Consider the following 52287-nt stretch of genomic DNA (forward strand, 5'->3'; position numbering starts at 1 on the left):
GCAGGATGTGCTCGCGGGTCTGCGGCATCGGGCCGTCGGCCGCCGACACCACCAGGATCGCGCCGTCCATCTGCGCCGCGCCGGTGATCATGTTCTTGACGTAGTCGGCGTGGCCCGGGCAGTCGACGTGCGCGTAGTGACGGTTCTGCGTCTCGTACTCGACATGCGCGGTCGAAATCGTGATGCCGCGCGCCTTCTCTTCCGGCGCCTTGTCGATCTGGTCATAGGCCGTGAACGTCGCACCGCCCGTCTCCGCCAGAACCTTGGTGATCGCCGCAGTCAGCGACGTCTTGCCATGGTCGACGTGACCGATCGTCCCGATGTTGCAATGCGGCTTCGTACGTTCAAACTTTGCTTTGGCCATCGTTCTCCATCCTAGTCGGCGCCAGCCTGGAAGGCGGCGAAACCGCGGCTGGTTACTGCGGAAAAGCACCCTGTTCAAGCCGGATTTTATCGGTCAATCTGGCGCGGAACGCCCCCGCAGGCCCGGATGACAGCCGTGTGAACAGAGTCGCCGGACCACAACAAAAACAGCAACCGGGAAACGCCATGACCGCGACCGCCGCCGCACCCTCCGCCCTCCCCCCGCAGACCCCGGCTTTGCCAGAGGCCAAGCCCGAAACCCTGGGGCTGTCGCCGCGCCGGCTGCAGGTGATGGCGGACGCGTTCAAGCGCGAGATCGACAAGGGCACCATCCCCGGCGTCACCTTGCTGGTGTCGCGCAAGGGGCGGGTCGGCTGGTTCGAGGCGCTGGGGCGGCAAGCGCCGGGTTCCGACACGCCGATGCGCCAGGACAGCATTTTCCGGATCTTCTCGATGACCAAGCCGATCGTTTCGGTCGGCATCATGCAACTGGTCGAGGACGGCCAGATGCTGCTCGACGATCCGCTCTCGAAGTTCATTCCCGAATTCGAGAACACCAATGTCGGCATCGTGCGCGGCGGCGAATTGGAACTAGTGCCGCTGCAGCGCCCGATCACCATCCAGGACCTGCTACGCCACACCTCGGGCATCACCTACGACCACACCGGCGACGGCCCGATCCACAAGATGTATCGCGCTTCGCGAATCCGCAGCCGCAAGATCACCAACGAGGAACACGCCACTCTGGTCGCCTCGATGCCGCTAGTGTGTCAGCCCGGCGCGGCCTGGAACTACAGCCGCTCGACCGACATTCTCGGCCGGGTGATCGAAGTGGTCGCCGGCCAGACGCTCGGCGCCTTCCTCACCGAACGCATCCTGGCGCCGCTGCAGATGGCCGAGACCGGATTCCACACCGCGGCCGAGAACAAGGGCCGGCTCGCCGAGGCGTTCCCGACCGATCCGTGGACCGGCGATCCGGTGGCGCTGTTCAACATGCTGGAAAAGCCGGCGATGGAATCCGGCGGCGGCGGCCTGGTCTCGACCACGATGGACTATGCCCGGTTCTGCCAGATGCTGCTCGGCGGCGGCACGCTGGACGGGACGCGCATCATCGGCCGCAAGACGCTGGAACTGATGGCGAGCAATCACCTCGAGCCGCACATCCCGCCGGACAACTACATCCTGCCGCCGGGCAACGGCTTCGGCCTCGGCTTCGCGGTCCGCACGCAGCCGGGCATCTCGCCCTTCCCCGGCTCGGTCGGCCAGTTCTACTGGAGCGGCATCGCCGGCACGTTCTTCTGGATCGACCCCGCCGAACAGATGTTCGCGGTGTTCATGTCGCAGGGCCCAGGACAGCGCGAGTACTTCCGCACCTTGGTACGGGATCTGGTGTACGCGGCGGTGGAGTAATTACCGCTCCGCGTGTCATTCCGGGGCGCGAGCGGCAGCTCGCGAACCCGGAATCTCTTCTTTGCTTACAACTTCGGGATTCCGGGTCTGCGCGCCGTTGGCGCGCATCCCGGAATGACGTTGCGTGGCGAGGAGCGCCTCAGCTAATCGTTGCGCCGCCGTCGATCACGATGGTCTGGCCGGTGGTGAAGGTGCCGGCATTGGAGGCGAGGAAAATCGCGGCGCCGGCGATTTCGTCGGGTTCGCCGATCCGCTGCAGCGGCGAGCGCGCGGTCGAGGCCTTCAGCGTCTCCGGGTTCTCCCACAGCGCACGGGCGAAATCGGTCTTGATCAGGCCGGGCGCAATGCAGTTCACCCGAATGTTGTGGGGACCATACTCGCAGGCGAGGTTGCGGGCGAGCTGCATGTCGGCCGCCTTAGAGATGCAGTAAGCGCCGATCACGGTCGAGCCCTTCAGGCCGCCGATCGAGGAGACGATGGTGATCGATCCGTCCCTGCGCTCGATCATCTGCGGCACGACTTCGCTGATCAGCCAGTGATTGGCGACGATGTTATTGTCCAGGATCTTGCGGAACTGATCGTCGTTGATGCCGGCCTGCGGGCCGTAATACGGGTTCGATGCGGCGTTGCAGACCAGCGAGTCGATCTTGCCGAAGGCCTGCGTCGCCTCCTGGGCGAGACGCTTCAGATCGTCCTTGCTGGAGATGTTGGCGGCGAGCGCCAGCGCGGTGCCGGCACCGTGCTTGTCGTTGATCGCCTTCGCCACCGCATCGCAGGCGTCCTGCTTGCGCGACGAGATCACCACCTTGGCGCCCTGCTCGGCCATCCGCTCGGCGATCGCCTTGCCGATGCCGCGCGACGAACCGGTGATCACCGCGACTTTGCCGCTGAGGTCGAACAAGCTCATGTTTCTCTCCCGTTGTTAGTGCTGTTGATTATTAAAGTCCGTCATTGCGAGGAGCGAAGCGACGAAGCAATCCAAGCTCTTTGCACTCGGCTCTGGATTGCTTCGCTTCGCTCGCAATGACGGTGAGACTGGTCACACGCACGAATGAAGCGCTTAAGCCAGCTTCGTCGTCGTCGCCACTTCCGGCCCCGCCGGCTGATGCATTGCGGCGTGTGACGGGTCGGCGATCCAGGGCTGCTGATTGATCATCGGAATCCGCCAGCCCTCCTCGCCGTCGGACGACGCCATGTGGTCGAGCCGTGTGATCGAACAATTGTCGATGGTAAAGGCGAGCCCGCGCGCCGGCTGGTCACGCAGCGCGAGGCCGATCGCCGCCTTGATGGTGCCGCCATGCGCGACCGCGACGATGTCGCCGCCGGGATGCGCGGCGCTGATCCGCGCGATCGCGCGCTTGGTGCGCTCGTACAGGTCCATGAAGCTCTCGCCGTTCGGCGCGCGTTTTTCGATCGGCGCAAACCAGAAGGTATCGAGATTGACCGGCAGATTGGCGAAGAATTCCGCACGGTTCTTGCCCTGCCAGTCACCGAGATGCTGCTCGTTGAGATCCGCATCATGGGTGATCAGCGGCGGCCGGGGAAAGCCGGCGGCGAAGATCGCTTCCGCCGTCATGTGGGTGCGCTTCAGCTTGCTGGCGTACCACACGGCTTCTTTCGGCAGCACCCGGCTGACCGCGCCGAACACAACCTTGTCGCTGCAGTCGCAGTCGATATCGACCTGGCCGTAGATGTTACCGCCGTCGCTGCGCACCGGCGCATGACGCACCCACCACCACCGCGTCGCGGTGACGCCGACCGGCACCGAATGCTGGGCGACGAACGGTTTGTCGTTGGAAGGCGGCGGCACGTTCGTCATGCGAGAAAATCCTTCAATCCGGTCACAAGTCGCTGTACGTCAGACCTCGCATCGCCTCAAGTCACTTGTGTGTCGGACGCGCGATGTCGATCGAACGATCGTCGTTCCAATTCCGTCAAGCGGCAAACACCGCAAACGATCAGCAGGGAGCAACGCATGGGCCGCCTCGAAGGCAAATCCATCATCATCACCGGCGCCGGCAGCGGCATCGGCCGCGCGGCATCGCTGCTGTTCGCCAAGGAAGGCGCTCAGCTGATCGCGGTCGACCGCACCGAAGGCGTGCAGGAGACCGTCGAGCAGGTGCGTAAGGCAGGCGGCACGGCGGAAGCGGTGATGGCGGACGCAGGCTCCGAGGACGACGTGAAGAGCTTCGTCGCCAAGGCGATTGCGGCTCACGGCAAGCTCGACGGCATCTGGGCCAATGCCGGCATCAGCGGCGGCCTGGTGCCGCTGCCCGAACAGACCCCGGAGCACTGGCAGGAGATCCTGCGCGTCAATCTGATCGGACCGTTCCTGGCGGTCAAACACACCATGCCGCATCTGATCAAGCAGGGCCACGGCGCGATCCTGTGCACCGCTTCGGTCGCGGGCCTGAAGAGCGGCGCGTCGGGACATCCCTACGCGGCGTCGAAGGCCGGCGTGATCAGCCTGGTGCAGACCACCGCCTACTCGCTGTCCGGCACCGGCGTGCGCATCAACGCGGTGTGCCCCGGCCTGATCGAGACCGGCATGACCAAGCCGGTGTTCGACAATGCCAAGCAGCGCGGCACCGATCACAAGATCGGCCAGCTCAACCCACTGAAGCGCGCCGGCCAACCGCACGAACTCGCCACCATGGGCTTATTTCTGCTCAGCGACGAAGCGTCTTACGTTAACGGCCAGGCCTTCCCGGTCGACGGCGGCCTGACCGCGTCGATGCCCTATGCGGGCAAGCCGATCTGACAAACCAAGTCATTCCGGGGCGCGCGTGAAACGCGCGAACCCGGAATCTCTTCTTGGCGACCACTCTTTTCTGATCAGCTCGGGATTTCGGGTCTGCACACCTGCGGCGTGCATCCCTGAATGACGGTGGTGAGAGCAACAAAAAAGCGCGATCCTTGCGGACCGCGCCTTTTTCAATCTCGAAACCCGCTTACTTCGCGCCGGCCTTCTGGGCGTATTCCCACGCCAACTCAGCCATCGGTACAGTGCGGGCGGCGGATTCCTTGGCCTTGTCGGAGGCCGCGGTGCCGTCGCGGACGCGGCCGGCGATGCCCGCCAGAATGCCGGCGAGGCGGAAGGTGTTATAGGCCAGATACCAGTTCAGGTCCGGCACACCGGCAATGCCAGCGGCCTTGCAATAGATCTCCGCGGCCTGCTCCAGCGTCGGCAGGTTGAGCGCCTTCAGATCGGCTTCGGCAAGGCCCGGCATCGCCCACTGCATCAACAGATAGGTGAAGTCGGCCATCGGATCGCCGAGCGTCGACAGCTCCCAATCCAGCACCGCCAGCACGCGCGGCTCAGTGGCATGGAAGATCATGTTGTCGAGCCGGTAGTCGCCGTGCACCACCGACACCCGTTCCTGCACCGGCACCGTGCTTGGCAGCCATTCCATCAGCCGCTCCATCTCCGGTATGGGTTCGGCCACCGACGCCTTGTACTGCTTGCTCCAGCGGTCGACTTGGCGGGCGAAGTAATTGCCCGGCTTGCCGAAGTCGCCGAGACCGATCTTCTCCGGCTCGTAGCTGTGGAGCTGCGCCAGTGTCTCGATCTTGGCCTTGAAGATCGCCCAGCGCGACTCCGGCGTCTGGGTCGGCAGGGTCGGATCCCAGAACACCCGACCTTCTTCCATCGACATGATGTAGAACGACACGCCGATCACGGAATCGTCGGTGCACAGCGCATAGGCCTTGGCGACCGGGAATCCCTGCTTGCCGAGCGCGGCGATGACGCGGAATTCGCGATCGACCGCGTGCGCCGACGGCAGCAGCTTGCCGAACGGCTTGCGCCGCATCACGTAGGAACGGTTCGGGGTGACGAGCTTGTAGGTCGGGTTGGACTGCCCGCCCCTGAACTGCTGAATCTCGAGCGGACCCTGATAGCCCTCGACATTCGCCTGCATCCATTCGGCAAGGCGGGCCTCGTCGACCCGATGCCGCTCCTCGACCGGCTTGGTGCCGGTGTAATCGTCGTCGTTTCGCTTCCCGACCAAGTGACGCTCCTTGTTCTTGTTCGCGCGTTACGCGCCGCGCGTTCCGGCAATCCCAAAATAGTCATACCCGGGCCTGGCCCGGGTATCCATCTTTTCAAGAGATGGATCGCCGGATCAAGTCCGGCGATGACGTTTTTATGCAGCGTGCGCGGTCAGTGCGCCGCGTTGGCGTATTTCTTCATCTCGAGCCGGGCGATGGCGCGGTTGTGCACCTCGTCCGGACCGTCCGCGAGCCGCAGCGTGCGGATGTTGGCGTAATCCTTGGCCAGACCCGCGTCGTCCGACACGCCGGCGCCGCCGAATGCCTGGATCGCTTCGTCGATGATGCGCTGCGCCATCCGCGGCGCCGCCACCTTGATCATCGCGATTTCGAGCTGCGCTGTCTTGTTGCCGACCTTGTCCATCATGTCGGCGGCCTTGAGGCACAGCAGGCGGTTCATCTCGATGTCGATGCGGGCTTCGGCGATCCGCTGCTCCCACACCGAGAACTCGATGATCCGCTTGCCGAACGCGACACGCGACTGCAGCCGCTTCACCATCTTCTCCAGCGCCTCTTCGGCCTTGCCGATGGTGCGCATGCAGTGATGGATGCGGCCCGGACCGAGGCGGCCCTGCGCGATCTCGAAGCCGCGGCCCTCACCGAGCAGCAAGTTCGAGGCCGGCACGCGGACGTTCTCCAGCTTGACCATGCCGTGGCCGTGCGGCGCGTCGTCGAAGCCGAACACCGGCAACATCTTCTCGATGGTGATGCCGGGGGTGTCGAGCGGCACCAGGATCTGCGACTGTTGCTGATGGCGCGCGGCGTTCGGATCGGTCTTGCCCATCACGATCGCGATCTTGCAGCGCGGGTCGCCGACGCCCGACGACCACCATTTGCGGCCGTTGATGACGTAGTGATCGCCGTCCTTCTCGATCCGGGTCTCGATATTGGTGGCGTCCGACGACGCCACCGCCGGCTCGGTCATCAGGAACGCCGAGCGGATCTCGCCGGCCATCAGCGGCCGCAACCACTTCTGCTTCTGCTCCTTGGTGCCGTAGCGGAACAGCACTTCCATATTGCCGGTGTCGGGCGCCGAGCAGTTGAACACTTCCGAAGCCCACGAGATGTGACCCATCTGCTCGGACAGCAGCGCGTATTCGAGGTTAGACAGGCCTGCGCCGTGGAATTCGTCGTCGTCATGCGTCGACGGCGGCAGGAACAGGTTCCACAGGCCTTCGGACTTCGCCTTGGCCTTCAGCTCCTCGAGAACCGGGATCACTTTCCAGCGCTCGCCCTCGGCGTCCTGCTGTTTGTAGATCGGCACCGCGGGGCGGACGTGGTCGTTCATGAACTTGGTGACGCGGTCCAGCCATTCGCTTTGGCGATCGGACATCGTGAAATCCATCAGGCGATCCTCACTGTTTTCCCAGACTGTTGCGACCGACGGGGTGGCGGCACTGTCATCCTGCCGCATCGCGCCCGCAAGTCGGATTCCGCCCCGCGCCTCCCGAGAGCCGGGCAGCCGCGAACCGCGAAAACGACGCTGCCGGCGACCCGCGCCCGCGGGCGCATTGACTTCCGGCTGTGAAACGATAGTTTCATACAGACGTTTGAATTGCAAGAACGATGATTTTCCGCGGAGCGGCATGTCCACCGACACCACACGCAGCGCCATCCTGACCGCCGCCGAACGGCTGTATGCCGAGCGCGGCTTCGGCGACGTCACGTTGCGCGACATCGTCGCCGCAGCCGGCGTCAATCTCGCCGCGGTGAACTATCACTTCGGCTCCAAGGACGAGCTGATCGCCGAATTGTTCGTAACGCGCTCGATCGTCACCAATCGCGAGCGGTTCAACGAATTGAAGGCGGCGGAAGCCGCCGGCGGCGGCCGCGCGCCGATCGAGGCGGTGCTGCGGGCGCTGATCGGCCCGACATTGCGCGGCTGCCTCGGCCAGGACAGCGAGCGCTCGGATGCCGCACGATTCATGATCCGCGCCGCGATCGAAACCATCCCGCCGATCCGCAAGATCAAGAATCGCGAGATCGATCACTTGCGCAAATTCGCCGCGGCGATGCGGCGGTCCCTGCCCGGCAAGCCCGACGCCGAGATCTATTGGGGCCTGCACTTCACCCTGGCGATGGCGCAACAGACCGTGCGCGACAGCGAGCGCCTGCTGCGGCTGTCGGAAGGAATCTGCGATCTCGACGACGTTGACGGCGTGATCGACCGCGTCGTCGCGGGCGCGTCGCTTGCGCTGAAGATCGGCATGACCGGCGAGACCAAGGCCACCGAAAGAGCCGAGGCGCGGAAGCGGTGAAATCCGCTCCGCGAGCGGTTTGACAAACCGCACTGAGTCGTCATCCTGAGGTGCGCGCCTTCGGCGCGCCTCGAAGGATGACCTCCAGGGGCATCTACGTCTACATGCAACACTGCGCCGACGGCTCCTACTATATAGGTAGCGCAACAGGTGAAGATCTTTCCAACCGCATTAAACAGCAAAATGCGGGCACCTTCCCCGGCTACACCTCGCGCCGACGACCGGTCACGCCGGTTTGGTCGGAACACTTCGATCGCATAACGGACGGCATCGCCGCCGAACGGCAAGTGAAGGGTTGGAGCCGGGCCAAGAAGGAAGCGCTGATGCGGGGCGACTGGACGAGTGTCCGCCAGTTCGCGCGGCGGCGAGCGGGACGGCCGCCCGACGCGTAGCTCGCTCCATCTGCGTGGCTGTCATCCTTCGAGGCGCGCTAAAGCGCGCACCTCAGGATGACGGCGGCAAATAGGACAGAGTCGTCGAAGCGCGCCTCAGATCGCCAGATAGCGATGCCGCAGGTCTTCGCTGTCGAGGACGTGCTTAGCGCTGCCGTCGTACACCACCTCGCCGGTGTCCAGAATGACCGCGCGGTCGGACAATTCCAGCGCAGCCACCGCGTTCTGCTCGACGATGATGGTGGTGATGCCGGCGGAGCGGACTTCGCGGAGCGCCTTGGCAATGTCCTGGCGGACCACCGGGGCAAGGCCTTCATAGGGCTCGTCGAGCAACAGCAGCTTGAGCTCGCGCGCGAGCGCCCGGGCGATCGCCAGCATCTGCTGCTCGCCGCCGGACATCGTCACACCTTCCTGCTTGCGGCGCTCGGCGAGCCGCGGGAACAGCTCGTAGATCCGCTCGAACGACCAGCCGACGCTGCCGGAGATCACCGCGAGCTGCAGGTTCTGCTCCACCGTCATCCCCGGGATGATGCGGCGATCTTCCTGCACCAGTTGGATACCCGCCTGGGCGGCGACATAGTTCGGCTTGCCGTGCAGCTTGACGCCGTCGAGGATCACCTCGCCCGACACCAATTCCGGCGTCGAGGCGCGCGCGATCGCGCGCAGCGTCGACGTCTTGCCGGCGCCGTTGCGGCCGAGCAGCGCCAGGATTTCGCCCTTGTTGAGCGAGAACGAGACGTTCTGCACGATGTAGCTGTCGCCGTAATAGGCGTTGAGGTTGCGGCAGCGGAAATACGGCGCCTCGCCCGAGGAAGCGGATTGCGGCCGTTCGGCGGTCATCGTCGTCATACTTGCTCCTCGCCGAGATAGGCTTCGATCACTTTCGGGTTGCCCTTGATCTCGTCGGGCACGCCCTGCGCGATGACGCGGCCGCCGGCCAGCACGGTGATGCGGTCGGCCAGCGAGAACACCACGTGCATGTCGTGCTCGATGATCACGATGGTCATGCCCGACTGCTTGATCTGCCGCAGGATGTCTATGGTGACGTTGGTGTCGGCGCGGGCCATGCCGGCGGTCGGCTCGTCGAGCAGCAGCAGTTTCGGCTTCTGCACCAGGCCCATCACCAGTTCGAGCCGGCGCTTGTCGCCACGCGAGAGCGCGCCGGCCAGATGATACAGATGCTCGCCGAGGCCGCGCTCGCGCAGCGCCTGCACGGCACGCTGGCCGATCTCGCCCTGCTCGTCGAACCGCGACACCAGCTTGAGCCGGAACGCGCCGTCCTGGTGCGACAGCATCGCCATCATGACGTTTTCCAGCACGGTCAGATCGCCGAAGATCTCCGGCGTCTGGAACACCCGCGCCACCCCGAGCTGGTTGATCTCATAGGGCTTCAGCCCGGTGAGCTCGGTGCCGTGGAACATCACCTTGCCTTGCGTCGGCGGCAGGACCCCGACGCAGACGTTGAGCAGCGTCGATTTGCCGGCGCCGTTGGGGCCGATGATGGCGTGGGTCTCGCCCTCACGGATGTCGAGATGCACGTCGGCCAGCGCGTGCAGACCCGCGAACGTCTTGTGGACGTGATCGATGTGCAGAACGATGTCGCTGTTCACGTTCATGGCGCGGTGGCTCTCGCTTTCTTCTCGGCGGCCTTCTTCTCGATTTCGGAGGTGCGGTCGTGCGCTGGCATCTCCTCGATCACCATTTCGCCGAGACCGTCACGCTGCGGCGAGTCGCCGAGCGACCTGACCTTCGGAGTGTGCTTCAGGCCGATCAGACGATTGATGCCTTCCATGATGCCGCCCGGCAGGAAGATCACCACCGCCATGAACAGCAGCCCGAGGGTGAGCTGCCAACCTTCGCCGACGAACAGACTCAACGTCTTCACCACCCCCTCGCGCACCGCATCGGGCAGGAACGCGAACACCGACATCAATTGGTGCTCGTTGTAGGCCGAGAAGATGTTTTCGAAGTATTTGATGATGCCGGTGCCGAGCACCGGGCCGAGCAGCGTGCCGGCGCCGCCGAGGATAGTCATCAGCACCACCTCGCCCGACGCAGTCCACTGCATCCGCTCGGCACCGGCGAGCGGATCGGTGGCGGCGAGCAGCGCTCCGGCGAGACCGGCGAACATGCCGGAGATCACGAAGGCCGACAAAAGATACGGCCGCGTCGAGTAGCCAGTGTAGCCCATCCGATTCTGGTTGGACTTGATGGCGCGCAGCGTCATGCCGAACGGCGAGCGGAAGATCGCGATCGACAGACCGAATGCCGCCACCAGCACCGCACCGCAGATGTAGAACCCGGTCCAGCCCGTAATGTGCATCCCGAGCAGCGTCGGCATCGGCGCGTCGTAGCCGATCGCGGCGTCGAGCACCCGCGGATCGTTGCGGAGCACGCGCAGGCCGGTCTCGCCGTTGGTGATCGGCGTCAGCACCGAATAGGCCATGTTGTAGCACATCTGGGCGAACGCCAGCGTCAGGATCGAGAAGTAGATACCGGACCGACGCAAGCTGACGAAGCCGATCGCCAGCGCCAGTAGCCCGGCCAGCACCACCGACAGCGCCACCGCCGGCAGCAGGTCCATCGACACAAGCTTGAACGACCACACCGCGGCATAGGAGCCGACGCCGAGAAACGCGGCGTGACCGAACGACAGATAGCCGGTAAGGCCGAACAGGATATTGAAGCCGATCGCGAAGATGCCGTAGATCGCAAATTTCTGCAGCAGATCCGGATAGCCGGCACCGATCGGGGTGAAGATGATCGGCCCCAGCGCCACCATGATGGCGAAGCCGATCAGCAGCGCGATGTCGGCGAGTTTGGAGGTGTGCTTCATCGGATCAGCTCTCCATCACGCCCTTGCGGCCGAGCAACCCGCGCGGACGCACCAACAACACCACCACGGCGACCAGATAGATGATGATCTGGTCGATGCCCGGCAGCACGGATTTGATCTCGTTCATCGAAGCGAACGACTGCAGGATGCCGAGCAGGAAGCCGGCCAGCACCGCGCCCGGCAGCGATCCCATGCCGCCGACCACGACGACGACGAAGGACAGCACCAGGAAGTCCATCCCCATGTGATAATCGGGCGGCACGATCGGCGTGTACATCACGCCGGCGAGACCGGCGACGATCGCGGCGAGCCCGAACACGATGGTGAAGCGCCGCTCGATATTGATGCCGAGCAGGCCGACGGTCTCGCGGTCCTGCATGCCGGCACGCACCACCATGCCGAAGGTGGTGAGCTGCAGGAACGCGAACACCGCGGCAATCACCCCCAGCGAGAAGCACAGATAGACGATCCGCCAGTACGGATAGACGATGGTGTCGGTGATCTGCAGCGACCCGGAGAACAGCGCCGGCGCCGATTGCGCGATCGGGTTGGCGCCGAAGAAGTGCTTGACGATTTCCTGAAGCACGATGGCGAGGCCGAAGGTGACCAGGATCTGGTCGGCGTGCGGACGCTTGTAGAAGAACCTGATCAGGCCACGCTCGATCAGGATGCCGATCAGCAGCATCACCGGGATCGCGATCAGAATCGACACCGGCACCGAGTAATCGATCAGCACCTTGCCCCAGTCGCCGAGCATCGCCTGGACGTAGGGAGTCTTGACCTCCATCGGCGAGCCCCACGGCGTCGTCCGCGTCGGGTCGATCTTGACGATCTCCAGCGTCAGCAGCTTGTTGAACACCACGGCGCAGAACGCGCCGAGCATGAACAGCGCGCCGTGGGCGAAGTTCACCACGCCGAGCGTGCCGAAGGCCAAGGTCAGCCCGAGCGCGATCAGCGCATAGGCCCCTCCTTTGTCGAGGCCGTTCAGGATCTGCAGAACGATCGCGTCCATGCGTGGTCAATCTCCCTTGTGTCCGCGGCGCCATCGGCGCGCGTCCATCACAATTCCCCGACGACCGACCCCGGCCGCCAAGCCGATACGAAACGAAAACTCGTTGTGTATCCTCGAACGAGCAGCGTGCGTGCACGCGCGAGGGGCATTCACGAGACACGTACCGGTCGGCTGCGCCGCAAGGCTCAGCCGACCGGTCACGCGTCAACGCGCCGGGCCGCGGATCCGCAGCCCGGCTCGATCACATCAGCCGCACTTCTTGGCGTCCTTGGAGCCGAGATCGCCGCCGAAAATGCTCGGATCGTAGGTGACCTGCGAGGCCGGCACGATCTTCTTGACCTCGAGCAGGTCGTACTTGTCCTTCGGCTTTTCCTTGCCCTGCACCACCAGCACGTCCTTGAAGCACTGATGGTCGGCGGCACGGTACAGCGTCTTGCCGTTGCCGAGGCCGTCGAACTCGAAGCCTTCGAGCGCCTTGATCACCTGGGTCGGGTTGAAGGTGCCGGCGCGCTCGCAGGCGTCGGCGTACAGGATCGCCTGGACGTAGCAGGTCTGCGCGGCCTGCGACGGCGGTGCACCGTAGGCCGCACCGAACGACTTGGTGAAGGCGCTGGTGGCGGCGTCCTCGAGCTTCCAGTCCCAGTTGGCGGTGCCGTAGATGCCCTTGATCGCGTCACCGGCGCCCTGCGCCATCAGTTCGGAGAACAGCGGCACCACGATCTCGAACTTCTTGCCGTTCGCCATCTTGTCGCGCAGACCGAACTGGACCGCCTGGGTCAAGGAGTTGATCATGTCCTTGCCGTAGTGGTTCAGCACCAGCACGTCGGCGCCGGAGTTCAGCACCGGGGTGATGTACTGCGAGAAGTCCGCAGCGCCGAGCGGGGTGCGGACCGCCTTGACGGTCTTCCAGCCCTGCTTCTCGGTGGCTTCCTTCATCGACTCTTCCTGGGTCCAGCCCCAGGTGTAGTCGGCGGTCAGGTGGTAGGCGGCGCGATCCTTGCCGTAGGCTTCGGCCAGCACCGGGCCGAGCGCGACGCCCGACATGTAGGCGTTGAAGAAGTGGCGGAAACCGTAGGCCCGCTTGTCCTTGCCGGTGGTGTCGTTGGAGTGGGTCAGGCCGGCCATGAAGATCACGCCGACGTCCTGGCACAGCGACTGCACCGCGACCGCGACACCTGACGACGAGCCGCCGGTGATCATGATCGCGCCGTCCTTCTCGATCATGCGCTTGGCGGACGCACGCGCCGCATCCGACTTGGTCTGGGTGTCGCCGGAAACGAAGGTGACCTTCTTGCCGAGCACGCCGTTGCCCTTGAGCGCCAGCGGCTTCATGGTCTTGAGCATGCCGCCGTCGCCCTCACCGTTGAGGTGCTTGACGGCGAGCTGATAGGCGCGCAGCTCGTCCATGCCTTCGTCGGCATAGGGGCCGGACTGCGGCACGTTGAAGCCGAACACGACGTCCTTGCCCTTCGGCATGTTGCAGAAGTCGTCGGCGTAGGCGTTGCGAATGAAGAAGGTCGGCGTCGCGAGAGCAGCAGCACCGGCCAGGCCGGTCTTGAGCGCAGTTCTGCGGTCGATGATGAATTTGGCGTCGGCCATGGGGCTTCTCTCCTCAGGTTCCTCGGGAAGTCACGTTGTTAGTCTCAGGCTCGGTGGCGCGTGAGCGCACGTGTCCGTGCTCGGGCTGCTCTTGGTGGCAGCGAGCCCGAAGTCTTGGAGAGCGGGCCAACAAGGGTCAACCGCTCCTTTTGTCTAAGGAGAACTCCGCCCGGGAGTTGTGTCGGTAATTGCTAGTTCCGTTGACAGAACTAATCGTCACGCTGTCGTGACAGATCATGATGCGGCGCCAACAGGCGATTCCGGGAAATCCTCGGTGCAATAGGACAGGCGAAGCAATCAAATTGTCACATATTGCATCGCACCAAGTAGTCCACAGCTCATTGCGGCCCTCACCAGCGTTGCCGCGGCTTGGCTCTGTGACGTTTGGTCGCGAATGGTGTCTCTCCGCAGTGCGATGCAACAACACGATTTCGGGATGATCGCCGAGATCAGGATCGTCGTAGTGAACGAGAATCAGATCGCGCGGACGTGGCGCCGTGCGCGCGGGACGGCCTGGAGCCATCCCGCGCGACACCCGGTCAGCTCACCCGGCGCTCGCGGTTTTCCCAATACGGCTGGCGCAGCTCGCGCTTGAGGATCTTGCCGGCGCCGGACAGCGGCAGCGGCGTTTCGGTGATCTCGACACTGCGCGGGCACTTGTAGCCGGCGATCAGCGCCTTGCAGTGCGCGATCAGCTCGTCGGCCGTCACCGTGGCACCCGCCTTGGTGACCACAACGGCATGGACCTGCTCGCCCCACGCCTCGTGAGGAATGCCGATCACCGCGCATTGCGCCACCGCCGGATGCTGCGCCACCGCGTTCTCGACTTCGACCGAGTACACGTTCTCGCCACCGGAAATGATCATGTCCTTGACCCGGTCGACGACGTAGACGAAGCCGTGCTCGTCCATGTAGCCGCCGTCGCCGGTGTGCATCCAGCCGCCGAGAAGCGCCCGCGCGGTCTCCTCCGGCCGTTCCCAATAGCCCATCATCACGTTGTCGCCGCGCACGCAGATCTCGCCCACCGTCCGGTAAGGAACCGTGCGGTCTTCGGCATCGACAATCCGCACTTCGCAGCCCAGCGTGGCGCGGCCGGCGGCGCGCTGGCGGCCCTTTGCTTTGCCTTCGCCGATGTGCTCCTTCCAGTGCAACAGCGTGGCGATCGGCGACAGCTCGGTCATCCCGTAGGCCTGGGTGAACTGCACGTTCGGCAGCGCCGCGCTCGCCCGCGCCAGCACCGCCTCGCTGATCGGCGACGCGCCATAGACGATGTTCTTCAGCGACGACAGATCGTAAGTCTTCAGCGCCGGGTGATCGACGAACATCTGGATCATGGTCGGCACCAGCAGCACGTCGGTGACCCGATCGTTCTGCATCGCCTGCATCACGCCCTCCGGCGTGAACGACGGGATCATCACGTTGGAGCCGCCCGACAGCAGCAGCGAATACATCGCCGCGCCGTTGGCGAGGTGGAACATCGGCGCGGCGTGCAGATACACCGAGGTGCCCGGGAACAGCCCCTCGCCCAGCGCATTCAGCGCGTTCGCCATCAGATTGCCGTGGCTCAGCATCACGCCCTTGGAGCGGCCGGTGGTGCCGCCGGTGTAGAAGATGCCGGCGAGATCCTCGGCTTTGCGCATCGCATCGGGGATCGGCGCGTGCGCGGCGATCAGATCCTCGTAGCTCTGCATTCCGGCCGGGACGTCGCCGTCGTCGGCATAGATCAGCGCCATCGACGGCATTGCCTGCGCCAGTGCGGCGCCGGTCGCGGCGAACGCCTTGTCGACCACCAGCGCCACCGCGCGGCAGTCCTTGAGCGCGTCTTCGTTCTCCAGCGCGCTCCAGCGGATGTTGAGCGGCACGATCACGCCGCCGCACCAGCCGGCGGCGAGATACATCTCCAGATAGCGGTCCGAATTCAGCGACAGGATAGCGACCCGCTCGCCCTCGCCGACTCCGCTCGCGCGCAATCCGGCGGCGAGCCGCGCGACGCGGTCGCCGACCTCGCGCCAGTTACGTCGGCGGCCGGCGTAGACGGTGGCCAGCCCTTCCGGGTTGATCTGCAGCGCGCGCCGCAGGCCGTGGGTGATGTTCATGAAGTCCTCCCTTGGGTCGTTTCCTGTTGTTGTTGCCGTCGGGCGCCTTGATGGCGCTTCTCTTCTTGGTTGAACGAGCGGCGAGGCCTTCGGTGAGGCGTATCGCGAACTCGTCGGCGATCGCCTCCGGCGACAGCGCGCCGTCGCGCTGATACCAATGGCCGATCCAGTTCAGCGAACCGGCGATCGCAAACGCTGTCAACTTCGGATCGCACGGTTTGATTGATCCGTCGACGACGCCGTCCGCGATGTAGCGCCGGAACGTGCGGTCGATGCTACGCTTGGCGGCGCGCACCGTCTTCTCGTTGTCCGGCGACAGATCGCGCGGATTGAACCGCACCATGCTGGCACCAAACTCGGTCGCCATCGTCGCGGCATAGGCGCGCACCAGGGCGCGCAGCTTGCCGAGCCCGTTCTCGCCGGAAACGTTGATGCCCGCGATGATCTCGTCGACCTGTTCCTGGCCGAGCGCCCAGCACTCGAACAGGATCTCCTCCTTGCTGCGGAAATAATTATACAGCGCCGGCTTGGTGATGTTCAGCCGCTCTGCAACGTCGTTGAGCGTGGCGCGATGATAGCCCTGCTCGAGGAACAAATGCACAGCGGTGCGCAGCACCGCCTCGCGCTTCTCGTCCCGGGCGCGGCGGCGGCTTTCGAACGGCATCCAGGGCGAGTGATCGTCGGCGGCAGGTCCGTTCATCGCAACTTCCGCAAGCAGCAATTTGGCATCTAACTCATTCGGCGCCGATCGATTGACTCGCCAGCAGCTCACATATATTACTCATGGGTAATAAAAAGTCCAATGGGTAAGTTAAGGGAGAGAACAATGGCGTCACCCGTCCACGTCGCCGGCGTCGGCATGATCCCGTTCGTCAAGCCGGGCGCGAACGAGCCGTATCACCTGATGGGCGCCGAGGCGACGCGACTGGCATTGCGCGACGCCGGCCTCGGTTACGACGCGATCCAGCAGGCGTTCGTCGGCTACGTCTACGGCGACTCCACCTGCGGCCAACGCGCGCTGTACCAGGTCGGCATGACCGGCATCCCGATCGTCAACGTCAACAACAACTGCTCGACCGGCTCGACCGCTTTGTATCTGGCGCGGCAGGCGATTGCCTCGGGCGCCGCCGACTGCGTGCTGGCGCTCGGCTTCGAGCAGATGAAGCCCGGCGCGCTCGGCGCCGTGTTCGATGATCGCCCCAGCGCGTTCGACGCTTTCGACGCAGCCGCCAACGACCTGATCGATGCGCCCGGCGTGCCGCTGGCGCTGCGCTATTTCGGCGGCGCCGGCCTCAGCCACATGCAGAAATACGGCACGCCGCTGTCGTCGTTCGCGGCAGTTCGCGCCAAGGCCAGCCGCCATGCGGCAAAGAACCCGCTGGCGCTGTTCCGCAAGGAGGTCTCGGCCGACGACGTACTGAACGACCAGGTGATCTGGCCCGGCGTGATGACCCGGCTGATGGCCTGCCCCCCGACCTGCGGGGGCGCCGCCGCGGTGCTGGTGTCCGAATCCTTCGCCAAGAAGCACGGCCTCGACACCCGCGTCCGCATCGCCGCGCAGGCGATGACCACCGACACGCCGTCGACCTTCGAGGCGCACGACATGATGCGGGTGGTCGGCTACGACATGGCGCGCGCCGCGGCGACCAAAGTGTACGAGGAGGCCGGCGTCGGGCCGGATGACATCGACGTCGTCGAACTGCACGATTGCTTCGCCCAAAACGAGCTGATCACCTACGAAGCGCTCGGGCTGTGTCCCGAAGGCGGAGCCGAGAAATTCATCACCGACGGCGACAACACCTATGGCGGCAAATTCGTCACCAACCCGTCGGGCGGGCTGCTGTCGAAGGGCCATCCGCTCGGCGCCACGGGTCTGGCGCAATGCTACGAGCTGACCCGGCAGCTCCGCGGCACCGCGGAGGCCACCCAGGTCGAGGGCGCCAAGCGCGCGTTGCAGCACAATCTCGGTCTCGGCGGCGCCTGCGTGGTGACGCTGTACGAGCGCGCGTGAGGCAAGTCTGATGGTCGATCAATCTGCCGTCGGTCGCCGGTTCACGCCGGTGACCGCCCATGTCGAGGCCGGGCGGCTGCGCTACTTCCTCGACACCCTCGGCGAGACCAACCCGGTGTATCGTGATGCCGCCGCGGCCAAGGCCCAAGGCTTCGCAGCGCCGCCGATCCCGCCGACCTATCTGTTTTGCCTGGAGATGCTCGACAACCAAAACCCGTTCGAGTTTCTCACCGCGCTTCAGATCGATCTCGGCCGGGTGCTGCACGGCGAGCAGAGCTTCACCTACCACGCGCCGGTGATGGTCGGCGACACGCTGACGTTCAGCCCCCAGGTGACCAGCGTCACCGACAAGAAGGGCGGCGCAATGACGCTGATCGGCGTCGAGACCACTGTCACCAATCAGCACGGCGTCCACGTTGCCGACACGACGCGGACCATCGTGGTGCGCAACGGATGACCGACACGATGGACATGACCACCTCCCCCGCGGTCGGCGACCGCATCATTCACAAGGGCTTTCCGGCGATCAGCCGGCATTGGCTGGCGCTGTATTGCGGCGCCTCCGGCGACCACAATCCGATCCATGTCGACATCGACTTCGCCAACGCGTCGGGTTTTCCGGACGTGTTCACCCACGGCATGCTGGTGATGGGCTATCTCGGCCAGGCGCTGAGCGATGCGGTGCCGCCGAACCGAATCCGCAGCTTTTCGACGCGGTTCGCCGCGATCACCCAGCTCGGTGCCGAACTGACCTGCGAAGGAACCGTTGCCGAGCTGTTCGAGGCCGGCGGCGAACGCCGCGCCCGCCTCGCCCTCACCGCTCGCGATCAGACCGGCGAGATCAAGCTCGCCGGCGAAGCGATCGTCGCCCTGTCATAACAACAAGCATGCGAGGGAACCTCATGGGCAAACTGCAAGACAAGGTGGCGCTGGTCACCGGATCGGGCCGCGGCATCGGCCGCGCGATCGCGCTGAAGCTCGCGAGCGAGGGCGCGCGCGTCGTCGTCAACGATCTCGACCCTGAACCGGGCGACGCCGTCGCCGCCGAGATCAAGGCGATGGGCAGCGACGCGATCGCGGTCAACGGCAGCGTCTCGGAGCCGGGCTTCGCCGATCGCTTCGTGGGCGCCGCGGTCGAGAAATTCCGCGGCCTCGACATCATCGTCAACAACGCCGGCTACACCTGGGACTCGACGATCCAGAAGATGACAGACGAGCAGTTCCAGGCGATGCTCGACGTGCATCTGGTGGCGCCATTCCGCATCCTGCGCGCCGCCGCCGAGCCGATCCGGATCTTCGCCAAGAAGGAAGCCGAGGCCGGCCAGGAGGTGTTCCGCAAAGTCGTCAACATCTCGTCGATCGCCGGGCTCTACGGCAACGCCGGCCAGGCCAGTTACTCTTCGGCGAAAGCCTCGCTGGTCGGGCTGACGCGGACGCTCTGCAAGGAATGGGGCCGCTACAAGGTCAACGTCAATTGCGTCGCCTTCGGCCTGATCAACACCCGCCTCACCCAGCCCATCGAAGCTCAGCAGAAGACCATCGACGTCGCCGGCCGCGACATCAAGGTCGGGGTGCAGCCGCAATTGCTCGACGCGATGGCACGGATGATCCCGCTCGGCCGCGGCGGCACGCCGGAGGAAGCGGCCGATGCGGTGTATCTGTTCTGCAGCCCGGAATCCAACTACGTCAGCGGCCAGGTGCTGGTCTGCGGTGGCGGCCTGATCCTGTAAGCGGATATTCAGCGATGACTCTGGTTCTGTCCGAGCGACGCGGTGCCGTCGCAGTGCTGACGCTCAACAACCCGGCGCAATACAACGCGATGCGCCGCGGCCTGCTCGGCGAGCTCGGCGCCGCATTGAACGCGGCCCTCGCCGACGACTCCGTGCGCGCGATCCTGCTCACAGGCGCCGGCAAAGGCTTCTGCGCCGGCGCGGCGCTCGGCAGCGAGACGTTCGACGCCGGAGCCGAGGTCGCGCCGTGGATGCGTGCCGAACTCAGCCCGGTACTCGAGGCGATGCGCAGCGCCGCCAAGCCGATCGTCGTCGCCGTCAACGGCCCCGCGGCCGGCGCCGGCGTCGGCCTGGCGCTCGCCGGCGACATCGTGCTGGCGGCGCGCTCGGCCAAATTCGTCCTCAGCTTCGTCAAGCTCGGCGCTGCGCTCGATGCCGGCACCTCGCTGTTCGTGCAACGCGCGATCGGCGTGGCGCGTGCCCGCGCCCTGGCGCTGCTCGGCCGGCCGCTGTCCGCCGAACAGGCCGAGCAATCCGGCCTGATCTTCCAGGCGGTCGACGACGACCGCCTGATCGACGAAGCGATGGCAATCGCCGAGCAGCTCGCGGCCGGCCCGCCGATCGGCATCGGCCTGATCAAGCACCAGATCGAGGCCGCCTGGGCAGCCCCGCTCGCCGCAGTGCTGGACGACGAAGCCGAGCAACAGGGCCGCGCTTTCGTCACCGCCGATCTGCGCGAAGGCGCCGCCGCCTTCGTCGAGAAGCGCCCTGCCCGGTTCACCGGTCGCTAACGGCTCATCGGGCGGCGCAGGCCCCGCAGAATCGGGCCGGCCTCCGCTACGATCTTCTGGATCAATCGGCCAATCAGATTGACGGCCGGCGCCATGTCGTCGGCCCTGCGCGCGATCTACCGTCGGCCGTTTCGAACCGGCTGGAGATCACACGTGGATTTTGAACTTTCCAAGGAGCAACGCGACATCAAGGGGCGCGCTGCCGCCTTCGTCGAGGAGGTCTGCAGACCGCTCGAAGACACATGGGGCATCGACGACTACGCGGTCCCGCATGACGTCTTCATGGACGTGGTGCGCAAGTTCCGCGAATACGGCTTTCGCGGCCTAGCCGTCCCGAAAGATGCCGGCGGTCAGGGCCTCGGCACCATGGCCAAATGCCTCGTGTACGAAGAGATCGTCAAATCTCCGGTGATGCACGGCCTGCTGACGACATGGTCGGGATTCCTCGATCCGCATCCGGCGCTCTACGTCGCGCCTGAATGGCAGAAGGAGGCCTACCTCTACCCGATCCTGAAAGAGGACAAGTTCTATCACATCAACATTTCCGAACCCGGCGCCGGCTCGGATGCCGCTGGGATCGAGACCACCGCAGCGCGCGACGGCGACAACTACGTCATCAACGGCCTCAAGCGCTGGGCCCCGCCGCCGAACCATCCCGGGATCACGCCGAAATATCTGCTGTGCTACGCCGTCACCGATCCCGGCCGCGGCTACGAAGGCATCAGCCTGTTCCTGGTGGATTATCCGAATCCCGGCGTCTCGGTGCTGAAGGAATACACCACGATGGCTCCGGGAACTTATCTCGGCCGCAGCTGCGACTATCAGTACAAGGACTGCGTCGTCCCGGCCAAGAACATGCTCGGTGCCGAAGGCATGGGCTTCCGCTACATGATGGACCAACTCAACCGCAACCGCACCGTGATCGGGGCCCGGCTCACCGGCACCGCGCGCTGGGCGCAGGATCAGGCCGCCAAGCGCGCGCGCCAGCGCGAAACCTTCGGCAAGCCGCTGTCGGAACGCCAGGCGATCCAGTGGATGCTCGCTGAATCGGAGATGGACCTCGAGCAGTCTCGGCTGATGGTCTACAAGACCGCCTGGATGCTGGATCAGGGCCTCGACGCCCGCAAGGAAGCCGCGATGGTGAAGTGCTTCGCCCCGCTCGCCGCCTGCCGCGTGATTGACCGCGCCATCCAGATCCATGGCGGGCTCGGCGTGCTGCAGGAAAGCCGGTTCGGCCAGCTCTATTTCCAGAGCCGGATCGCCCAGGTCGCCGAAGGCACCACCGAGGTGATGAAGATGACGATCGCCCGCGAGGTGCTGCGCGCCAGCATGGCCGGCTGATCACGACCGTCGCTCCCGTGAACGCAAGAACGCCCGGCTCGCGCCGGGCGTTGTCTTTCGTGGACTCGCTTCGTCCTACTTTTCGGCGTCGATCACGGTGCCGATCGGCTTCCACCTCGTCCCGTCGAACTGCATCAACTGCTCCTGGCTCATCGGGGTGTAGTGGGTGGCGCTGGTGTTGAGCTTGATGCCGGGAAGTAGGATCGGCAGTTCCAGATCCTTGATGCTGGCGGCCTGCTTCATCAGGTTCTCACGGGTCAGATTGTCGCCGCACGCCCTCAAGACATGCTCGAAGGTCTGAGCCGTGGCATAGCCGAACACGTAGTAGGTCTCGGAAGGATCGGCGTTCGGCATGTATTGCTTCATGAAGTCGAGGTACTGCTTCATGCCGGGATCGTTGGCCCAGACCGGGTCGTTCGGGTCCTTGCGGAACGCGACCGTGATGACGCCCTTGGAATTCTCCAGGCCCGCCGGCACCAGCGTGCTGGAGATCGAGCCGGCGGCATCGCTCAGCAGATGCAGCGCCTGCCATTTCGTCTCGGTCATCTTCTTGATCGCCTGCGCCGAGAACTTCGGCGTCGAGATGTTCAGGAACACGTCGGCGCCGGTCGACTTCAGCAGCAGGATCTGCGAATCCACCGTCGGCTCGGTGACCTCGTAGCTGAGCTCCTTGAGGATCATGGAGTCGGCCTTGTCACCGAGACCGTCGCGAAACCCCTTGGCATAGTCGCGGCCGAAATCGTCGTTCTGATACAGCACGGCGACCTTGGCGGTCGGCCGCTCCTTCAGCAGATATTTGGCGTAGATCACGCCCTTGGCGTGGTTGTTCGGCTGCCAGCCCATCGACCACGGATAGGTCTTCGGCTCCGATACGCGATTGGCGCCGGTGCCGAGGAACAGGCCCGGCACCTTCTTGACGTTGAGATACTTCTGGATCGCGAAATTGGTCGGCGATCCGAAGGTGCCGACGATCGCCAGCACCTCGTCGCTCTCGACCAGCCGGCGGGTCTGCTCGACCGCCTTGGATGGGCTGTAGCCGTCGTCGAGCGAGATCAGGTTGATCTTGCGGCCGTTGACGCCGCCTTCAGCGTTCAGCTTCTCGAAATACGCCGTCATCGCCCGGCCGATCGCCGCGAAGCTCGACGCCGGACCGCTGTACGGCATGGTCTGGCCGATCTTCACCTCGGTGTCGGTGACGCCGGGTCCGTAGTTCTTGGTGTCGGCGTGCGCAGCCGCGGACACGGCGACGCATGCGGCGGCGCATGCCGCTGCAATCAGCTTGTTCATGGTGTTGTCCTGTCGCTGGTGGAAGAAGGATCGATTCAGGCGGGTTGCAGATAGCGCCGCTTCAGCACGTGCTTGAACAGCTTGCCGTTCTCCTGGCGAGGCAGTTTGGCTTCGAAGTCGATCGACCGCGGGCACTTCACATGGGAGAGCTGTTCGCGGCAGAACGCCATCAACTCCTGCGCCAGTCCGGGCGTCGCCAGCGACGGATCCTTGAGCTGGATCACCGCTTTGACCTCCTCGCCGTACTCGAGGTTCGGAATCCCGAACACCGCGACGTCCGCGACCAGCGGATGCAGCGCGAGGCAGTTCTCGATCTCGGCCGGATAGATGTTGACGCCGCCGGAGATGATCATGTGCGAGCGGCGATCGGTCAGATACAGGAAACCGTCCTGGTCGAGATAGCCGACGTCGCCGATCGTCGACCAGCCGAGCGCGTTGCGCGACCGCGCCGTCTTGTCCGGATCGTTGTGATAGACGAAGCTCGGTCCGTCGAAATACACGTCGCCAATCTCGCCGGGCCCGAGTTCGTTGTGATCCTCATCGAGAATGTGGATGGTGCCGACGCAGGCCCGCCCGACCGAACCGCGATGGCTCAGCCAATCGGCGCTGGAAATGCAGGTGGCGCCGTTACGCTCGGAGCCGGCGTAGTATTCCCACACGATCGGCCCCCACCAGGCGATCATCCGCTCCTTCAATTCCGGCGGGCACGGCGCCGCGGCGTGGATGGCGCAGGCGTGCGACGACAGGTCGTAGCTGGCGCGGATCTCGTCCGGCAGCGCCAGCAACCGGAACAGCATGGTAGGGACCCACTGGCTGTGGGTGATGCGATAGCGTTCGATCGCCGCCAGCGCCTGCTCGGCGACGAATTTCGTCATCACCACCGCGGTTCCACCGCTCTCCAGCGTCCGCATGGTGAAGCGCAGCGGCGCGCCGTGATACAGCGGCGCCGGCGACAGATACACGGTGTCGTCGTCGAAGCCGAAATTCTCCCGCACCCAATCGCCGGAGGCCTGAGCCTGGCGCAGATTGGCAAACAGCGGCTGCTTGATGCCCTTCGGCTTGCCGGTGGTGCCGGACGAATAGAAGAAATCCTTGCCGACCGGCCCGTCCGGGATCTCGATCATCCGATCGAACCGCGCCAATTCGTGGGCGTAGTCGAGCCCGCCCTCGACGTCATCGCCGATCACAATGATGGTGCAGCTGTGCGGATTGTCGGCGGCGAGCGCGCGCATCACCTCACCGAAGCGCGAGCCGACGAACAGCAGCTTGGCGCCGCTGTCACGGACGATGTAGGCCGCCTCCTCCGGCTTCAGATGCGTCGACACCGGCGTGTAGTACACGCCATGGCGCCGCGCACCCCAGAGCAGTTCGAAATAGCGCAGATCGTTGTCGAGCAGCACGGCAATGCCGTCACCGGCCGACAACCCCATCCACATCAACAGCTGAGTGACCGCGTTGGCGCGGCGGTCAAGGTCCCGATAGCTGATGCTGTCGTCACCAAACGCGATGCGAGCGGCAATCTTGTCGGGATGGCGCTCGGCCCATTGTCTTAGAATCGGCATCTCTTCCCCGTTGGCGGCTCTGATGGGCCAGTTGCAGGGAGTATCCGGTCAAACGCTGATCGGCTGAATGACCGCGCGTGCCATTTCGGTTGGCGGAATCCTACGCCGTACCGGAGGTCTGCCCGGCGCGGTCGCGAAACTCGCCCGGCGTCAGGCCGGTCCAACGCCGGAACGCGCGGTGGAAGGTGCTGAGTTCGGAAAAGCCGAGCGACAGCGCGATCTCCTCCAGCGACAGCCGCGACTTCTTCAGCATGTGGGTAGCCACATCGCGTCGCACCTGGTCCTTGATTTCCTGAAACCCGACCTGCTGTTCGTCGAGCAAGCGACGCCGCAGCGTCTGCGGCGACATCGCCAGCATGGCGGCGACGTCCTCCAGCGACAGCGGCCGATTCAGGTTGCGGCGCAGAATGCCGCGAACGCGTTCGGCGACGCTGGCGTCGTCACGATAGCGCACCAGCAGCGCGCTCGGCATCGAGGCGAGAAACCGCCGCAGCCGCTGTTCATCGGGCATGATCGGCAAATCGAGCAGTTCGGCGTCGAACCGGATCTCGGTGCGCGGCTGATCGAACAGCATCGGCGCCTGATACACCGGCTCGAGTTCGGAGCTGAACGCCTCCTCCGGGAACACGTAGTGCACCGTGATCAGCGGCAGCCGGCGCCCGACTAGCCAGCACATCAGGCCGTAGGTGAACATCAGGATCGCGCCGTTCACCATGCGGCGGCGCTTGGGCTGCTCGATGGTATCGGAGACGTAGACCGAGGCGTCATGCTCGCCTTCGGCGAGCCGTACCACGAAATCGTCGACCGCCAGATGATAGAATTGGCAGCCGATCCGGATCGCCTCGCGCAGATTGGCGCAGTGGATCAGCAGCCGGCACATCATCCGGAACGTGCCCGGCTTGATCGGGCGGCTGCCGAGCAGCCACATTTCGTCGCGCGTCACCCGTGTCAGGGTGGCGATCATCCGCGCGAATTGCTCCTGCGGCAGCCGCGCGCCCGGCTCCTCGAGCTGGTCAGCGGCGATCCCGGCGCGCGCCAGCAATTTGTCGATATCGTATTCCGCCTCGCGCACCCCGCTGAGGATCAGCCCGACATAGCCGGTATCGATCGCAGAGCGGGATGTGGCGCCACGAGAGGTTCGGCGCGGGCGTTTGGCAATGTGCGGCATGGCCGGCATGTTAGCGACCCGTCCGCACGGCCGCCAGCGCCGAACTGGAACGGTCGGCCAATGCAAACGGGCGATCCGGCCATTGCCTCACCGACCGCGGAAATCCATGCCGGCGTGACGACCGATCAGGGAGACGGAATGTCATGCGCGCGTTGCTGAGTTGCGAGCCGGGAGGTCCGGACAGCCTGAAACTGCTCGACGTCGCCGAACCGGTCGCGGGCCCCCGCCAGGTGGTGGTCGCGGTGAAGGCGTGTGGTGTCAACTATCCGGATCTGTTGACCATCCAGGACCTGTACCAGGTCAAGACCGCGCGGCCGTTCGCGCCGGGCGCCGAGATTGCCGGCGTGGTGACGTCGGTCGGGCCGGAGGTCGGCGAATTCGCAGTCGGCGACCGCGTCGCGGCGCGGATCGGTACCGGCGGCATGGCAGAAGCGGTCGCGGTCGATGTCGGGCGCTGCGCACCGATATCGGACGGGATGTCGTTCGTCGACGCCGCGGTGATGCAGTTCACCTTCGAGACCGCGCTGTACGCGCTGCGCAACCGCGCAGGGTTACAGCCGGGCGAAACCGCGCTGATCCTCGGTGCCGGAGGTGGCGTCGGCATCGCCGCCGTCCAGGTGGCGCGCAATCTTGGCGCCCGGGTGATCGCCGCGGCCTCCTCCGAAAAGAAGCTGGACTTCGCCCGCTCGCACGGCGCCGCGGACGGCGTGCTGTATCCGGCCGAAGCCCCGCAGGACCGCAAAGCGGTCGGCCAGCGCTTCAAGGAGGCGGTCGGCGGCGGAGCCGACGTGGTGATCGATCCGGTCGGCGGCTGGCTGACGGACCCGGCGATTCGCTGCGTCGCCGATGGCGGCCGCTACGTCGTGCTCGGCTTCACCGCCGGCATTCCGTCGCTGCCGCTCAATCTCCCGCTGCTGAAGAACTGCGACGTGCTCGGCGTCAATTGGCGGACCTTCACGCTGACCCAGACGGCGGCGCTCCGCAACAACAAGCGGCAGCTCGAACGCTGGTACGCCGAAGGCCGGCTGTCGTCCGGCATCACCGCAGAATTCGCGCTCGCCGAAGGCGGGCGTGCGATCCAGCGCCTCGCCGATCGCAGCGCCGTCGGTAAAGTGGTGGTGGTGATGTGAAACGCGCGGCTGAACTTTATCCGATTGCAGCAAGGGGATCCGACACGCCATAGGCCATGCGGCCAGCAGATGTAACGCGCAAGATCACATGGCACGGGGCTGTTGAGGCGGGATTAGCCGGGAAAATCCGGGATATCGCGGGAATCGCAACGCCTTAGGCGGCGTGGCGACCTCTGCTCTCGACCGGCGGGCGCGCAAGATCAAATGGCAGTTCTGCCCCGGCGGCGCCGGCCGCTACTTTCCGAAAACCCCGATAAATCAACGATGGGCCGGTCTAAACTCCGAAGCGGTTTCGGAGTTCGCCAAAGTCGCCGGAAAACGCGATTTCCCGTTGCATTTCAGCGCCTTCGTGCGCGCCCCGCGCCGCACACTGCTTGCCGAACTCCGAAAACGGTGATCACTCGACCAGCGCGACGTCGCCTTCGCGGCAGAGAATGTGCACCCGTGTTGCGCGGTCAAGGCTCGGATCGAAGCGAACGTCGTTCGCTGTCATGAATTCGGGCCAGCGGAATTCGCGTCCGGACGCCGGGATATCGACCCACTTCACCTTAAAGCGGCTGTTGACCAGGATGTTGCAGTTCGTCAGCGGCACGCCCGTGTTGTTGCGGACCATCAGGACCTCGCGATTGATCGAAACGGTCGCCTTGAGCGGGTCCGCATCCCCCGGTCCGCAGCCCGTCAGTTGGGCAAAAGCAGCCGCCAGCACCAAAAATCGCCATCCAAAAAGGGCCATTCCGACCACCAATCGCCTAACGGGTAATTGCTATGAGATGCCGCTGATACGAGAAACGGTCCCTTAAGCGGCAATATCCGCACCACCATCAAGCCGAGGCTTTGCCGGTGCCTGGCGCGGCCTGCGCCGCCCGAATTTCTGCACGTAACTGCTCGACGATCAACTTGATCATGACACCGCGCTCGACCGGATCGGCGGTGGCGGCGGAAATCTCGCCATATTTGCGGGCCGCAATCCGGCCGAGGTTGATCGGCGGCAACGACACCCGTTCATCTTTGTAAAGCCGCTGCACCGCTTCGAAGACGCGGCCGAACAGCTCGTCGTCGATGTCGGCGGGGACCGCCGCGGCGCGCCGCGGCGGCGCATCGCCGGTCGCCAGCCAGTTCAAATCCAGCTTGGCGGCAGAGACCAGCGTCATCAGCGCGAAAAACGGTGGCCGGGTCCTTCCGTCGCGCCACTTCGCGATCTGTTCGGCCTTCGTATCGATCAGCTCGGACGCGCCTTTGAGCCCGCCGACTCGCTTCAGCACCTGTCGGAATCGCTCGCCCCATTCCGGCGTCCAGTGCGCTCCCGGGCCATTCGGTTCCGATTCACCATCACCCATTTTACCAGTGCTCAATCGTCCAAAACTCCACTTTTGAGGTTGTGCGAATCGACAAAAGTGGACATTTTGAGTGAACGTTAGTGGTTACGTTTCGAGGTCGAACAAAGCCGGCCCTGGCAGGGGCCGGCTCATCCGGAGACTAGCATGCAACGTCCGAAGTGGGACAGGCACTTGATCAAGGCCGAGATCCATCGTCGCGGCGAGACCCTCACCGGGCTCGCGATCGACGCGGGGATCGACGAGGCGGCGTGTCGCCTCGCGCTGTGCCGGCGCAACACCCGCGGCGAGAAGGTAATCGCTGCGTTTCTCGGTGTCCCACTGGAGGAGCTGTGGCCGGATCGCCATGGAACTCCCAAGCGCAAGACTATTGCCGAGCGCCGCGCCGCCGCCAGTCTAAAGCGGCAGGGGAATTCGGACATCGGAGAGGCGGCATGACCCCCGATCTGTCCAAGGCCTGGCCGTTCGTTGACTTTCCGCGCGTGCGCCCGGCGCCGCTGACGCAGGCCGAGCGCGATGCCGCGCTGATCGCGCTCTGGCGCGGCAGCCGGCATCTGGCCGCCGCCGATCGCGAGGCGGTGCTCGATCGCTACGCCCCGATTTCTTCCGTTCAGCCAAGCCCGACCGGTGTTGCGTCCGGCGCTGGTGAACCGCGTCACCTGCGGCGAGTGGTGAGCAGCGGGCGGCAGCCCGCGTTTCCTCCCGTGACTGACGGCGGATGCCGGGTCTGACAGCCCGCATCCGCCGCATTTTACCAACCCTTCAAAAGCCGGCTGAAATGACCCTCAAATTCATCGACATCGTCGACATCGACGCCTCCGGGCGCCTCCGCATCAACCGCCCCGAGTGGACTGATGCATTTGCCGAGCAGATCAAGGCCGGCGAGAAGCTGCCGCCGATCGAGGTTGCTACCAAGCCGAACGGCAAGTATCGGCTCGTCGTCGGCTCGCACCGACTCGGCGGCCATGTGAAGGCGGGCTGCACGCAGATTTGGGCCGATGTGCTTGATATCTCGGGTGCGGATGCCGCGGCCTGCCGCATGCGGGAGATCAAGGAGAACTTCTATCGGGTCGGGCTCACCGAGTTGGAGCGGTGCGTCGCTATCAGTGCCTGGAAGGACATCTACGAGGCCACAAATCCGCTGCCGAAGCGCGGCCGGCCGGCCGCCGGGGAAATTCCGGAAGATGCTTCCGCAATTTTCGCCGCCAGCTTTTCGGCGACCGCGGCGAAGGTGCTCGGCATCTCGGATCGTGCTGTGCGGACGGCGGTTGCGATCGCTGTCGCCATCCCCGACGAAATCCGCAGCCAGATCGCGCTGCTGCCGATCGCAGACAGCCAGGGCGAGCTAATCGCTCTCGCCCGCGAGCCGCTCTGGAAGCAACGCAAGATCGTCAAGCTGCTGCTCGATCCCGAGAGCGGCATTGATGGCGTCGCCGACGCCGTCGCGTCGATCGACAAGACGCCGCCGCCGGATCGCGCGGCGGCCTGGGAGAAGATCTCCAACACCTTCTCGAAGCTCAAGCAGACCGAGCAGTTCGCGTTCTTCGATGCGCATGACGATGCGATCCGCGCCTGGATGAAGAGCAAGAAGGCCTGACGCCATGGCACCCCGCCGCCGCGACACCGCCACGATTGATCTCTTCCGCGAGTACGAGCCGACGCCGGTTGTGCGCAGGTTCGAGGCCGAGGAGATCAAGGCGTGGAGCGCGGCGCGGCGGCTGGCGCGGGCGATCGCGGCGGCGCTCGACGGCTTCAAGCGCGACGAGGTTGCCGCCGAGATGTCCGAACAGCTCGGCGAGACGATCTCGAAGGCGACGCTGGACGCGTATGCGTCGCCCGAGAAGCCGCACGCGATCCCGGCGCATCGCCTCGCCGCGCTCTACAGCGCCACCGGCGATGAGCGCCTGTTCAACGCGCTGCTGAACGATCTCGGATTGATCGCGGTGCCGACGAAGTACGAGGCGCTGCTGAAGCGCGAGCGCGCCCGCGAGATGAAAGAAAAGCTGGAGCGCGAAGAACAGGCCGCCGATGCCCAATGGAGGGCGTCGCGATGAAGGAGTGGTGCACGGCGCGCGAACTCGCGGACGCCTCTCTGGCGGGCCTGCCGGACACCGAGCGCGGCGTCCAGCTATTTGCGCAGCGTGAGGGCTGGAACGAGAGCCTCGCTTATGTGCGGCGGCGCGCCGGCCGCGGTGGCGGCGTCGAATACAACGTCTGCCTGCTGCCGACGTCGGCCCGCATCGCCTTCGAACGCCGCCACCGTGCGATCGAAGCGCCGGAGCCGGCCCCGCTGCCGATCGAAACCCCCGCGACTGCGATCAGCGACCGCGCCGCTCGCGAGCGCGATGCGCGGCTCGCCGTCGTCGCCGCCTTCCAGGCGTTCGGCCGCGGCCAGCGCCTCGGCAACGCGTCGCGCAGCAAGATTTTCGTCGATGCGTACAACGGCGGCACGCTGATCATCGACGCGTGGATCCGCGAGATCATCCCGACGCTGTCTCCGCGCTCGCTGGCGCGCTGGTGTGCTGCGCGGAAATCCGGCCGCACCGATCGCCTCGCGGTCGATCGCGCCGCGGCCCGCAAGGGCAAGGGCGTGCTCGACGTCGCCTGCGGCGGCCGGGTGCGGACCTATCTGCTGGCGCTGATCGCCCACAATCCGCATCTGTCGGCGCAGCACCTGCGCACGCTGATCCGCTCCGAGTTCGGCGACCAGCTGATGATGGCCGATGGCCAGATGGTCGAGGTGCCGCCGGTGCGGACCATCCAGCATGCGGTCGCGCGGCTCAAGAAGGACGAGGCCGTCACGCTCACCAAGCTGTCGAATCCCGATCGCTATCGCTCGACCATGGCGCCTTCGGGCGTCGGCACCTATCGCTGGGTCCAAGAACCGAACACGCTGTGGATGATCGACGCCTCGCCGGTCGACGCGCTGTGCGTCGATGGCCGCCACTCGATCTATGCGGCGATCGACATCGCGACCCGCCGCACCAGGCTGTACGTGTCCCGCACGCCGCGGGCCTCCGCGGTCGCGCTGCTGATCCGCAAGGCGATCACCGCCTGGGGCGCGCCGGAAACGATCAAAACCGACAACGGCTCCGACTTCGTCGCGCAGGATACCAAGCGGCTGTTCGCCAGCCTCGGGATCGAGATGCAGCTGTCGGACGCCTATTCGCCGCAGCAAAAAGGCCACGTTGAACGGGTCATCAAGACGTTCCAGCACGATTGCGCCACGCTGCTGCCGGGCTTCGTCGGTCACAACGTCGCCGATCGCAAGCGGATCGAGGACCGCAAGAGCTTCGCCGCCCGTCTCGGCGAGGACACCGCCGAGACCTTCGGTGTCTCGCTGACCGGCGCGCAGCTGCAGGCCACTGTCGATCAGTGGGTCGACGTGATCTACGAACAGCGCACGCATGCTGCGCTCGGCACCTCGCCGATGCTGGCCGCTGCGGCCTCGCGAAAGCCGATCCGCACCGTCGATCCGCGCGCGCTCGATTTGTTGCTGATGCCGGTCGCCGAAGGCGGCGGCATCCGTACCGTCACCAAGTTCGGCGTTCGCGTCGATAACTTCCACTACGTCATCAACGCCGCATTCCCGGGTGATCGCGTGCTGGTTCGCCACGATCCGAACGACGCCGGCCGCATCATCGCCTTCGACGCCGACAGCGGCATCTATGTCGGCGACGGCATCTGTCCGGAGCTGGCCGGCGTCGACCCCGCCGAGCTACTCCGTGTGAAGCGCGAGTTCTCCGCGGAGTATCGCGCCGAGAAGACGCGCCCGATCCAGAAAGAGATCAAGAAGCTGACCACCGGCCCGGCGCTGATCGACCGCATGCTCGAAGTCGCGCGCCGCGACATGCCGAACGTCATCGCGCTGCCGAAGCGCGAGGAGAACCACTCCACGCCCGCCATCGCCGCCGCGCTCGACGCCATGGTGCCGCGCGAGGCGCCGGCGCCGTCCGCCGATGTGTTGGCGATGCAGGCCCGGCTGATCGCCGAAGACACCGTCGTGCCGCTGCGCACCGAAGAAACCCCGCACCAGCGCTGGCAGCGCGCGCTCGACGTGATCGCCCGGATGCGTGGCGGCGAGACCGTCAGCGCCGACGAGGCGATGTGGTTGGGAAGCTATCGCACGGGTGCCGAGTATCAGGCCCGCGCGCTGATGCACGGCGACCCGATGGAAACGAAAAACCCCGCCGCGTCCTGGACCGACGCGGCGGGGCAGCAATCACTCTGAGAAGGAGAACAACATGACCTCAACTAACAACGTCGTCAAGGGTGGGCAGGTGCCGCTCAAGAACGTCGCGTCATTTCTGACGCTGGCGATGCGGCTGATCGACCGATCCGCCCACCTGCCGGGCTTCGGCGTGTTCTACGGCCCGAGCGGCTTCGGCAAGACCGAGGCCAGCATCTACGCGCAGAACAAGACCAACGCCGTGCGCGTCGAGGTCGGCGAAACATGGTCGCAGAAGAAGTTCCTGCAGGAGGTTTTGTTCGAGCTGCGCCAGCCCGCCAAGGGGACGATTGCGGATCTTGCCGACCAGGTGAAGGCGGCGCTCGGCGACGATCCGCGCCGCCCGCTGATCATCGACGAGGCCGACAAGCTGATCCGCAAGAATGGCCTCCTCGAAATCGTGCGCGAGATCGGTGACGTCGCCGGCTGTCCGGTGATCCTGATCGGTGAAGAGATGCTGCCGGAAAAGCTCGCGGTGCACGAGCGATTCCACAACCGCGTGCTCGACTGGACTGGCGCCGAACCGTGCGACCTCGATGACGTTGCGGCGCTGGCGGCCGCGCTCTGCCGCGGCGTGACCATCGCGCCCGACCTCCAGGCGGAGATCTGCCGTCAATCCGACGGTCGCGCGCGGCGCATCTGCACCAACCTCGACGAAGCCGTGAAGATCGCCCGTAACAAGGGGCTGAAAGGCGTCGATCTCGCGGCCTGGGGCGGTGCCAAATTCTACACCAGCAAGCCGCCGGGCGCGCGCTACGTCTCCGGCTCGCGGCGGAGCGCATAGCATGCCTAAGCCTTCCACACTGATCGCCGCGAAGCTGACGGTGCCGGTCTCCACCGGCCAGGACGCGATCTGGCAGATCATCCGCGACCTCGACAAGAAAGGGCCGTGGTCGATCGCCGATATCGACGGCGCGGCGGCCCGCGCCAACGTCGACACGCTCGTCGACTACATTCACCGGCTGCGCACCGGCGGCTACATCGCGCTGGCCGGACGCCGCCCCACCAAAGGCAGCGGCACGCCGACAAACCTGTACCGCGTGACGAAACCGCAAAGCACGGCCCCGCGGCTGCGCCGCGACGGCAGCGCCGCGCCGCCGTCCGCGCAACTGTTCATGTGGCGCGCGATGCGCTCGCTGCGGCAGTTCGATTTCCGCGAGTTGGCGCGGGTCGCCTCGACCGACGAACTGATCATCAGCGAGGTCACCGCCAAGAGCTATCTGCAGCGGCTGGCGGATGCCGGCTTCCTGCAGATGCTGAAGGCCTGCGCGATCGGCCGCGGCAATTCCAGCCCGGCGGTGTGGCGGTTGAAGCCGAGCATGAACAGCGGGCCGCTGGCGCCGCAGATCCTGCGCACGCATTTCGTGTTCGATCCGAACCGCAAGGTGGTGGTCGGCAACGCCGCGCCCGCCGAGAACGAGGAGCGGATCGGATGAACCAGCTCGTCAAGCGCTCGCCGATCGACGTCGCCCGCGCCGCGTGGGGCGACGAATTGCCCGCGTGGGTCGAGGCGCTCGCGCTGGAAGCCGGCCGCACCAGCGGCGTCGCGGCCGGCAAGCGCATCGGTTACACCGGCTCGCTGGTCTCGTCGGTGCTCGCCAACAAGTACAAGGGCCGGCTCGACCTCGTCGAGGAGCGCGTGGCCGGCGCACTGATGGGCGCCGTTGTCGATTGCCCGATCCTCGGCGAGATCGCGCGCGATCGTTGCCTGGATGAGCAGAAGGTCGGCTTCTCGACATCCTCGTCGGTGCGGACGCGGCTCTATCGCGCCTGTCGCGGCGGCTGCGAACACTCGCGCATTGGGAGCAAGCCATGAGCGCTCCCGTCGCCCAGCGCTTTGTTTCGGTGCGGCTGATCATCTTCGCGGTCGCCGAAGCGTTCGGTGTCAGCATCACCGAGCTGCGGTCGTCGCGGCGCACGGCCGCGACCTTCCGGGCGCGGGCGGCGGCGTGCCTGCTGGGGCGCGAACTGACGCGCGCCAGCTTCCCGATGGTCGGACGCATGCTCGGCGACCGGGACCACTCCACCATCATGAAGGCGGTCCTCCGAGCGGAGGGCATGCTCCGCACGGACGAAGACTTCGCCGTGCGCTACGCGGCAGCAAAGCGCGCCATCCAGATCATCGCCAATTCGAAGCTGGCCGAACTGATCCGCGACGACGACACCGCTGCCGTGGCGGCTCGGATCTGCGAGCACCCGTCGCAAGCCGACCGCGTCTCGACGCTGCAAATCATCGCCATGGCGGCCCGCCTGGTCACGCTCGAAGAGCTGGCCGAAGACGCCTTCAACATGCTCGCCAGCCTCGACCAGATGGTCGACCAGCCCGATCGGGCCGCTTTGCTGCGGCGCGACCTTCACACCCGCATCAACGCCATCACCGAGTCGCTCGGCTCGCTCGGCTACGTCACCGAGCCCCAAGGAGAAGCCCATGTGTGATTGTCTTTCGAAAGCGAATGATGAGTTGAGGAGCCGCAACACGAGGCTGTCGTTCGGCTTCTCCCGCAGCGGCAATCGCCTGATCACTCGCCCCATCATTGCCACCGAAAAAATCAATCCGCGCGGCAAGGGCAAGCCCGCAACGGTCGTTCCGAGCTACTGCCCGTTCTGTGGCGCTCCGGTCGATCCCGAAAATCCCGAAGTCCAAACCATCCCGCTGACCGAAGAGGCAACCCATGTCTGAGACCACCACCACGCCGCCCGCCGAGACGGCCGGCGCGATCGATATCGCCGGCAGTTACTTCATGCGCGACGGCTCCGGCCGGCTCGTGCCGCTCGATCTGATCAAGCCGCAGCACCTCCTCGAAGATCAGACGGTGCGCAAGATCATCGGCTACGCGCAAAATCTGTCCGATCAGATCAGCCGCTTCCGCGGCCACACCTTCGACGACGTCGCCAGCTTCTCGGAGCTGATCGCCGAGCAGTATCAGGCCAAGGTCGGCGGCAAGAAGGGCAACATCACGCTCACCACCTATGACGGCCTGTTCAAGGTCATCGTACAGGTTGCCGATCAGCTCGCCTTCGGTCCCGAGCTGCAGGTGGCGAAGGCGCTGGTCGACGAGTGCATCACCGCCTGGTCGGACGGCGCCCGCACCGAAATCCGCGCGCTCGTCGAGCACGCCTTCCAGGTCGACAAGGAAGGCCAGATCAACCGCGCCGCGCTGTTTCAGCTGCGGCGGCTCGATATCGACGACGAGCAGTGGCGCAGCGCCATGGCGGCGCTCGGCGACGCCATCCGCGTCGTCGGCTCCAAGCAATATGTGCGGTTCTATCGGCGCGAGTCCTGCACCGCGCCGTGGCAGCCGATCACCATCGATCTGGCGGCGGCTTAGGAGGCTGCGATGAGCCGTGACCTTCCGGAGTGGTGCAAGCCCGGCGTCATCTTCGACGAGACCTACGGCAACACGCGTGATCACATCTGGTACGTCCGTGCGCTCGTTGATCACGGCGCGGTTTGCAGGCGGTGGCGCGCTGAAAAGAAGCGCTGGCACTACGAGTTTCTGGAGCCCGAATGGTTCGCGGCGTTCGCGGATCATCTTCGGCCCCGGCCGAACATCACGAGCTGACGCCATGCCCTGGGCGGACCGATCGTTGCCACCCGAACGCGACGACGATCCGCCGCCCGACCTTCCGACGCCGCTCGACGCTCTCGAAGCCGAGCGGCGCGACCTGATCAGCCAAGTCCGCCGCGGCGTGCATTCGAAGCGCCAGCGGCAAATCCTCAAACGGGTCGCGGCGCTCACGCTGTCGATCCTCGCCGGCAAAGGACGTTGAGATGCAAACCATCACCGAATCCCTCGACGATCTGCTGCGGCGGGTCGATGAGCTGCAGCCCGAAGAATTCCGCACCCGCATCCTCGATCTGAAAGCCGAGCTGGCCGCCTGCGGCTCGACCTTCGACGTCTCGGCCTATGTGCGCGACGCGCTGCGCTATCGCTTCCTGCGCGAGCGCGACGTCGACGCGATCTACGCGGGCGGCGTGTTCGTCGGCAAGACGCCCGACAACATCGTGCTCAACGGCATCCACCTCGATGCCGCCGTCGATGCCGCGCGCATCGCCGAGCAAGAGCCGGACGCGGGAGAATAGCCATGCGCAAATACGGCTTCAAAACCTCGACTTCGATCGACCGCGCCGGCTCCACCGTGCTGATCAGCATCACCTGCGACGACGAGACGATCGCCGAGGCGGCGACCGAGCTTCTGCGCCGACGCCAGCAGCACGGCGCGCTGACGCTCGACCTGCAGCGGACGAACTTCGTGCAGATCGAAGGGAGCTATGAGCGGCAATGAGCAGAGTCGTTTCAGAGGCCTATCACCAGGCCAAGCTCGCCGAGGCGCACCGGCAGATCGCCGCGCTGCAGGAGACGGTGCTCGATCTGCGCCGCAAGCTGCTGAAGCCGTCGCTGCGGTTTCCCAATGAATGGGGTCTGTGGCGCTCCGAGGACCACGTGCTCGGGGTCCTGATCGATGCCGCCCCGGAAGCGGTCGGTCGGGAGCGACTGGCCATTGCCTTCGCCGAGCGCACCGACCGCCGCAATGGCGATGACTACGTCAGGCAGCGCATCCATTTCCTGCGCAAGAAGCTGGCGCAGCTGGGATTCGGCGACATCAAGCCGCGCTACTGCGTTGGCTACTACCTCACCGCCGCCGACGCGGCGCAGATCAAGCTCGCCGCGGCGCGCGCATTCGCCGCTTGTCGCAGCGAGGCGGTGTCATGACGGAGCAAACCGATCGCATCGCCTTCGCCGAGATCGCGCTGGCTCTGACGCTGATGCTGCCGCGCTTGCGCGTCGACATGGAGCACGACCTGCACATGGCGCGCTGGGTCGCGGACAGGATCGGACTGCCGCTTCCGAGCGTCGAGATCTCGATCGCGCAGATGGAACGCGACCTCGCGGCGATCGAGGCGCTCCCCGATCGCCTGAAGCAACTCGCCGATGTCGAGGCCGAGATCGACGCGCTGATCCTGCGCAAGACGACGAGTTCATGGACCAACAGCAAAGCCGCCCTGACAGGAGCACAGCCATGACAACCGCATCGACCGCCGCAAGAGCCTCCGCACCGCAGATCGCCAAGATCCACGTGCTCGCCAAACAGGCCGGGATCGACGAGGACTGCCGGCGCGACATGATGTTTTCGGTCTGCGGAAAGCGCTCCGCCGCCGACCTGACGCCGGGCGAAGCCGTCGCCGTGATCGACCGTTTAAAGGGTGCTTCAAAGCCCGATATCGACGGCCCCTACGGCAAGAAGCTGCGCGCGCTGTGGATCTCCGGCTGGCACCTCGGCGTGGTGCACAACCGCACGGATGCGGCGATGCTCGCCTTCCTGGAGCGCCAGACCGGGATCGAGCGCACCCGTTGGCTGCGCGCCGCCACTGATGCCCGCAAGGCCGTCGAGGCGCTCAAGCTGTGGCTGTCGCGCGAGGCCGGCGTGCAATGGCCGGCCGGCGACGATCCGCTCGCCGTGCGCCGCGCGGTGATCGAGGCGCAGCGGAAACGCTTGGTCGCGCTGGATGAGCTGGTCGCTTACTTCGAGCCCGCCGACACAGCTGAAGGTCTCGACAAGCTGATCGCATTGCTCGGCGACAGGCTGCGCCGCGCATTGGCGTCGATAGCGACTTCGACGAGGTACTGAGCGATGTCCGCCAACGCCAAGATCAACAATCTCCTGAAGTCGCTCCGGCTCCTCAATGACTACAACCGTGAGCGGCGGCTTCAGGTACTTGCCGAGGAGTGCGGCGAAGGCTTCGCCGCGGCGGTGCGGAAAGAGTTCGAACGGCAACAGCGCGAGCAAGGAACGAAGCGATGAGCCCGCACCCCATCAACGTCTCCAATCACGCGCTGCTGCGGATCCTCGAACACGCTGGCGACGTCGATGTCGAGGCGCTGCGGCGGGCCGTGGCGCTTTCGATCGGCCGCGCCGTCGCGGCGGCTGAGGCGATCGAGCAGAACGAATACAAGATCGTGGCCGGCGGCCTCGTCTACATCGTCGCCAACCATTGCGTCGTCACCGTGCAGCGGGAGCCGAAGCGGTGACGTACACGTGGCTTCCCGATCTGCTCGCCACCATCGCCGAGGTCGCTGGCCTCGACGCGGCATTGCAGATCGCGGACGCCTATGGCGGCACCCGCAAGCAGGTGCCGGCGCATCTTCCGGACGGGTCGCATTGGTTGACCGATTGCGTGGGCCGGCAGGCCGCAGAGAAGATCTGCGATCATTTCCGGCAAGGCACCGCGGGCGGCGGCTTCGGCGGCGCCTATCTGACGATTCCGCTCGGCCCTGCCGGCGCCGTCGCCGCCGCGCGCCGCCGCATGGCAAAGGCTCTGGCCGATGGCAAGTCCGCCTCGGAAGCCGCCCGCATCGCCGGCATGACGGAGCGCACCGCCTATCGGGCGCGCTCCCGCGCCCGCAAGGGCGGCGGGTGGGATGACAATCAGAGCGAGCTGTTTTAGGGTCGCCGATAGAGGTTCGAGAATGCCGTACCGCCCAATTGCCGAAATGCCGAACGACAGCGCACTTAGCGTCGCTACGAAGTATGTTGCCGGGTGTGAATGTGGCGCCACGATCGAGGTGATCTTCGCCGCCTCCGATCCGGTCGAAAAGAAGTCGGCCGCCATTCGGTCGGCTTGGGAGCGTCACATCTGCATTCCGGAAGCCGCGCGTGCCGCCAGGCCGGCCCCGAAACCCACGATGCTGGAGCGGATGCGGGATTCGCGTGTCTTCGAGATCACTGCGAACGGGGACGGGACGTTCGACGTGACCGATCTATCGGATGGTGCAATGAGCGATCGGTTGACCGCAGAAGAACTTCGGCGGCTCGGAGAAGAGATCATTGATGTTGCCCTGGACGAATAGTTCGTCCGCAGGCGTGGCCACTCGGTCGTGAGTCGTGATGTGTGGGGTTGGCCGCTGACACCTGTCAGCGGCTTATCTCGGAAGTAGAGCAGCTACGGTCTTCGCGTCATCACGCGCTGGAGACCGCCCCATGCCCTGCGAAATCAAGTCCCACCGCATCTATCGCGACGGCAAGGCCGTCGGTTTCCAGCAAACGAAAAACATCGGCGGCCCGATCGTTCCCAAGGTGATCGTGCTGCACGACACCGCCGGGCATCTGCACGGCCGGGACTCGATCGCGTGGCTGCGCGGCGGCCCGGGGCAATCGCCGAATGCGAGCGCGCATGTCGTGGTCGGCCGCGACGGCGCGATCACCCAGCTCGCCGCCACCAACATCAAGACGTGGCATGCCGGCCAGAGCTTATGGCGCGGCCGCGAGCAGCTCAATGGCTGGTCGATCGGCATCGAGATCGTCAATCCCGGCGGGCCGCTCACCAGCCTCGGCAATGGCCGCTACAAGGGCGTCGATCTGATCGACACCAAGGCCGATCCGTCGCTGGTCGTTCGCCACAGCAAGTTTCCGCCTCGTACCGGCGACGGCAAGCGGATGGAGCCGAATTATGGCGCGTGGCTGGAGCATACGCCGCAACAGATCGACGCCGTCGTCGAGTTGTGCCGTGCGCTGGTCGCGGCCTATCCGACCATTACCGAGATCGTCACCCACTGGATGATCGCGCCGGCCCGCAAGGTCGACACCAATCCGCTGTTTCCGCTCGACGAGGTGCGGCGCCGGGTTTGGCCTGCGCCGCGCTTCGCCGATCTCGACGACGAGACCCGTGACTCCGTTGCCGAACAAGGCAACGGCGAGGTCGCGTTTGCACCCCGTCCAGGCTCGGAGCTGGAGCCGACTTGGTCGGTGTCCAACGACGACGGCAACGCCGTCGACATTGCGCACCCGACCGATCTTCCCGCGCCGGCCGAGCCGCACCCGATGCCGAAGGCCCTCGTCGAGTTCGTGCAGCAGCGGCTGCGCGCGCTCGGCTACTACGAGGTCGGCAATATCGACGGCGACTTCGCCGGCCGCACCGAAGACGCGCTGGTCACCTTCAAGCGCCGCAACGGCCTGCCGGCGACGACCGATGTCGACGACGCCACGCTCAAGGCGCTCGCCTCCGCCGATCCGCGCGAGATCGGCGACGCGCGTGCCCGCGCCACTCCCAAGGATCTGCGCAAGATCGTTCCGGCGGTGCAGCAGGCCGGCCGCTCCAAGGCGCTGGCTTGGTGGCTCGGCCTGCCGTCCGCCGGCTTCGCTGTGCTGCAGGGGATTGCCGCCAACGTGCAGAGCGTCTGGTCGCAACTCGCGCCGATCACCGGCTGGCTGTCCGCCGTGCCGGGCTGGGTGTGGGCGCTGGCGATCGTCGGCATCGCGATCGGCGTCTGGTGGTCGTCGCGCCAGGCCGAGGCCGAGACGGTCGACGCCTATCGCGCCGGCCGGCTCACCTGACGGAGGCCCGCGATGGATTGCATCCCTGTAATCATGGAGTTCGTCGGCATCATCGCTGCGGTGATTCTGGCGGTCATCATCACGCTGCGGACGCGATGGGTGCGCGACACCTACGGCGCCGGCTTCGACAAGCTCGACGCGGTGATGACGGCCGAGCTGTGGGTGGGTTCGGCGCTCGCCCTCATGCTGATCGGCATCGGGAGCGCAGCGCGATGATCTCGGCCGCAGCACTGCTCACATTCGCGGCGCGGCCGATCGGCAAGGCCGCGCTGATCGCTTTGGGGATCGGCGCGCTGATCGCGATCGGCGGGCTCGGCGCCTGGTGTGCCGGCGCCACCGTGCAGTCGATGGTGGAGGATGCCGCTGCCACCGCCAAGGCCGAGCGCGACGCGCATTGGCGCGCCGAGATCGCCGAGGCCAACGCCAAGGTCGCGCAGGCCGAGGCAGCGCAGGCCCGCGCGGCGATCGAGGCGGACAAGTCCATCAAGGCGGCCGAACGCGGCCGTGAAGACGCGTTGAAAGAGCTGGAGGCGAAGAATGCGGCGCTTGCTGGTGGCGATCGTCGGGGGCTTGGGCGCGCTCGTGTCCGGCTGCTCAACCACGCCCGATGAACCGACCGTGCTGTTGCGGATGACGCAGCCGAGCGTGCCGGCGACGGCGACCGAGAAATGCCCGGACCCGGTGGCGCTGCCGGACCGCGACCTCACCGAAGCCGAGACGACGAACCTGTGGGGGCGTGATCGCGCGGCGCTGAAGGATTGCGACGGCCGGCGCGATGCGGCCGTGAAGGCGGCCGGGCCGCAGCCGTGATGGATCAGTTCGACGAAGCGCAGGCGCTCGAAGAGCGCGAGCGAGACGAATGCATCGCGCGGGCCACCGCGCGCCGCAAAGGCCCCGGCGCCACGCATTGCGTGGTGTGCGGGGAGCCGATCGACGAAGCCCGCCGCGAGGCGATGCCCTCGGCGATCCGGTGCGTGGAGTGTCAGGACAGGCGCGAGCGCTGGGCGCGCGTGCACAGGGGGCGGTGATGGACGGCTGGAGTTGGGCGAGCACCGTCTCGACTATCAAGGATGTCTGGTGGTTTCTGTCGGTGCCGCTGGCGGCGGTGGCAATGGGCGGGTTGTGGTACCTGCGCGGCCAGTTTCCGTCCAAGGCAGAGTACGACAAACAGACCAAGGCGCTCACGGACTCGGTCGACGCGCTGTCCGACAAGATCGACGACAACGAGAAAAAGACGGTCGAGCGCATCGTCAAGAGCGAGCGCGAGATGAGCGACCGGATGGCGAAGCTGGAAGGCGACGTCAAGCAACTGCCGGGCCGCAACGAGATGGAAAACCTGTCCGACCGGATCAGCCGCGTCGAGACGCAGGTCGCAGCCTCGGTGGAGACCATCAAGGGCGTTGAAAAGACCGCCAACAAGATCGACCGCACGCTCGAAATGATCCTCGGACACATGCTCAACGAGAGACAGGAGAAATCCGCATGAGCGACACGCTCGCCGAAGTGTTCGATAAGGACCGCCGCTTGGTATTGCTGCGGCTGCTAGCCGAGCAGGACGACTACGAACTGTCGGCGCCGCTGCTGACCAAGGCCGCGCAGGAGCTGCGGCACCGCGTCTATCCCGACGTGGTCGAGGCCGATCTCGTGCTGCTCGACCAGCATCGGCTGGTCAAGCGAAGCGAGCTGGAGGTCGGCGGCCGCAAGATGACGATCGCGACGCTGACCAAGTTCGGCCGCGACGTCGCGCACGGCCGGCCGCATCCCTTGGTGGCGCGGCCGTCGCCGAAGGATTGAGCCGATGAGCAAGCGTCCGTCCTCGATCGACCGGATGCCGCCGGAAGTCCGCGACTGGATCGGCCGGCTGCGCGACCAGGGCCGCACGCTCGACGAGATCATCGCCAAGCTGCGCGAGCTGGACGTCGATGCGCTGCCGTCGCGATCGGCGCTGCACCGCCATCTGAAAAAGGCCGACGAGGTCGCCGAGCGCATCCGCAAATCGCGCGCCGTCGCCGACGTCATCGTGCGCCGGCTCGGCGAGAGCGATCCCGACAAGACTACGCGGATGAACATCGAACTGATGCACAACGTGCTGTTCGAAATCGCGTCGCGCACCTCCGACGAGGACGGCGAGCCGGTCACCTTCGCGCCGATGGAAGCGATGCTGCTGGCGAAGGCGCTCGATCACCTCGGCAAGGCCAGCAAAGACGACGTCGCCCGCACCGTGACCATAGAGAAGCGCGCGGCCGAGAAGGCCAAGGCCGAGGCCGCTAAGGCGGTCGATGCCGTGGCCGGCGAAGGCGGCCTTTCAGCCGAGACGATCGAGACGATCAAGGCGCGAATCCTCGGCGTCGCCAAGCCGGAGCCGAAGGCGTGAGCGACCTTCTCGTCACGGCGGAAGATTGGGCGCGGCATCGCCGCGAGCAGCTCGCGCAGTTGCCGCCGCAGCTGGCGAGCAACTCGCTGCCGGACGTGCTGTTGCCGTATCAGCGCGAGCTGCTCGACGCGACGGCGATGTGGCAGCTCGTCGTCGTCGACAAATCACGCCGGATCGGCGCCACCTGGGGCATCGGCGCCGACGCGGTGCTGACGGCAGGTGCGCGCAAATCCGCCGGCGGGATGGACGTTTTGTATATCGGCTACAACCTCGACATGGCGCGGGAGTTCATCGACACCTGCGCGATGTGGGCGCGCGCATTCTCGCCCGCCTGCAGCGAGGTCAACGAGTTCCTGTTCAAGGAGAAGGACGAAAAAGGCGCTGATCGCTCCATCCAGGCATTCCGGATCAGCTTCGCGTCCGGCTTCGAGATCGTGGCCCTGTCGTCGCGCCCGCGCTCGCTGCGCGGCCGCCAGGGGTATGTGATCCTCGACGAGTTCGCGTTCCACGACGATGCAGAGGAACTGCTGAAGGCGGCCATGGCGTTCCTGATCTGGGGCGGCAAGGTGCTGGTGATCTCGACCCACGACGGTGTCGACAATCCATTCAATGCGCTGATCAACGAGATCCGCGAGGGTCGCAGGCCGGGCTGCGTCGTCCGCTGCACCTTCGACGATGCGTTGCAACAGGGTTTGTATCAGCGCATCTGCCTCGTCACCGGCAAGACCTGGTCGCTCGAGGCCGAGGCGAAATTCCGCGCGGACATCCGCGCCTTCTACGGCTCGGGTGCGGCCGAAGAGCTGGACTGCGTCCCGTCGCAGGGATCGGGTGTCTATCTCACCAGCGCGCTGATCGAGGCCTGCATGACGGCGGAGGCGCCGATCCTGCGGCTCGCCTGTCCGCTCGGCTTCGAACTGAAGCCGGACGCCGAGCGCGCCTCCTATGTGGACGACTGGCTGCAGGAGCATGTCGAGCCGGTGTTGAAGCAGCTCGATGGCCGGCTGCGCCACGTCTACGGCTACGACTTCGCGCGGTCGGGCGACTTGTCGGTGATGCTGCCACTGGCCGAAGGCCGCGACCTGGTGCGGCGGACGCCGTTCGCGGTCGAGCTGCGCAACGTGCCGTTCCGTGAGCAGGAGCGGATCATGTTCTACGTCGCCGACCGGCTCCCGCGCTTCGGGGGAGCCAAGCACGATGCACGCGGCAACGGTCAGGCGCTGGCGGAGTATGCCGTGCAGAAATACGGGCCGCTGGCGGTCGAGGCCGTGATGCCGAGCCAGCCCTGGTACATTGCCAATGTGCCGCCGCTCAAACGGCGCTTCGAGGATCGCACCGTCGCGATCCCGCGGGACAGCGACGTGAAGGACGACATGCGCCAGATCAAGATGGTGCGCGGCGTGCCCAAGGTGCCGGACGATGCGCACACCACCGGCGCCGATGGCGGCCAGCGTCACGGCGACTTCGCCATCGCGCTGGTGCTGGCCAACGCCGCGATGGACGCCGGTGTGTTCGAATACGCCTATCAGGCGGCCACCGCCGAGGCCGCCGCCGGCGGCGGCAATCAGTTGTTCGAGACTCATGGAGGGCGTGCGCTGTGGTGAGCCGGAACACACGAGGTGATGCATGACCGCTGTCATCCTGCGCGCGCCTGCCGGCGTGATGCCCGGCCCGATCACCGGGCCGGTGTCGGGGCTGTCCTACACGCTGGGGGACGATCGTCTCCTCGACGTGGCGCACGTCGCGGACGCCGTCGCGCTGTTCGGCGCCGGCTGGATCGCGCCTTACGGCCGCACGCCGGAAGTGCTGGCGCAGATGACGCCCGGGCGAGTCGACGTCCTCGCGCTCCCGCAGGTGCGCAGCATGTCGGGCGTCCTCAATGTCGGCGCGATCGGGCACAGCTTCGTCGCCAACGCGGTCCACGCCAATGGCTGGGCGAACAACGGCTATCTGTCGTGGATCAGGCGCTATTGCGGTGGCAGGATCAATCTGCCCGCATCGAACGTCTTCGCCGGCGGCGGCCTGAAACAGCACGATATCATCGCCACGCATTTGCCGGCGGCGCTGGCGGCGGGTCTCGACGTCTGCATCGTCGACACGCTGCGGAATTCCATCGGCCACGATACGACCGCCAACCTGATCGCAGGGCTCGCGGAAATCCTGGACGGCCTGACGGCGAGAGGCACGTTCTGCATCGTCCATCCGGTCGCCGCCGCATCGGGCGGCTACATCCTCAGCGGCGACAATCTCCTCCAGGCCTGCGCGCTGGAGCGCTTCGCGGCCTCGTATTGCCGATCGAACCCCAAGGCGAGTTTCGCCAACATCAACCTGCTGATCGCCGATTTCGCCAGCGGCCTCGCGCTCGGCGGGATGTTGTCGGACGATCTGCATCCGTCGGTGATCGGGGCAAGGCTGATCGGCTATGCCGATGCGCAGATCATCAACCAGTTCGCAGCCCCGATCGACGATCGCCATACGCTGCCCGGAGACCTCTACGACGCCGGCAAGAATCCGCACGGCAACCTGCTCGTCAATGGCTTGCTGGCCGGCACCGGCGGCGTCGAACAGGGCGGCCCCACCGGCGAGACGCCGACCAACTGGCTGGTGCAGGGAGGCTCCTCGACCACGCTCGCGATGTCCAAGGTCGCGGTGGCCGGCCGCACCAATCTATCCAGCACGCGCATGACGCTCGGGGGCACCGGCGATAACGTCCAGCAGATGCTGTATCAGCAGATCGACGACGGCAAGTACGACGCCGGTGACGTGCTGCGCGCCGAGGTCGAGGCCGAATGGACGATCACGGCCGGCTCGCTCGCCGAGATCAGCCTGACGATGCTGGCGATGGACAGCAGCTTCGGGGTGATCCGGACATGGGTCGACGGCGTCAACACCGGCGCCGGCTATTTGCCGGCCGGCGCGTCCGGCCCGCTCTGCTTTCGCACCGAGGATTTCGCCGTGCCCGCCGGGACGGCCTATCTGATCTATCGCCTCCATGCCGTCGCGGCGGCCGGCGCGCTCGCCGCGACGGTCGACTGGTCGCGGGCGAGCCTGCGGAAGGTCTGACGCGCACATGACGATCAACAGGCGGAGGCGCTGACAGATGGCACGCATTCTCGGACCCGATGGCAATCCCGTCGACACCACGCTGCTGTCGACCGAGGTCGCGACGCCGACGCTGATCGGCGTGCGCGCGGTGCACCACGAAAACGTCGCGTCTGGCCTGACGCCGGAGCGCCTGGTCTATGCGCTGCGGCAGGCGGCGCAGGGCGACGCGCGCGACTATCTCACGCTGGCCGAGGAGATGGAGGAACGCTATCTGCACTACGCGTCGCAGGTGCAGACCCGCCGTCTCGCGATCGAGGGCGTCAAGCCGTCGGTGGCGGTGCCGAAAGGCGTGTCGGCGAAGATCGCCGACTTCGTCCACGAGCTGATCGACGATTCCGGCTTCCGCGACACGCTCGGCGAGCTGACCGACGGCATCGCCAAGGGCTATGCGGTATCCGAGCCGGTCTGGGAATACGAGCGCGGCCGGCTGCGGCCGGTCGACTACAAATGGCGCGACCAGCGGTTTTTTCAGTTCGACCGCGTGACGCAGACCGAACTGCGGCTCGCGGTCGACGGCAGTCTCGACGGCGAGGAAATCACCAAGCCGACCTTCATCGTGCACAAGCCGCGAAGCAAGGCCGGCATCCCGATCCGTCGCGGCTTCGCCCGCGCGGCCGCATGGGCGTTCCTGCTGCAATCCTTCGCGCTGAAGGACTGGAGCGCGTTCGCCGAGATCTACGGAATCCCGCTGCGGCTCGGCAAGTATCATGCGGGCGCCAGCGAGGCCGACAAGAAGGCGCTGCTGCAGGCGGTGCGCTCGATCGCCTCCGACGCCGCGGCGATCATCCCGCAGGGGATGGAGCTGGAATTCGTCGAAACCAAAGGCCAGCGCGGCGAAGCCGTGTTCGGCGGGCTGCTCGACTATCTCGACAAGCAGATTTCGAAGCTGGTGGTCGGACAGACCATGACGTCCGACGACGGCGCGTCGATGGCGCAGGCCAAGGTGCACAACGAGGTCCGGCTCGACATCCAGCGCGCCGATGGCGTGCAGCTCGCCAACACCGTCAACCGCGATCTTGTCCGTTGGGCGGTGGCGATGAATTTCGGGCCGCAGGATGATTATCCGCGGGTCGAACTGCCGGTCGCCGAACCGGAGGACACCAAGGCGCTGGCCGAAGGCGTCGCCAAGCTGGTGCCGCTCGGCCTGCGCGTGTCGCAGGCGGAGATCCGCAGCAAGTTCGGTCTCAGCGAGCCCGGCGAAAAGGACGAGGTGCTGGCGCCGCCGGCGCAAGCGGTTGCAGCCGAGCCCGGCGTCGTCGCCGCCAACGACGATCCCAAGAAGGCCGCGCGGCTGTCGGCCGCCGATTGTCCGTGCCCGGCCTGCGGCGGCGTCCGCAACGCCTCGCTGGCCGCGACCGCGGTCGATGGTCGCGACGAACTCGACGAGCTGGTCGACGACGCCATGAACGGCTGGGAGGAGCTGGTCGATCCGATGCTGAAGCCACTGCGCGACGCGATGGCGCGCGCGTCCAGCTTCGAGGAGCTGGAGGCGATGCTGCCGTCGCTTGCCGCGCAGATGGACGGCGACAAGCTCGCCGAGGCGCTGGCGCGGCTCACCGCCAAGGCCCGCGGCCTCGGCGACGTTCAGGACTGACGATGCAGCTCACGCGCGGCCAGGCCGTCGAATTGCTGGCGCGCCTGGCCGCGGTGAAGCGCGGCTTCCAGACGCCGCCCGAAGTGGTCGATTACTTCCGCGACAAGAACCTGAAGCCGGCGTTCTCCTGGCTGGACGTTTGGGGTCAGGAGCACGCCCACGCCTTCACGGTGGCGGGCGTCACCGAGACCCGCGTGCTCAACGACTTCAAATCGGCGATCGACAAGGCGATCAGTAGCGGCACGGGTTTCGAGGCCTTTAAAGCCGACATGCAGGCGCGTTTAACGCCGCACGGATGGTGGGGCCCGAAGACGGTGTCGGACCCGACCGGCAAGTGGGCCGACAAGACGGTCGACTTCACCCGGCCGGGCCGGCTGCAGACCACGTTCTGGAGCAACGTGCGCAGCGCGCGCGCCGCCGGCCAGTGGAATCGCATCCAGCGCACCAAGGCGTCGCGGCCTTATCTGCTCTATGTGCGGTCGACCGCCGAACGGAAACGGCCCGAGCATCTCGCGGTGGCCGGCACCATCAAGCCGGTCGACGATGCTTTTTGGAGCACGTGGTTTCCGCCGAACGGCTGGGGCTGCCAGTGCAAGGTGCAGCAGCTCGATCAGGAGGACCGCGACCGCTACCTCGCGCAGGACGGTTATTCGGAAGAGGCGCCGGACCTCGGCACGAGAACCTACGTCAATCGCCGCACCGGCGAGGTGACGACGATTCCGCGCGGCATCGATCCCGGCTGGCAGACCAATCCGGGGCTTGCCCGCGCGCGGACGCTGGTCACGCAGTTCGCCGACACGCTGGCCACGGCCGGCGCAGATCGCGCCGCCCCGACGATCGCCAAGCTGTGGCGCGGCAACTGGCCGAAGGCGATGGCGAAGATGGACGAGCGCGTGCATCTGCCGGTCGCCGCGTCGGCGCGCGCGGTCGACGAGCTGGGTGCCAAGGTCGATATCGTCACGGTGGCGAACGACGTCGTGACCAAGAAGGTCGGCAAGCACGCCGCCGTCGATATCGGCAGCTTCGCGCAGGTCCAGCAGATCATCGATGCCGGCGATTGGATCGAAGACCGCGACCCGGCGGTGCGCAACATTCTCGCGGTGATCGGCGGCGTCCATTGGGTGTTGGCGATCCGGCGATCGACCAACGGCTACATTCAGGTTCGGACGCTGTTCAGGACCGATGCCCGCCGCCACGCGGAAATCCGGCGGCGCGGGGTGCGGTACAAGGCTGAAAGGGAGTGAGTAGCAGCCGGGGGGCCGTGACATCCCCGCGTCCACCTGGGACGGTAACACGTGGCTCGGCTGCGAAGCGGAATATAGGCCCGTGGGGCTGGTCTCGCAACCGGTTCGGACGGAGCCGTTAGGAAGCCCGCTGATGCGTTCGGCCCGTCGCCCGGACAAATCCGTCAGTCCTCGGCTGAAACGCGCGTATCGGGTTAAATGATGCTTTAACGAGGCTGTTATCGGGGATCGCTCCCCTCGGGTTGCTGCCGGAGGCCTGATCGGCCCGGCAAGGTCGCGGCTGACAGTTGTCAGCGGCCCGACACCCAGGGTGCACGGCTAGATGTGCACCCATGACGCACCGCTCCGCAAGCCCCCAGATCGCCATGCTCGACGCCGCGCCCGACGTGGCGTTCGGCGTGGTGACGATCGACGCCGCGTCGCTCGCGGCGGAAGGTGACGGCGCCGAGCGCTGGATCCAGGTGACGCCGCGCGGCCCGGTGGTGTGTCGCGACGGTCGCCCCTTCGTGTTCGACCCCGAAGCCCTGGTGGCGCGCTTCAATGCTGACGGCATCGACGTGCCGATGGACATCGACCATGCGATCCCCACCAAGGCCAAGCTCGGCGAGAAGGCCGATGCGGTCGGCTGGATCAAGAAACTGGAAGCCCGGCCGGCCGGCACCTTCGCGCTCGTCGAAATGCTCGCGGCCGGCGCCGCTGCGCTGAAGGCCCGCACCCATCGCTACGTCTCGCCGACCTTTCCGTGCACCAAGGAAGGTCTGGCGTTGTGGCTGCATTCGGTCGCGCTGGTCGCGGCCCCGGCTCTTACCATGGGCGCGATCGCGTCCGCCTCTCACCCTGCCAAGGAGTACCCCATGTTGAAGGCGATCGCGAAGGCATTGGGCCTCGCGGAAGACGCCGACGAGGCCGCGTGCCTCGCGGCGATCGTCAAACTGTCGAGCGATCCGTTGCGGCCGATCGCCAAGGCGCTCGGCCTCGCGGACGCCGCGGACGGCCAGGCCTGCCTGTCGGCGATCACCACGCTGTCGACCGCGCGCGTCGACAAGGCGGTGCACGATCAGGCGCTCGCCAATCTGTCGGCCGCCAATACGCAGGTCGCCACGCTGCAGGCGCAGCTCACCGCGCGCGATACGGCCGATCACAACGCCAAGGTCGAGGCCACGATCGAGGCGGCGCTGAAGGCCAAGAAGATCGTCCCGGCGCAGCGCGACAAGTTCGTTTCGCTGTGCGCGACCGCAGACGGCCTGCGCGACGTCGAGGCGCTGCTGTCGGCGACGCCTGCCAATCTCGCCGGCTCCGCGCTCGACGAGCGCCAGGTGCCGGAAGGCGGTGCTGCGCCCGATGCGCTGCTCGCCAAGGCGTCGGCGCTGGTCGAGGCCGCGGCCAAGTCCGGCCGCACCCTGTCGCACGCGGACGCCGTGATCCAGGCCAGCAACAATGGAGTCGCCCAGTGAGCCGGGAACTGATCAAGAGCTTCGTCGCCGACGCCGCGATCCGCGGCTATCGCATCGCCGCCTTTCACGCAACCAAACAAGCTGTCGTCGAGGCCGCTTCGAATGTCGCCGCAGTGATCGGCATCTCGACCTCGACCGGCGCCAAGGCCGGCGGCGTGGTCGACGTCGTGCAGCAGGGGCTCGCCGAAGTCGTCGCCGGCGGCGTGCTCGCGCGCGGCGCAGAAGTCACCTCCGACGCCGAAGGTCGCGCGGTCGCGCTGCCGGCGCCGAGCGGCACGGCCAAAACCGTTCGCACCATCGGTCAGGTGCAGGCCGCGGCTGTCGAAGGCGACGTCGTTCCCATCGTCGTCTCGGCCGGCTCCGTCTTCATCCCGGCGTCCTGATCTCCAGCCAACACACAAGGTAGCAACCGATGGCCGTCAACCGCCCGTTCCCCGTCAACCCCGTGCTGACCGCGGTCGCGATCGGCTACAGCAATCCGGCGAATACGCTGATCGCCGATCTCGTGCTTCCCCGCGTGCCGGTCGGCTCCGAATCCTTCAAATGGCAAGAGTACTCGCTCGCCGATGGCTTCAGTGTCCCGGAGACGCTGGTCGGCCGCAAGGGTCGCCCGAACCGGATCGAGGTGGATGCGAAAGAGAAGGACGATTCCACCAACGATTACGGCCTCGACGGCGAAGTCCCGATCGGCGACATCCGCGAGGCGGAGCGCCAGCGTGCGGCCGGCATTTCGAACTACGATCCGCGAGCCCGCTTGGTCGCAACGCTGACCAACAAGCTGCTGCTCGCCCGCGAAATTCGGGTGGCCGGGATCATCCACAATTCGTCCAGCTATGTGGCCGGTCGCAAGGTGCTGCTGTCCGGCGGCTCGCAGTTCTCTGACTACGCCAATTCCGATCCGATCGAGGTGCTCAAGGCGGCGATCGACGGCACGCTGATTTTCCGCGCCAACACGCTGGTGATGGGACAGGCCGTCTGGTCGAAGCTGTCCAGTCATCCGGTCCTGGTGAACGCCATTCGCGGCAATCTCACCAACAAGGGAATCATCACCCGCGAAGAGCTGGCCCGGCTTCTCGAAATCAAGCGGGTGCTGGTCGGCGAGAGCTTTCTCGACAGCGCCAAGAAGGGGCAGACGGCATCGCTCGCCCGCGTCTGGGGCAAGCATATCGCGGCGCTCTATCTCGACCCGGCGGCCACCAACACGGACGGCGTCACCTTCGGCTTCACCGCTCAGGTCGGCACCCGCATCGCCGGCAACATCGTGGATCCGGATATCGGCTTGGAGGGCGGTGAGCGCGTCCGTTCCGGCGAGAAGGTCAAGGAGCTGATCGTGGCTCCCGACGTCGGCTACTTCATCGAAAACGCCGTCGCGTAGTCGGGAGGCGATCATGGCGAACGACGACGAGGCGAAGGTCGAGAAGGCCGCCAGGGCGGAAGCCGAGAAGGCGGCCAAGGCCGCCAAGGCCAAGGCCGACGAGGAAGCCAAGGCCGCGAAGGCCAGGGCGGACGCCGACAAGCTCGCGGCGAAGCTCGCCGCGAAGGCCGACAAGAAGGCCCTGCAGGATCACGTCCTCACCCGCGAGGTGA

At 66.0% G+C, this 52287-nt stretch carries 67 protein-coding genes (1 of these 67 cut by a window edge); 50 read left to right on the forward strand and 17 right to left on the reverse strand.

The features are described from left to right. A partial coding sequence (locus DNX69_RS10510) for a GTP-binding protein (protein WP_207803134.1) occupies positions 1 to 364 on the reverse strand: 364 nt, incomplete at its 3' end. 185 nt (positions 365 to 549) lie between these two features. Here DNX69_RS10510 and DNX69_RS10515 point away from each other — a divergent pair. Further along, positions 550 to 1773 carry a serine hydrolase domain-containing protein gene (locus tag DNX69_RS10515; RefSeq protein ID WP_110785905.1) on the forward strand — a complete coding sequence of 408 codons (1224 nt, stop codon included), beginning with the start codon at positions 550 to 552 and terminating at the stop codon, positions 1771 to 1773. A 139-nt stretch (positions 1774 to 1912) separates the two neighbouring features. On the opposite strand, the gene DNX69_RS10520 is transcribed toward DNX69_RS10515, so the two are convergent. Both DNX69_RS10520 and DNX69_RS10525 read right to left on the reverse strand, forming a co-directional pair. After that, positions 1913 to 2680, reverse strand: coding sequence for an SDR family NAD(P)-dependent oxidoreductase (locus tag DNX69_RS10520; RefSeq protein WP_110785906.1), 768 nt, complete (start codon positions 2678 to 2680; stop codon positions 1913 to 1915). Positions 2681 to 2833: 153 nt separating this feature from the next. Further along, positions 2834 to 3592 carry a histidine phosphatase family protein gene (locus DNX69_RS10525; RefSeq protein WP_110785907.1) on the reverse strand — a complete coding sequence of 253 codons (759 nt, stop codon included), beginning with the start codon at positions 3590 to 3592 and terminating at the stop codon, positions 2834 to 2836. A gap of 156 nt (positions 3593 to 3748) precedes the next feature. Here DNX69_RS10525 and DNX69_RS10530 point away from each other — a divergent pair, with 156 nt between their 5' ends. Next, on the forward strand, positions 3749 to 4534 hold the full coding sequence (locus DNX69_RS10530; protein ID WP_110785908.1) for an SDR family NAD(P)-dependent oxidoreductase: 786 nt from the start codon (positions 3749 to 3751) through the stop codon (positions 4532 to 4534). 190 nt (positions 4535 to 4724) lie between these two features. Here DNX69_RS10530 and DNX69_RS10535 read toward each other — a convergent pair whose 3' ends face one another. Both DNX69_RS10535 and DNX69_RS10540 read right to left on the reverse strand, forming a co-directional pair. Next, on the reverse strand, positions 4725 to 5783 hold the full coding sequence (locus tag DNX69_RS10535; RefSeq protein ID WP_110785909.1) for a phosphotransferase: 1059 nt from the start codon (positions 5781 to 5783) through the stop codon (positions 4725 to 4727). A gap of 152 nt (positions 5784 to 5935) precedes the next feature. After that, on the reverse strand, positions 5936 to 7168 hold the full coding sequence (locus DNX69_RS10540) for an acyl-CoA dehydrogenase family protein (RefSeq protein ID WP_110785910.1): 1233 nt from the start codon (positions 7166 to 7168) through the stop codon (positions 5936 to 5938). Positions 7169 to 7409: 241 nt separating this feature from the next. Here DNX69_RS10540 and DNX69_RS10545 point away from each other — a divergent pair, with 241 nt between their 5' ends. Both DNX69_RS10545 and DNX69_RS10550 read left to right on the forward strand, forming a co-directional pair. Next, positions 7410 to 8081, forward strand: a complete 672-nt coding sequence (locus DNX69_RS10545; RefSeq protein ID WP_110786069.1) for a TetR/AcrR family transcriptional regulator — start codon at positions 7410 to 7412, stop codon at positions 8079 to 8081. A gap of 77 nt (positions 8082 to 8158) precedes the next feature. Further along, complete coding sequence (locus DNX69_RS10550) at positions 8159 to 8473, forward strand: GIY-YIG nuclease family protein (protein WP_110785911.1); 315 nt, start codon at positions 8159 to 8161, stop codon at positions 8471 to 8473. A gap of 96 nt (positions 8474 to 8569) precedes the next feature. Here the strand turns inward: DNX69_RS10550 and DNX69_RS10555 are convergent, their stop codons facing one another. The 7 genes from DNX69_RS10555 to DNX69_RS10585 all read right to left on the reverse strand — a co-directional run bounded on the left by DNX69_RS10555 (position 8570) and on the right by DNX69_RS10585 (position 16716). Continuing rightward, positions 8570 to 9322 carry an ABC transporter ATP-binding protein gene (locus DNX69_RS10555; RefSeq protein ID WP_110785912.1) on the reverse strand — a complete coding sequence of 251 codons (753 nt, stop codon included), beginning with the start codon at positions 9320 to 9322 and terminating at the stop codon, positions 8570 to 8572. Beyond that, entirely contained in the window at positions 9319 to 10089 is a 771-nt protein-coding gene (locus DNX69_RS10560; protein ID WP_110785913.1) for an ABC transporter ATP-binding protein, read from the reverse strand. The genes DNX69_RS10555 and DNX69_RS10560 overlap by 4 nt, the downstream gene beginning before the upstream one ends. Then, the gene (locus DNX69_RS10565) at positions 10086 to 11309 is read right to left on the reverse strand and encodes a branched-chain amino acid ABC transporter permease (protein WP_110785914.1); all 1224 of its coding nucleotides are present in this window, start codon (positions 11307 to 11309) and stop codon (positions 10086 to 10088) included. Before DNX69_RS10565 ends, DNX69_RS10560 begins: the two co-directional genes overlap by 4 nt. Before the next feature lie 4 nt (positions 11310 to 11313). After that, positions 11314 to 12321 carry a branched-chain amino acid ABC transporter permease gene (locus tag DNX69_RS10570; RefSeq protein ID WP_110785915.1) on the reverse strand — a complete coding sequence of 336 codons (1008 nt, stop codon included), beginning with the start codon at positions 12319 to 12321 and terminating at the stop codon, positions 11314 to 11316. Between the two features lie 246 nt (positions 12322 to 12567). After that, positions 12568 to 13920 (reverse strand): substrate-binding protein, encoded by a 1353-nt coding sequence (locus DNX69_RS10575; RefSeq protein ID WP_110785916.1) that lies wholly within the window; start codon positions 13918 to 13920, stop codon positions 12568 to 12570. Between the two features lie 539 nt (positions 13921 to 14459). Next, positions 14460 to 16016 (reverse strand): acyl-CoA synthetase, encoded by a 1557-nt coding sequence (locus tag DNX69_RS10580; protein WP_110785917.1) that lies wholly within the window; start codon positions 16014 to 16016, stop codon positions 14460 to 14462. Next, entirely contained in the window at positions 15934 to 16716 is a 783-nt protein-coding gene (locus tag DNX69_RS10585; protein ID WP_110786070.1) for a TetR/AcrR family transcriptional regulator, read from the reverse strand. Before DNX69_RS10585 ends, DNX69_RS10580 begins: the two co-directional genes overlap by 83 nt. 126 nt (positions 16717 to 16842) lie before the next feature. Here DNX69_RS10585 and DNX69_RS10590 point away from each other — a divergent pair, with 126 nt between their 5' ends. The 6 genes from DNX69_RS10590 to DNX69_RS10615 all read left to right on the forward strand — a co-directional run bounded on the left by DNX69_RS10590 (position 16843) and on the right by DNX69_RS10615 (position 21889). Next, on the forward strand, positions 16843 to 18027 hold the full coding sequence (locus tag DNX69_RS10590) for a lipid-transfer protein (protein WP_110785918.1): 1185 nt from the start codon (positions 16843 to 16845) through the stop codon (positions 18025 to 18027). A gap of 10 nt (positions 18028 to 18037) precedes the next feature. Then, positions 18038 to 18484: a MaoC family dehydratase N-terminal domain-containing protein gene (locus tag DNX69_RS10595; RefSeq protein WP_110785919.1), complete on the forward strand. Its 447-nt coding sequence runs from the start codon at positions 18038 to 18040 to the stop codon at positions 18482 to 18484. Continuing rightward, on the forward strand, positions 18481 to 18906 hold the full coding sequence (locus DNX69_RS10600) for a MaoC family dehydratase (protein WP_207803135.1): 426 nt from the start codon (positions 18481 to 18483) through the stop codon (positions 18904 to 18906). Before DNX69_RS10595 ends, DNX69_RS10600 begins: the two co-directional genes overlap by 4 nt. 23 nt (positions 18907 to 18929) lie before the next feature. Beyond that, on the forward strand, positions 18930 to 19757 hold the full coding sequence (locus DNX69_RS10605) for an SDR family NAD(P)-dependent oxidoreductase (protein WP_110785920.1): 828 nt from the start codon (positions 18930 to 18932) through the stop codon (positions 19755 to 19757). Positions 19758 to 19771: 14 nt separating this feature from the next. Then, on the forward strand, positions 19772 to 20548 hold the full coding sequence (locus tag DNX69_RS10610; RefSeq protein ID WP_110785921.1) for an enoyl-CoA hydratase-related protein: 777 nt from the start codon (positions 19772 to 19774) through the stop codon (positions 20546 to 20548). Between the two features lie 153 nt (positions 20549 to 20701). Further along, complete coding sequence (locus DNX69_RS10615; protein WP_165825222.1) at positions 20702 to 21889, forward strand: acyl-CoA dehydrogenase family protein; 1188 nt, start codon at positions 20702 to 20704, stop codon at positions 21887 to 21889. Between the two features lie 75 nt (positions 21890 to 21964). Here DNX69_RS10615 and DNX69_RS10620 read toward each other — a convergent pair whose 3' ends face one another. From DNX69_RS10620 to DNX69_RS10630, 3 genes are all read right to left on the reverse strand, one after another. Continuing rightward, complete coding sequence (locus DNX69_RS10620; RefSeq protein WP_110785923.1) at positions 21965 to 23176, reverse strand: ABC transporter substrate-binding protein; 1212 nt, start codon at positions 23174 to 23176, stop codon at positions 21965 to 21967. Positions 23177 to 23211: 35 nt separating this feature from the next. Beyond that, positions 23212 to 24738, reverse strand: a complete 1527-nt coding sequence (locus DNX69_RS10625) for an acyl-CoA synthetase (protein WP_110785924.1) — start codon at positions 24736 to 24738, stop codon at positions 23212 to 23214. 100 nt (positions 24739 to 24838) lie between these two features. Continuing rightward, on the reverse strand, positions 24839 to 25906 hold the full coding sequence (locus DNX69_RS10630; protein ID WP_165825223.1) for an AraC family transcriptional regulator: 1068 nt from the start codon (positions 25904 to 25906) through the stop codon (positions 24839 to 24841). Positions 25907 to 26049: 143 nt separating this feature from the next. On the opposite strand from DNX69_RS10630, the gene DNX69_RS10635 reads away from it, so the two are divergent. Both DNX69_RS10635 and DNX69_RS10640 read left to right on the forward strand, forming a co-directional pair. Then, positions 26050 to 27036 carry an NADPH:quinone oxidoreductase family protein gene (locus DNX69_RS10635; protein ID WP_110785926.1) on the forward strand — a complete coding sequence of 329 codons (987 nt, stop codon included), beginning with the start codon at positions 26050 to 26052 and terminating at the stop codon, positions 27034 to 27036. Positions 27037 to 27199: 163 nt separating this feature from the next. Further along, positions 27200 to 27433, forward strand: coding sequence for a hypothetical protein (locus DNX69_RS10640; protein ID WP_110785927.1), 234 nt, complete (start codon positions 27200 to 27202; stop codon positions 27431 to 27433). Here the strand turns inward: DNX69_RS10640 and DNX69_RS10645 are convergent, their stop codons facing one another. Both DNX69_RS10645 and DNX69_RS10650 read right to left on the reverse strand, forming a co-directional pair. Further along, on the reverse strand, positions 27434 to 27769 hold the full coding sequence (locus tag DNX69_RS10645) for a hypothetical protein (protein WP_133255998.1): 336 nt from the start codon (positions 27767 to 27769) through the stop codon (positions 27434 to 27436). An 88-nt stretch (positions 27770 to 27857) separates the two neighbouring features. After that, positions 27858 to 28298, reverse strand: a complete 441-nt coding sequence (locus DNX69_RS10650; RefSeq protein ID WP_133255999.1) for a hypothetical protein — start codon at positions 28296 to 28298, stop codon at positions 27858 to 27860. Positions 28299 to 28544: 246 nt separating this feature from the next. Here DNX69_RS10650 and DNX69_RS10655 point away from each other — a divergent pair, with 246 nt between their 5' ends. The 38 genes from DNX69_RS10655 to DNX69_RS26325 form a co-directional block, all read left to right on the forward strand. After that, positions 28545 to 28808, forward strand: a complete 264-nt coding sequence (locus DNX69_RS10655) for a helix-turn-helix domain-containing protein (RefSeq protein WP_234826916.1) — start codon at positions 28545 to 28547, stop codon at positions 28806 to 28808. Further along, positions 28805 to 29101, forward strand: a complete 297-nt coding sequence (locus tag DNX69_RS10660) for a hypothetical protein (protein WP_110785931.1) — start codon at positions 28805 to 28807, stop codon at positions 29099 to 29101. The genes DNX69_RS10655 and DNX69_RS10660 overlap by 4 nt, the downstream gene beginning before the upstream one ends. Before the next feature lie 47 nt (positions 29102 to 29148). Next, positions 29149 to 29967 (forward strand): ParB N-terminal domain-containing protein, encoded by an 819-nt coding sequence (locus DNX69_RS10665; protein ID WP_165825224.1) that lies wholly within the window; start codon positions 29149 to 29151, stop codon positions 29965 to 29967. Between the two features lie 4 nt (positions 29968 to 29971). Next, positions 29972 to 30424, forward strand: coding sequence for a phage regulatory CII family protein (locus tag DNX69_RS10670; RefSeq protein WP_110785933.1), 453 nt, complete (start codon positions 29972 to 29974; stop codon positions 30422 to 30424). Then, complete coding sequence (locus DNX69_RS10675) at positions 30421 to 32601, forward strand: Mu transposase C-terminal domain-containing protein (RefSeq protein WP_110786072.1); 2181 nt, start codon at positions 30421 to 30423, stop codon at positions 32599 to 32601. Before DNX69_RS10670 ends, DNX69_RS10675 begins: the two co-directional genes overlap by 4 nt. A 13-nt stretch (positions 32602 to 32614) precedes the next feature. Continuing rightward, on the forward strand, positions 32615 to 33382 hold the full coding sequence (locus DNX69_RS10680; protein ID WP_110785934.1) for an AAA family ATPase: 768 nt from the start codon (positions 32615 to 32617) through the stop codon (positions 33380 to 33382). 1 nt (position 33383) lies between these two features. Further along, a complete protein-coding gene (locus DNX69_RS10685) occupies positions 33384 to 34034 on the forward strand; it encodes a hypothetical protein (RefSeq protein ID WP_110785935.1) in 651 nt (216 codons plus the stop codon). Next, positions 34031 to 34414, forward strand: coding sequence for a transcriptional regulator (locus DNX69_RS10690; protein ID WP_110785936.1), 384 nt, complete (start codon positions 34031 to 34033; stop codon positions 34412 to 34414). Before DNX69_RS10685 ends, DNX69_RS10690 begins: the two co-directional genes overlap by 4 nt. Further along, the gene (locus tag DNX69_RS10695) at positions 34411 to 35034 is read left to right on the forward strand and encodes a helix-turn-helix domain-containing protein (RefSeq protein ID WP_110785937.1); all 624 of its coding nucleotides are present in this window, start codon (positions 34411 to 34413) and stop codon (positions 35032 to 35034) included. Before DNX69_RS10690 ends, DNX69_RS10695 begins: the two co-directional genes overlap by 4 nt. Beyond that, positions 35027 to 35278 (forward strand): hypothetical protein, encoded by a 252-nt coding sequence (locus DNX69_RS10700; protein ID WP_133256000.1) that lies wholly within the window; start codon positions 35027 to 35029, stop codon positions 35276 to 35278. The genes DNX69_RS10695 and DNX69_RS10700 overlap by 8 nt, the downstream gene beginning before the upstream one ends. Further along, positions 35271 to 35927 (forward strand): DUF3164 family protein, encoded by a 657-nt coding sequence (locus DNX69_RS10705; protein ID WP_110785939.1) that lies wholly within the window; start codon positions 35271 to 35273, stop codon positions 35925 to 35927. Before DNX69_RS10700 ends, DNX69_RS10705 begins: the two co-directional genes overlap by 8 nt. A 9-nt stretch (positions 35928 to 35936) precedes the next feature. Continuing rightward, positions 35937 to 36161 carry a hypothetical protein gene (locus DNX69_RS10710; RefSeq protein WP_110785940.1) on the forward strand — a complete coding sequence of 75 codons (225 nt, stop codon included), beginning with the start codon at positions 35937 to 35939 and terminating at the stop codon, positions 36159 to 36161. A gap of 4 nt (positions 36162 to 36165) precedes the next feature. Further along, positions 36166 to 36369: a hypothetical protein gene (locus DNX69_RS10715; protein WP_110785941.1), complete on the forward strand. Its 204-nt coding sequence runs from the start codon at positions 36166 to 36168 to the stop codon at positions 36367 to 36369. 1 nt (position 36370) lies between these two features. After that, positions 36371 to 36682 carry a hypothetical protein gene (locus DNX69_RS10720; protein ID WP_110785942.1) on the forward strand — a complete coding sequence of 104 codons (312 nt, stop codon included), beginning with the start codon at positions 36371 to 36373 and terminating at the stop codon, positions 36680 to 36682. Between the two features lie 2 nt (positions 36683 to 36684). Next, on the forward strand, positions 36685 to 36885 hold the full coding sequence (locus DNX69_RS10725; protein ID WP_110785943.1) for a hypothetical protein: 201 nt from the start codon (positions 36685 to 36687) through the stop codon (positions 36883 to 36885). Beyond that, positions 36882 to 37313, forward strand: a complete 432-nt coding sequence (locus tag DNX69_RS26305) for a hypothetical protein (protein ID WP_165825225.1) — start codon at positions 36882 to 36884, stop codon at positions 37311 to 37313. The genes DNX69_RS10725 and DNX69_RS26305 overlap by 4 nt, the downstream gene beginning before the upstream one ends. Continuing rightward, positions 37310 to 37624, forward strand: coding sequence for a hypothetical protein (locus DNX69_RS26310; RefSeq protein WP_165825226.1), 315 nt, complete (start codon positions 37310 to 37312; stop codon positions 37622 to 37624). Before DNX69_RS26305 ends, DNX69_RS26310 begins: the two co-directional genes overlap by 4 nt. Then, positions 37621 to 38229: a regulatory protein GemA gene (locus tag DNX69_RS26315; RefSeq protein ID WP_165825227.1), complete on the forward strand. Its 609-nt coding sequence runs from the start codon at positions 37621 to 37623 to the stop codon at positions 38227 to 38229. The genes DNX69_RS26310 and DNX69_RS26315 overlap by 4 nt, the downstream gene beginning before the upstream one ends. A gap of 3 nt (positions 38230 to 38232) precedes the next feature. Beyond that, on the forward strand, positions 38233 to 38403 hold the full coding sequence (locus DNX69_RS26320; protein ID WP_165825228.1) for a hypothetical protein: 171 nt from the start codon (positions 38233 to 38235) through the stop codon (positions 38401 to 38403). After that, positions 38400 to 38630 carry a hypothetical protein gene (locus tag DNX69_RS10735; RefSeq protein WP_110785944.1) on the forward strand — a complete coding sequence of 77 codons (231 nt, stop codon included), beginning with the start codon at positions 38400 to 38402 and terminating at the stop codon, positions 38628 to 38630. Before DNX69_RS26320 ends, DNX69_RS10735 begins: the two co-directional genes overlap by 4 nt. Beyond that, a complete protein-coding gene (locus tag DNX69_RS10740) occupies positions 38627 to 39046 on the forward strand; it encodes a helix-turn-helix domain-containing protein (protein WP_110785945.1) in 420 nt (139 codons plus the stop codon). The genes DNX69_RS10735 and DNX69_RS10740 overlap by 4 nt, the downstream gene beginning before the upstream one ends. Before the next feature lie 22 nt (positions 39047 to 39068). Beyond that, a complete protein-coding gene (locus tag DNX69_RS10745; protein ID WP_133256001.1) occupies positions 39069 to 39449 on the forward strand; it encodes a hypothetical protein in 381 nt (126 codons plus the stop codon). Positions 39450 to 39579: 130 nt separating this feature from the next. After that, positions 39580 to 40932, forward strand: coding sequence for a peptidoglycan recognition protein family protein (locus DNX69_RS10750; protein WP_110785947.1), 1353 nt, complete (start codon positions 39580 to 39582; stop codon positions 40930 to 40932). Positions 40933 to 40944: 12 nt separating this feature from the next. Continuing rightward, complete coding sequence (locus DNX69_RS10755; protein WP_133256002.1) at positions 40945 to 41148, forward strand: hypothetical protein; 204 nt, start codon at positions 40945 to 40947, stop codon at positions 41146 to 41148. Next, positions 41145 to 41543, forward strand: coding sequence for a hypothetical protein (locus tag DNX69_RS10760; protein ID WP_110785949.1), 399 nt, complete (start codon positions 41145 to 41147; stop codon positions 41541 to 41543). The genes DNX69_RS10755 and DNX69_RS10760 overlap by 4 nt, the downstream gene beginning before the upstream one ends. A 19-nt stretch (positions 41544 to 41562) precedes the next feature. Then, on the forward strand, positions 41563 to 41742 hold the full coding sequence (locus DNX69_RS10765) for a hypothetical protein (protein ID WP_110786074.1): 180 nt from the start codon (positions 41563 to 41565) through the stop codon (positions 41740 to 41742). After that, positions 41742 to 41960, forward strand: coding sequence for a TraR/DksA family transcriptional regulator (locus DNX69_RS10770; RefSeq protein ID WP_165825229.1), 219 nt, complete (start codon positions 41742 to 41744; stop codon positions 41958 to 41960). The genes DNX69_RS10765 and DNX69_RS10770 overlap by 1 nt, the downstream gene beginning before the upstream one ends. Further along, entirely contained in the window at positions 41960 to 42418 is a 459-nt protein-coding gene (locus tag DNX69_RS10775; RefSeq protein ID WP_110785951.1) for a hypothetical protein, read from the forward strand. The genes DNX69_RS10770 and DNX69_RS10775 overlap by 1 nt, the downstream gene beginning before the upstream one ends. Then, positions 42415 to 42726: an ArsR family transcriptional regulator gene (locus DNX69_RS10780; protein WP_110785952.1), complete on the forward strand. Its 312-nt coding sequence runs from the start codon at positions 42415 to 42417 to the stop codon at positions 42724 to 42726. Before DNX69_RS10775 ends, DNX69_RS10780 begins: the two co-directional genes overlap by 4 nt. A gap of 4 nt (positions 42727 to 42730) precedes the next feature. After that, positions 42731 to 43306, forward strand: coding sequence for a DUF3486 family protein (locus DNX69_RS10785; protein WP_110785953.1), 576 nt, complete (start codon positions 42731 to 42733; stop codon positions 43304 to 43306). Then, the gene (locus DNX69_RS10790) at positions 43303 to 44907 is read left to right on the forward strand and encodes a terminase large subunit domain-containing protein (protein ID WP_207803136.1); all 1605 of its coding nucleotides are present in this window, start codon (positions 43303 to 43305) and stop codon (positions 44905 to 44907) included. Before DNX69_RS10785 ends, DNX69_RS10790 begins: the two co-directional genes overlap by 4 nt. A gap of 22 nt (positions 44908 to 44929) precedes the next feature. Further along, positions 44930 to 46366, forward strand: coding sequence for a hypothetical protein (locus DNX69_RS10795; RefSeq protein ID WP_110785954.1), 1437 nt, complete (start codon positions 44930 to 44932; stop codon positions 46364 to 46366). 37 nt (positions 46367 to 46403) lie between these two features. After that, positions 46404 to 48002: a DUF935 domain-containing protein gene (locus tag DNX69_RS10800; RefSeq protein WP_110785955.1), complete on the forward strand. Its 1599-nt coding sequence runs from the start codon at positions 46404 to 46406 to the stop codon at positions 48000 to 48002. A 2-nt stretch (positions 48003 to 48004) separates the two neighbouring features. After that, positions 48005 to 49246 carry a phage minor head protein gene (locus DNX69_RS10805; protein WP_110785956.1) on the forward strand — a complete coding sequence of 414 codons (1242 nt, stop codon included), beginning with the start codon at positions 48005 to 48007 and terminating at the stop codon, positions 49244 to 49246. Positions 49247 to 49578: 332 nt separating this feature from the next. Further along, positions 49579 to 50700 (forward strand): phage protease, encoded by a 1122-nt coding sequence (locus DNX69_RS10810; RefSeq protein WP_110785957.1) that lies wholly within the window; start codon positions 49579 to 49581, stop codon positions 50698 to 50700. Beyond that, a complete protein-coding gene (locus DNX69_RS10815; protein ID WP_110785958.1) occupies positions 50697 to 51083 on the forward strand; it encodes a DUF2190 family protein in 387 nt (128 codons plus the stop codon). The genes DNX69_RS10810 and DNX69_RS10815 overlap by 4 nt, the downstream gene beginning before the upstream one ends. Before the next feature lie 29 nt (positions 51084 to 51112). Further along, on the forward strand, positions 51113 to 52075 hold the full coding sequence (locus tag DNX69_RS10820; protein ID WP_110785959.1) for a capsid protein: 963 nt from the start codon (positions 51113 to 51115) through the stop codon (positions 52073 to 52075). A gap of 13 nt (positions 52076 to 52088) precedes the next feature. Then, positions 52089 to 52287: the 5' portion of a hypothetical protein gene (locus DNX69_RS26325; RefSeq protein ID WP_165825230.1), read on the forward strand. Its footprint extends 107 nt past the window's final position; 199 of the gene's 306 nt are visible here — the first part of the coding sequence; the start codon lies at positions 52089 to 52091; the stop codon falls past the right edge of the window.

This window comes from Rhodopseudomonas palustris (assembly GCF_003226555.1).
GTDB classification, from domain to species: domain Bacteria; phylum Pseudomonadota; class Alphaproteobacteria; order Rhizobiales; family Xanthobacteraceae; genus Rhodopseudomonas; species Rhodopseudomonas palustris_I.

What these genes read in the sequence shown, in the direction of transcription:
- DNX69_RS10595 (WP_110785919.1), top strand. Translation starts at nt 18,038, where the DNA reads ATGGTCGATCAATCTGCCGTCGGTCGCCGGTTCACGCCGGTGACCGCC.
- DNX69_RS10770 (WP_165825229.1), top strand. Translation starts at nt 41,742, where the DNA reads ATGGATCAGTTCGACGAAGCGCAGGCGCTCGAAGAGCGCGAGCGAGAC.
- DNX69_RS10520 (WP_110785906.1), bottom strand. Translation starts at nt 2,680, where the DNA reads ATGAGCTTGTTCGACCTCAGCGGCAAAGTCGCGGTGATCACCGGTTCG.
- DNX69_RS26320 (WP_165825228.1), top strand. Translation starts at nt 38,233, where the DNA reads ATGTCCGCCAACGCCAAGATCAACAATCTCCTGAAGTCGCTCCGGCTC.
- DNX69_RS10665 (WP_165825224.1), top strand. Translation starts at nt 29,149, where the DNA reads ATGACCCTCAAATTCATCGACATCGTCGACATCGACGCCTCCGGGCGC.
- DNX69_RS10820 (WP_110785959.1), top strand. Translation starts at nt 51,113, where the DNA reads ATGGCCGTCAACCGCCCGTTCCCCGTCAACCCCGTGCTGACCGCGGTC.
- DNX69_RS10635 (WP_110785926.1), top strand. Translation starts at nt 26,050, where the DNA reads ATGCGCGCGTTGCTGAGTTGCGAGCCGGGAGGTCCGGACAGCCTGAAA.
- DNX69_RS10755 (WP_133256002.1), top strand. Translation starts at nt 40,945, where the DNA reads ATGGATTGCATCCCTGTAATCATGGAGTTCGTCGGCATCATCGCTGCG.
- DNX69_RS10660 (WP_110785931.1), top strand. Translation starts at nt 28,805, where the DNA reads ATGACCCCCGATCTGTCCAAGGCCTGGCCGTTCGTTGACTTTCCGCGC.
- DNX69_RS10735 (WP_110785944.1), top strand. Translation starts at nt 38,400, where the DNA reads ATGAGCCCGCACCCCATCAACGTCTCCAATCACGCGCTGCTGCGGATC.
- DNX69_RS10680 (WP_110785934.1), top strand. Translation starts at nt 32,615, where the DNA reads ATGACCTCAACTAACAACGTCGTCAAGGGTGGGCAGGTGCCGCTCAAG.
- DNX69_RS26310 (WP_165825226.1), top strand. Translation starts at nt 37,310, where the DNA reads ATGACGGAGCAAACCGATCGCATCGCCTTCGCCGAGATCGCGCTGGCT.
- DNX69_RS10705 (WP_110785939.1), top strand. Translation starts at nt 35,271, where the DNA reads ATGTCTGAGACCACCACCACGCCGCCCGCCGAGACGGCCGGCGCGATC.
- DNX69_RS10570 (WP_110785915.1), bottom strand. Translation starts at nt 12,321, where the DNA reads ATGGACGCGATCGTTCTGCAGATCCTGAACGGCCTCGACAAAGGAGGG.
- DNX69_RS10585 (WP_110786070.1), bottom strand. Translation starts at nt 16,716, where the DNA reads ATGAACGGACCTGCCGCCGACGATCACTCGCCCTGGATGCCGTTCGAA.
- DNX69_RS10695 (WP_110785937.1), top strand. Translation starts at nt 34,411, where the DNA reads ATGAGCGCTCCCGTCGCCCAGCGCTTTGTTTCGGTGCGGCTGATCATC.
- DNX69_RS10555 (WP_110785912.1), bottom strand. Translation starts at nt 9,322, where the DNA reads ATGACGACGATGACCGCCGAACGGCCGCAATCCGCTTCCTCGGGCGAG.
- DNX69_RS10800 (WP_110785955.1), top strand. Translation starts at nt 46,404, where the DNA reads ATGGCACGCATTCTCGGACCCGATGGCAATCCCGTCGACACCACGCTG.
- DNX69_RS10550 (WP_110785911.1), top strand. Translation starts at nt 8,159, where the DNA reads ATGACCTCCAGGGGCATCTACGTCTACATGCAACACTGCGCCGACGGC.
- DNX69_RS10690 (WP_110785936.1), top strand. Translation starts at nt 34,031, where the DNA reads ATGAACCAGCTCGTCAAGCGCTCGCCGATCGACGTCGCCCGCGCCGCG.
- DNX69_RS10560 (WP_110785913.1), bottom strand. Translation starts at nt 10,089, where the DNA reads ATGAACGTGAACAGCGACATCGTTCTGCACATCGATCACGTCCACAAG.
- DNX69_RS10590 (WP_110785918.1), top strand. Translation starts at nt 16,843, where the DNA reads ATGGCGTCACCCGTCCACGTCGCCGGCGTCGGCATGATCCCGTTCGTC.
- DNX69_RS10605 (WP_110785920.1), top strand. Translation starts at nt 18,930, where the DNA reads ATGGGCAAACTGCAAGACAAGGTGGCGCTGGTCACCGGATCGGGCCGC.
- DNX69_RS10795 (WP_110785954.1), top strand. Translation starts at nt 44,930, where the DNA reads ATGACCGCTGTCATCCTGCGCGCGCCTGCCGGCGTGATGCCCGGCCCG.
- DNX69_RS10745 (WP_133256001.1), top strand. Translation starts at nt 39,069, where the DNA reads ATGCCGTACCGCCCAATTGCCGAAATGCCGAACGACAGCGCACTTAGC.
- DNX69_RS10780 (WP_110785952.1), top strand. Translation starts at nt 42,415, where the DNA reads ATGAGCGACACGCTCGCCGAAGTGTTCGATAAGGACCGCCGCTTGGTA.
- DNX69_RS10810 (WP_110785957.1), top strand. Translation starts at nt 49,579, where the DNA reads ATGACGCACCGCTCCGCAAGCCCCCAGATCGCCATGCTCGACGCCGCG.
- DNX69_RS10530 (WP_110785908.1), top strand. Translation starts at nt 3,749, where the DNA reads ATGGGCCGCCTCGAAGGCAAATCCATCATCATCACCGGCGCCGGCAGC.
- DNX69_RS10625 (WP_110785924.1), bottom strand. Translation starts at nt 24,738, where the DNA reads ATGCCGATTCTAAGACAATGGGCCGAGCGCCATCCCGACAAGATTGCC.
- DNX69_RS10610 (WP_110785921.1), top strand. Translation starts at nt 19,772, where the DNA reads ATGACTCTGGTTCTGTCCGAGCGACGCGGTGCCGTCGCAGTGCTGACG.
- DNX69_RS10775 (WP_110785951.1), top strand. Translation starts at nt 41,960, where the DNA reads ATGGACGGCTGGAGTTGGGCGAGCACCGTCTCGACTATCAAGGATGTC.
- DNX69_RS10675 (WP_110786072.1), top strand. Translation starts at nt 30,421, where the DNA reads ATGAAGGAGTGGTGCACGGCGCGCGAACTCGCGGACGCCTCTCTGGCG.
- DNX69_RS10645 (WP_133255998.1), bottom strand. Translation starts at nt 27,769, where the DNA reads ATGGCCCTTTTTGGATGGCGATTTTTGGTGCTGGCGGCTGCTTTTGCC.
- DNX69_RS10630 (WP_165825223.1), bottom strand. Translation starts at nt 25,906, where the DNA reads ATGCCGCACATTGCCAAACGCCCGCGCCGAACCTCTCGTGGCGCCACA.
- DNX69_RS26315 (WP_165825227.1), top strand. Translation starts at nt 37,621, where the DNA reads ATGACAACCGCATCGACCGCCGCAAGAGCCTCCGCACCGCAGATCGCC.
- DNX69_RS10760 (WP_110785949.1), top strand. Translation starts at nt 41,145, where the DNA reads ATGATCTCGGCCGCAGCACTGCTCACATTCGCGGCGCGGCCGATCGGC.
- DNX69_RS10525 (WP_110785907.1), bottom strand. Translation starts at nt 3,592, where the DNA reads ATGACGAACGTGCCGCCGCCTTCCAACGACAAACCGTTCGTCGCCCAG.
- DNX69_RS10600 (WP_207803135.1), top strand. Translation starts at nt 18,481, where the DNA reads ATGACCGACACGATGGACATGACCACCTCCCCCGCGGTCGGCGACCGC.
- DNX69_RS10710 (WP_110785940.1), top strand. Translation starts at nt 35,937, where the DNA reads ATGAGCCGTGACCTTCCGGAGTGGTGCAAGCCCGGCGTCATCTTCGAC.
- DNX69_RS10750 (WP_110785947.1), top strand. Translation starts at nt 39,580, where the DNA reads ATGCCCTGCGAAATCAAGTCCCACCGCATCTATCGCGACGGCAAGGCC.
- DNX69_RS10715 (WP_110785941.1), top strand. Translation starts at nt 36,166, where the DNA reads ATGCCCTGGGCGGACCGATCGTTGCCACCCGAACGCGACGACGATCCG.
- DNX69_RS10670 (WP_110785933.1), top strand. Translation starts at nt 29,972, where the DNA reads ATGGCACCCCGCCGCCGCGACACCGCCACGATTGATCTCTTCCGCGAG.
- DNX69_RS10805 (WP_110785956.1), top strand. Translation starts at nt 48,005, where the DNA reads ATGCAGCTCACGCGCGGCCAGGCCGTCGAATTGCTGGCGCGCCTGGCC.
- DNX69_RS10540 (WP_110785910.1), bottom strand. Translation starts at nt 7,168, where the DNA reads ATGGATTTCACGATGTCCGATCGCCAAAGCGAATGGCTGGACCGCGTC.
- DNX69_RS10700 (WP_133256000.1), top strand. Translation starts at nt 35,027, where the DNA reads ATGTGTGATTGTCTTTCGAAAGCGAATGATGAGTTGAGGAGCCGCAAC.
- DNX69_RS10565 (WP_110785914.1), bottom strand. Translation starts at nt 11,309, where the DNA reads ATGAAGCACACCTCCAAACTCGCCGACATCGCGCTGCTGATCGGCTTC.
- DNX69_RS10620 (WP_110785923.1), bottom strand. Translation starts at nt 23,176, where the DNA reads ATGAACAAGCTGATTGCAGCGGCATGCGCCGCCGCATGCGTCGCCGTG.
- DNX69_RS10785 (WP_110785953.1), top strand. Translation starts at nt 42,731, where the DNA reads ATGAGCAAGCGTCCGTCCTCGATCGACCGGATGCCGCCGGAAGTCCGC.
- DNX69_RS10685 (WP_110785935.1), top strand. Translation starts at nt 33,384, where the DNA reads ATGCCTAAGCCTTCCACACTGATCGCCGCGAAGCTGACGGTGCCGGTC.
- DNX69_RS10720 (WP_110785942.1), top strand. Translation starts at nt 36,371, where the DNA reads ATGCAAACCATCACCGAATCCCTCGACGATCTGCTGCGGCGGGTCGAT.
- DNX69_RS10545 (WP_110786069.1), top strand. Translation starts at nt 7,410, where the DNA reads ATGTCCACCGACACCACACGCAGCGCCATCCTGACCGCCGCCGAACGG.
- DNX69_RS10515 (WP_110785905.1), top strand. Translation starts at nt 550, where the DNA reads ATGACCGCGACCGCCGCCGCACCCTCCGCCCTCCCCCCGCAGACCCCG.
- DNX69_RS10725 (WP_110785943.1), top strand. Translation starts at nt 36,685, where the DNA reads ATGCGCAAATACGGCTTCAAAACCTCGACTTCGATCGACCGCGCCGGC.
- DNX69_RS10575 (WP_110785916.1), bottom strand. Translation starts at nt 13,920, where the DNA reads ATGGCCGACGCCAAATTCATCATCGACCGCAGAACTGCGCTCAAGACC.
- DNX69_RS10765 (WP_110786074.1), top strand. Translation starts at nt 41,563, where the DNA reads ATGACGCAGCCGAGCGTGCCGGCGACGGCGACCGAGAAATGCCCGGAC.
- DNX69_RS26305 (WP_165825225.1), top strand. Translation starts at nt 36,882, where the DNA reads ATGAGCAGAGTCGTTTCAGAGGCCTATCACCAGGCCAAGCTCGCCGAG.
- DNX69_RS10580 (WP_110785917.1), bottom strand. Translation starts at nt 16,016, where the DNA reads ATGAACATCACCCACGGCCTGCGGCGCGCGCTGCAGATCAACCCGGAA.